This is a genomic window from Acinetobacter sp. XH1741 (assembly GCF_041021895.1).
GTDB lineage: Bacteria > Pseudomonadota > Gammaproteobacteria > Pseudomonadales > Moraxellaceae > Acinetobacter.
In genome coordinates, this window is record NZ_CP157429.1 from 57672 (window position 1) to 115342 (window position 57671).

A 57671-nucleotide genomic window follows, 5' to 3' on the forward strand; every position below is an offset into this window, starting at 1 on the left:
TAAATTAGTAAATATTTTTATGGCTTTAGGAGTTTGCCTTTCAATGGAAACATTTGCAGAACCTGTTTTTTCTAATGATTTATTAGCGAAAGCAGAAAGTGGAGATACTTCTGCCCAGTTAGAATTAGCTGAGATTTATCTATATGGTCATGGTGTTGATTCAGATGAAAATCAAGCTGAAATTTGGGCTATTAAATCAGCTGAAAATGGAAATGTAGCAGCAATGTTTTGGTTAGCTGATGGATATGTTACCTATGCTAGATTAATAGAGGATGATGACAAAAACGATTCTTTAGAACATTTCCAAAAAGCTTTTAAGTGGTTTCAGAAAGCTTCAGAAAATGGTCATTCTGAATCAATGGTTGAGTTAGCTGACCTATATACTCGCGCAGATAGCGGAATAGAAGTTAATATTAAGAAAGCTTTAGAACTTCGTGAAAAGGCTGCAAAGTTAGGTAATAAGAAAGCAATGCGAAGTCTTTCCGTTATGTATCGTGATGGTATAGGCATTCCTAAAAATACTGATTTAGCTCAAAGTTGGTGGGATAAGTCTGAAAATTAGTCTTAAGACTTCCTAAAATTAACATAATGGCGGTTACACGAAGCAAAAAACGTAGGAAATTGGCTCAGGCTTTGTATAACTCGTATTATGTTAATTTTAGTAAAAGTTAAGGATTTTTAAGAGTTTAATAAATGAATAGTGTTCATGAAATTATAGCAAAAATACATAATGAATGGGAGATTGAACCTAAGAAAGCTATTCAGAGAGGTATGGAATGTCCCTTTCCTTTGCAGTGTTCATTAAACCTAAAAAGCAAAATTTACTCACAAATACCCCAAGTACTTTTACCAAAAGTATTAGAGGATTTTTATACAGTATCTAATGGTGCAGATCTATTTAAAGATCAAGAATACGGACAATGGGGCTTAAAATTATATTCTATTGAGGAAGTAATTTTTGCTTCAAAAATTTATAAAATTAATCGTAATAATGACGCTCTTCAAAGTGACTTAATTATTGGAGAATTCTATGGAGATTCAGACTTATTGTTAGTTCGATGTGATCCTAATAGTGATGATTACGGCTCTATTTTTGTTGTCTTACCTATAGATCAAAGACAAGATTGGTACATTGTTGCTAATACTTTTCAAGAATTCATTAGTAAATTTTATGAAACTCAGGGTGATAAATTCTGGGAACCTTAAAATTATATGGCGGACATAAGCTCTATTTAACTTATGTTCACCTAAAATTTATTTAATTATCATAAAAATAGTATCATTTTTTGAATTTCATATAACGCGTATTATGTTAATTTTAGAAAATCTATACAGTTCCTATTAATAAAATTTAGATATTTCTAATGGATAAAAACAGTATAATAATTAAAAGAAATTTAAAGAGTGCAATATATGTTTGGTATTTTTTCTTCTAAAAAGCAAAACTCCTTAAAAAACCCTGTTTACTTAGAAAAATTCATAAATAATGCCTACTTAGAATTAAGTAATAGTATTAAATCACCCAATGAGCTTTATCTTTTTTTAATTGAGGAACTTTGTGGAGCATCACAAGGGAACAATGATGGAAAACAACTAGTAGATTTTTCACAATTTCATGAAATTGAATATAGGAATGCATTAAATAAAGAATCTGCAATGGACTTACCTAATAGCCCACTATCAATATTAAATAATAGTGTCAGCCCCCAGTTGATTAAGGAGTTAGGAATAGATGAGGCTGTAAAAATAAGATGTACGCTTATAAAAAGGTTAATAGAGGCAAATCAAAACACATTAAATAGTAGCCGTTTAACTTTTGCAAAAAGCTACATTCAGGTTGGAAGTTCTTATCTTCCAGAAGGTGAAATTCAAGCATGGTTTGATGTCATTAACTCAATACAAGGAGCTAGTAAAAATGATGTGTGCTGAGAAAACAGGAGGTTTTAACTTGGTAAACTATAGACACTCATCAGGAGTTTACCATGAGCAAGAAACAGAAGACTTACACCGCAGAATTTAAAGTTGAAGCAATAAAATTGATTGAAGCCAATCAAGGCAATGTATCGGAAACAGCCAGACAACTTGGCATTTCAATGCAAACTCTTTCAAATTGGAATAATAAAGCAAAGACTGGCACCTTAGCAGGCACTAAACAATATTCACCTGATCTAAATGCCTTACTCGAAGAAAATAAAAAGCTCAAACAACAGCTCAAAACAGCTGAAATGGAACGTGAATTTCTAAAAAAGGCAGCAGCGTACTTTGCGAAAGAAAGTCAGTAAGGTACGCCTATATGAAACAGCAAAGATATTTATTCCCGATTAGCTTTATGGCTAGATTACTTCACGTTTCAGTGTCACGATTTTATGATTGGCTAAAACGAGGCATGAATAAAAGATTGGTTCAGCGAAATCAACAGACAATTTTGGTCAAAATAGCTCATGAGGAAACTAAACAAAGCTATGGCTATATTCGATTAACTAAGCATTTACAAGCGCAAGGTATCAAAATCAGTACGTATGCTGTACGTCAAATAAAAAAGCTCAACCAGCTGTATTGTAAGCGTCATAAGCGTTTCAAAAGAACTACGAAGAGTGATCATAATCGAGCGATCTACGCAAATTTACTAGAGCAACAGTTTTCAATGACTAAGCCCAATCTTGCATGGTCAAGCGATATTACATACATTTGGACTGCTGAAGGTTGGTTATACTTGGCAGCAGTAAAAGACCTGTACACGAAACAAGTGGTTGGCTATAGCTTAAATGAGCGTATGACCGCACAACTTGTTTGCAATGCACTGACTATGGCGATTCGTAATCAAAAACCAACGAAAGGCTTAATTATTCATTCGGACAGAGGCAGCCAATATTGCAGCCATGAATATCGAAAGATACTGGAAAAATGTGATTTTCAAGGTTCAATGAGCAAACGTGGGGACTGTTACGATAATGCACCGATTGAAAGTTTCTGGGGCATACTCAAGAATGAATTAGTGCATCATTGCAACTATAAAACCAGAGATGAAGCTAAAGCAGATATTACAAAATACATTGTGTTATTTTATAATCAGCGAAGAATTCAAAAGAGTTTGGATTTTAAAACGCCAAATCAAATAGCAGAGAACTTTTATCGGTTAGCTGCCTAGCATATCCCAAGTGAAAGTCTCCTGCTAATTCAGCACATATCAATTCATTCGGACAGAGGCAGCCAATATTGCAGCCATGAATATCGAAAGATACTGGAAAAATGTGATTTTCAAGGTTCAATGAGCAAACGTGGGGACTGTTACGATAATGCACCGATTGAAAGTTTCTGGGGCATACTCAAGAATGAATTAGTGCATCATTGCAACTATAAAACCAGAGATGAAGCTAAAGCAGATATTACAAAATACATTGTGTTATTTTATAATCAGCGAAGAATTCAAAAGAGTTTGGATTTTAAAACGCCAAATCAAATAGCAGAGAACTTTTATCGGTTAGCTGCCTAGCATATCCCAAGTGAAAGTCTCCTGCTAATTCAGCACATATCAGGTTTGAATGACGCGGACATTGACCACAGTGATGATCAGGCGACCAAAGCAGGTTGGATACAGGCGAGTCTTGAGAAGATTAAGAGTACGCCTTTTGCGCTAGAGCCTAAGCACCTGACACACTAGATGTACCCGAAAAGGGGCTAGTGAGACTAACGGACACGTTAGCTGGTGGATATGCGATGCAATTGATCTAAATTAATTTCAAAGCACCAGAACCGGCTCAGTTGTGCCCAAAGCGGATGTTCGCAAAAAATAATCTTCTCTTGATACCGCAGATTAAAGTGGATGTTCGATATGGCCTTTTAAAGGTAGAAAACTTAGTATTTAGACGCCTACCTTCTAGAGAAATAACGCAAATGAATAAAATGCTACCATCAACTTAAAATCATGATATGTCACGGCAAACTTCACACTTTCTAACTGTTGGCATAAACAACATACCATCCATCTACTGAAGTAGAAATTTTTTGAAATGTGCCGATGGTGTATTTTCAAGCATATTGCTACGACAAATAACGTAAAGATTTTTGTAGGGGGTGATCCCTTCAATTTTAACGCTTCTTAGTCGACCACTCTCGCACTCATCGACCACAGACGAAGAGATCACCAATGAAATACCCAAGCCTGCCTGTACTGCCCGTTTAACCGCCTCTGTGCTTCCAAGCTGCATAGATACACCAATAGAATCTGCCACGCTTCCGAAAAAATGCTGTAACAGACGCCCTGTGCCGCTACTTGTTTCTCCCCCCAGCAATTTCTCTCCCTTCAGCCAATCTAATGGAATACTCGCCAATTTGGCCCACGGATGCTCCACCGGCACAATCACAGCTAGTTCTTCACTTCGCCAAACGCATGCATCAAATCCCTCTCGTTGATCCCACCATTCCATAATGGCCACATCGACTTCAAAGTTTTCCAGTTTTTTCACAATGGTAAGATTATCGCCAATGACTACATCAAAATTGCAAGTTGCTGTTTTCTTGAACCGCCTCAAGTGCGGTGGCAATACATAGATGCCGATATTCGAGCTCGCGCCTATTACAAGACGATTTGTGTCGAATAATGCGCACGCTCTGGATCCGGTGCGCACTAGGTTTTCCGCATAAGGCAAAAACACTTTGCCTTCCTCTGTGAGCGTACAACCTGCGTTGTTTCGCACAATCAGATTGACACTCAGCGACTCTTCTAGGCGCCTAACATGCTGAGTCACAGCTGACTGTGAGAGCCCTGTGTGCTTGGCTGCTTCACGAAAGCCACCCCGATTCACGACAGCCAGAAAAGTAACTACGCGTTCAAGATTGATCAATTAACGCCTTCCAAAATTGGATTATTGATAGCATCGGATGGCCTTTGGCCGGTCAGTGCCTGTAAGATATTATTGGCTGCTAGTTTCTCGATTTCGAAACGCACGTCGTCGACCGCAGACCCCAAATGTGGGGTGAAAAATGTTTGCGCTGTATTGGTCAGTAACTCCTGCGGAATAGCTGTTGGCCTATCAACACGGATCCACTCTTCCAATTCGAAAACATCTGCCGCATAACCCGCCAATTTTCCAGATTCAAGTGCTTCGGCAACAGCTAATTCATCGACAACTGAACCACGACACGCATTGATCAAGTAGCTTCCTGTGCGCATTGTGCCAATTGTTTCTGCATTCAATAAGTGCAAAGTTTGCGGCGTCATTGGCAGCATAGGTACAACAAAGTCACTGCTACTTAATAATTCATCGAGACTCACCTGTCGTGCATTCCAGGCCTTTTCCTGCTCTTGATTCAAGGCGATGTCATCGCAATAAAGCACCCGCATATCAAAACTCGATAAGCGCTTCGCAATCGCTCGCCCGACCGCACCCATACCGATGATTCCGAGTGTGCGTCCTGTTAAACCCGTTCCGTATAGTTCCGGTCTCCACCCGTTAAATCCGTGAGTTCGGATACGGCGATCCCCCTCGGCCAGATGGCGAGTCAGGCCAAGAAGCAATCCAATTGTCAGCTCCGCCGTTGGGATGGTCAGAAGGTCCGGCACGATGCTGAACCAAATACCACGGCGGGTACAAGCATCGACATCAAAGTTGTCATAGCCTTTGAGTGCTGCACCTACAATCTTCAATTTAGGGCAGGACGCAAGAAAATCATCATCGATACTGTCAGGCATGAATACCATTAGTGCGTCAGCATCCTTTGCTCTCTCCAGCAATTCTGCGCGCGACATAGTATCGCGGGTCATGTTGGGAACGACATCCGCAACAGATTGTAAATAATCGATAATTTCAGGATGAACCCAGTGGGTAAGAACTATTTTTTGTTTCATGTGGACCCTCATGTGTATACCGGATTTTTTATATGGGTTAGCTACTTGAACTTGCGACGCAAGAATGAACTGAATGTATCAACTAGCGTCACCATCCCAAGAATGACCAGCAATATCGCGGATACTTCTTGGTATTGCATAAGACGCAGCGATCCTATCAACTCGAAACCTATACCGCCGGCACCGACCATTCCCATCACCGTTGAGGCGCGAAAATTGTATTCCCACCGATAAATCGCGGTGTCGGCCATTTGCGGTAATACTTGCGGAAAAATGCCATGAAATATCACTTGTAGCGGGCTGCAACCTGCGGCCTGCGCAGCTTCAACTGGTGCTTGATCTGTATGCTCAATCGCTTCCGCAAAAAACTTAGCGATCATGCCGATTGAGTGCAGGCCTAATGCCAACACACCCGGCAGTGCACCAAAGCCGACAGCTGCCACGAAAACTATACCCATAATAAGCTCAGGAACAGATCTCAACACATTTAACAGAGCACGCGCAGCCTGATAGACCGCTGGATGTGGACTGGTATTGCGTGCAGCCAAAATACCCAAGGGCACGGACAAAAGCACAGCGATGGCGGTTCCAGCAATACTCATGGCTAAGGTATCGAGCACTGGCTTGACCCATGCTCTCCACTCACTAAAGTTGGGAGGGAACATCTCACCAATGAGACTAACAAGACTTGGCACGCCTTCGCCTAAACGCTCACCATCAAATAGACCAACGTAATACCAACATCCGACGACAATAGCTAAAATCAATATCACATACCTAACTACTCGATTCCAGCTTTGGCGCTGCTCTGACAATATGGCTTCGAAGTTCGTATTCATTGTAGAGACCTCAAAAAATTAGAACTTGGAAAAATCTAGCTTTAGCAAACTACCTAAATCACGCACGACATCGTAATCCTTATCTGTTACAGGCCCGAATCCTTCAGCCTTGAATGGTTTCAACACGTTCGGATCTTTCAAATCGAGGAAGGCAGCACGAATTTTTTCTTTAAGCTCTGGTTTTAAGTTAGAGCGCATAGCCCATGGGTACTGAGGAAACGGTTTTGACTCCGCTAAGACCTTCACTTTGTTTAGATCGATCAAGCCGCTCAGAACGAGCGATTTGAAAATGGGCTTGCTCAGACCACCGGCCTGCGCGTGTCCATTCTGAACTGCCATCGCCACTGCATCGTGAGCGCCTACGAAATGCTCCTTGTAATCCGTTCCGGCAAATAATCCTTTATCAGCAAGCATTGATTTGGGGATCAGGTGGCTGGATGTAGAGGCCTTGTCACCCCAGGCAACGGCTTTTTTCTTGATATCTGTGATGTTGTTGATGCCCGCCGCCTTATTCACAATTAGCACTGACTGATAAGTTGTTGTGCCTTTTTGTTGCATTGCTGCAAATGGTTCAATCTTACTTTTCTGTTTGGCCAATACATAAGACAAGGGCCCAAAATATGCAAGATCAATACGACCGAACCGCATTGCTTCAATCATTGATGAATAGTCAGTGGTAACAATAAGCTCAATCTTTTTGCCCAGAGCTTTTTCAAGATACATCTCTAGAGGCTTATTATTTTTAATGACGGTTGATGCATTTTCATCAGGCAAGAGAGCAACTTTTAATGTGCCGGGGTCAGGATTAGGTGCGGCATATGTGACACTACCTAAGAGGCTAAACAATATTAGAGCCAGTACAGCGAATAGCTTTTTCATGGTTATTTCTCCTCAGTTCTTAAGTTAAACAATGGTTATGAGTAATATTTGGAATGTTTGAATTCAATTGCGCTTTTTGTTCATAGAGTTCAGTTACATGCGTTTGTGTCAGAGCCGCTGGTATTGCATCGAACACAACCTTGCCATGAGCCAGACCGACGATTCGGTCAGCATAGCGTTTAGCGAGATCGACTTGATGTAGGCTGACTACAGCGGTTATGCCGTCTTCTTTGCATATCTGGTGTAAGAGCGCCAAGACTTTGTTGGCGGTTGCTGGATCAAGGCTTGCCACAGGCTCGTCTGCCAAAACAAGTGCCGGTCGCTGCGCTAATGCCCGAGCTATACCCACGCGTTGTTGCTGACCGCCACTTAACTCATCCACTCGTGAGAGTGCTTTGTGAAGTAGCCCAACGCGGTCAAGGCTGTGTAATCCAATAGATTGATCCTCCTTCGATAGAGGAAAAAGAGTACGAAGCGTCGAGTGATAACCTAGTCTACCCATTAGCACATTTTGCAAAACAGAAAGTCGACCAATTAATTGATGCTGCTGGAATATCATGCCAGTACGCCGACGATGCTCTTGCAATATTTTTTTGTCCAACAATGAACCTAACATTGTAATGTTTATATTGCCGTTAGTGGGTTTTTGCATCAGGTTAAGACAACGGAGCATTGTTGATTTGCCTGCACCAGAGGCACCGAGCAACACTGAAAACTGTCCCTGTTGAAACGTGAGTGAAGTTGGATGCAACGCAATCATTTGTCCGTACTGGACGGTAATATTTTGAAGTTGAATCATTGCTGCCAGACCCTCGTTGTTGTAATCAATCTTTATTTTTGATTACGAAATCAGATAATGAGGTGAGCATAACGACTCAATGTTACAGTTTTATTGCGAGCAATTAGCAATCGCACTCAAACGCTTGGCTATAAGACTTCCAATTGGTATGCAGTGAGGCGCCGGTAATTGGCGGAGCTAGCTGGGAGGGGTTTAGCAGGATTTTAAGGCACACCCTGGCGTCCGCTTCTGGCCGAACGCAGCTGGAAGGCTCAAAATAGGTCGAGACACATTAAAATTACGTCACTACTCATAAGTGGCGATTATGTAAAATCGTTTGCGTGGCTTTTAACCTACTACTAATCAATACAGAGAGTGCTGTGGATAAGTGTCTTTACGGATTCCTTTTACTACAGACTCGTTGAAGTTGTAGCAAAACTCGAAGTACAAATATTTTATTTTTGGTGATGCGCGGCTATTTGAAAAGTAGCGAAGTTGTTGCGCTTTAGTGAGCTGGAATTTGAATAGCAGCATGAAATATGTTTGTTATTTGGACCGCTTTAATGGGTAAAATTCGGCTGGGAGTTTCGCTACAGCCTCGTTAGGCATGGCCATGAAAATATTCCTAGATAGTAATATTGTTAGGCACTCTGCAACTACATATCGCACTATGGATATCTATTTTGGCGGGGGTAACGCATCATTGTCATATCGTCGAAACAGGCAATGAGTCTTGGCGCTTTAAAGAATCGAGTACCAAGGGAATTGCAACAAAGCGAACTAAACCACGACAAACCAAAATAGATCAGGAGGAGTTAGCCATCAATTAATTGAGTTTCACGACTGTAATATTTTAACAACTACGTGGGTCAATTTTAGATGCAAATAGTGGGTCAGTTTTTAGTGACATTTGACAATTGCAGCGTTAAAGTGAACGGATAGCGCGAAGAATGCGGCCATAAAAATAAGTGTGCCGAGCAGACTCATAAGGGCAGGGAGATGCTTTTTAATTTCGTTTTTGTAAATCGTTATTTTGATATGCAACATATGGATCAATCCTGATAAATTAGGCAATACCTGCATGTCAATGCAGATTCATTTTATACGCCAGCAACCCCTTGCTGGCGTTTTTTTTATGGGACTAACCATACCTGTTAATTCTGACAGGTAGTCTCCTGATGTGTGCTGAGAAAACAGGAGGTTTTAACTTGGTAAACTATAGACACTCATCAGGAGTTTACCATGAGCAAGAAACAGAAGACTTACACCGCAGAATTTAAAGTTGAAGCAATAAAATTGATTGAAGCCAATCAAGGCAATGTATCGGAAACAGCCAGACAACTTGGCATTTCAATGCAAACTCTTTCAAATTGGAATAATAAAGCAAAGACTGGCACCTTAGCAGGCACTAAACAATATTCACCTGATCTAAATGCCTTACTCGAAGAAAATAAAAAGCTCAAACAACAGCTCAAAACAGCTGAAATGGAACGTGAATTTCTAAAAAAGGCAGCAGCGTACTTTGCGAAAGAAAGTCAGTAAGGTACGCCTATATGAAACAGCAAAGATATTTATTCCCGATTAGCTTTATGGCTAGATTACTTCACGTTTCAGTGTCACGATTTTATGATTGGCTAAAACGAGGCATGAATAAAAGATTGGTTCAGCGAAATCAACAGACAATTTTGGTCAAAATAGCTCATGAGGAAACTAAACAAAGCTATGGCTATATTCGATTAACTAAGCATTTACAAGCGCAAGGTATCAAAATCAGTACGTATGCTGTACGTCAAATAAAAAAGCTCAACCAGCTGTATTGTAAGCGTCATAAGCGTTTCAAAAGAACTACGAAGAGTGATCATAATCGAGCGATCTACGCAAATTTACTAGAGCAACAGTTTTCAATGACTAAGCCCAATCTTGCATGGTCAAGCGATATTACATACATTTGGACTGCTGAAGGTTGGTTATACTTGGCAGCAGTAAAAGACCTGTACACGAAACAAGTGGTTGGCTATAGCTTAAATGAGCGTATGACCGCACAACTTGTTTGCAATGCACTGACTATGGCGATTCGTAATCAAAAACCAACGAAAGGCTTAATTATTCATTCGGACAGAGGCAGCCAATATTGCAGCCATGAATATCGAAAGATACTGGAAAAATGTGATTTTCAAGGTTCAATGAGCAAACGTGGGGACTGTTACGATAATGCACCGATTGAAAGTTTCTGGGGCATACTCAAGAATGAATTAGTGCATCATTGCAACTATAAAACCAGAGATGAAGCTAAAGCAGATATTACAGAATACATTGTGTTATTTTATAATCAGCGAAGAATTCAAAAGAGTTTGGATTTTAAAACGCCAAATCAAATAGCAGAGAACTTTTATCGGTTAGCTGCCTAGCATATCCCAAGTGAAAGTCTCCTGCTAATTCAGCACATATCAGAGCTTGATATTGCAAAGTTTGGATTACTACCGAGCTGGGCGAAAGAATTGAAGTTCAGCAGTCATACTTATAACGCCAGAACTGAGTCTGTAGCAGATAAGCCTAGCTTTCGACATGCTTGGAAGTACAGCAAGTTCTGCCTAGTCCCAGTACAAGAATTTTATGAGCCGAAATACATCAATGGCAAGCCACACTGGTACACCATCAAGCGTAAAGATGATCAGCCTTTTACTGTTGCAGGGATCTATGATGATGCAGTGATTAATGGCAATAAGGTACGTTCCTTTTCAATGTTGACCATCAATTCGGACCATCACCCTTTTATGAAACAATTCCATGCACCGAAGGATGAGAAGCGATCCATCATCGTTATTCCAGAACAGTACAGAAAAGACTGGCTAACAGCCGATCATGAACATGCGCATGAATATTTCTTTCAAATGCCCGATGAATTCGTCACATTTCCACGCGATGAGCAGAAACAAAACGTCTTATTCTGAGCATCCTTGTTTATCCACAACTTTTTAAATTTGAATTTTAAACGCTGTTAGTAATATCCTATTTAAACAAATTCTACTTCCAAACACGCCTCGTAGCGTAGGAGTATCTCATGTCTAAGAAGTTGCCTATTTACTTCTCTGACGACGCATGGTCATCTTTACAAGAGCTCATGGGTCCAGAGGGTAAACCAAGTCCTACCATCAACACCGTGCTTGAACAAATCGCTGTTCAAAATGAGCTTGTTGAAAAATTAGGGCTTACTGCTGTCCTACCCAAATCCAAAGTATCTATTCCCGTCTCTTTAGAGCGTATTCCTGCAGGTCCGGCCTTCAGCACCAAGGATGAGCAAGACAAAGCACTCGATCTGAATGAGTTCCTGATTCACAACCCTATTTCTACTTTTATTGCCTATGTAGACAGTGAATCCATGCTCGATGCTGGCCTAGAGATTAATGATCCAATCATTATTGATCGCAGTATTGAAGCCAAGCATTACGATATCGTGGTTGCCCTGATTGATGACAATGCCTCAACCATTAAGCGGCTGATGATCACCAATAAGATGTCCAAGTCTGAAATCAAAGAAATATTTGGAGATGAAGATTATCCGCTTCCAGAACTTTGGTTGAAGGCTGAAAATTCGAATTACAATCACATCATTCCTGATGATAGTCAGACCATATCAATCTGGGGTGTGGTGACTTTTAATTTAAAGCGTATTTATCACCGCTCATAAAAAGAAGAATAACCATGCAAAGTGAAAATGAAATATTCGCGTTAGTCGACGTGAATAATTGCTACGTCTCGTGTGAGCGTGTGTTTAATCCTGCCTTGAATGATCGCCCAACCATTGTGCTCAGCAACAATGACGGCTGTGCCGTGGCCAGAAGCCAGGAAGCGAAAGACTTAGGCATCAAGATGGGTGTTCCTGTATTCCAAATTAAAGAGCTGATCAAACAACATAACATTCAGGTGCTATCCAGTAATTTCTCCTTATATGGCGAAATGTCCAAGCGCTTTATGGAGCTGCTTGGGGACTATGTTGCACCAGGAGATCAAGAGGTCTATTCCATTGATGAATGCTTTCTGAAGCTCACAGCTTACGAGCATCTATTTGACCTGACTGTATATGCTCAAGACATGAGGGCTAAGGCTTGGCGTTGGTTAGGCCTACCCTGCTGTATTGGAATTGGTCGCTCTAAAACCGAAGCCAAGATTGCCAATCATCTCGCCAAGAAAAACAAGTTCTTCAATGGGGTCTGTAATCTGGCCCATATGGACCCATGCTCTACAGAAACGCTACTCGCGCAGGTTGATGTGTCTGAGGTTTGGGGCGTAGGCAGACAGAACTGTAAGAAGCTCAATACTATGGGTGTTCAATCTGTGCTGGATCTGATCAATGCCAATCCTAAAGAAATCAAAAAGCAGTTTAGTATCGTGATGGAAAAGACGGTGCTTGAGCTACAGGGCCTTTCTTGTATTGACCTTAGTGATGATACTGTAGCGAAGAAGCAAATCATCAGCAGCCGTTCATATGGCAACCCAGTGTATGAAATGGATGACATTAAAGCTTCGGTTCGGCTTTATGTGGCCAGAGCCGTGAAACGAATGCGGGAAGATGGCTCAATCTGCAAGATGATCGGCGTGTATATCCAAACCAGTCGCTTTGATAAGACAGAGCGCTACTCGCCTTACATCGTCGTTCAAATGCATGAGCATACGGATGATCTACTGCTCATCACCAAGGCCGCGATGAAAGGCATCGATCAGATATTTAAGAAAGGCTTTAAGTATAAAAAGGCGGGAATCGTGCTGCTCGAAATTACAGATCAATCCAAGTTTGTGCCCGATCTATTCACGGACTATTCACATAAGCAAGAGCGAGAAAGGCTTTCAGATGCCATCGAAGCCATCAGTGAACGGTTTGGGAAGAATCTCGTCACGCTAGGCATTGCCAACAATAAAGAAGCCACATGGCACATGAATCAAAACCTTAGATCACCTTCGTATTTAACCAAATGGTCTGACTTACCAAGAGTAGGATAAAAACATGCACTTATTTAAATTAACTGACGAACAACTCGCACAAATTCTTATCCCGAAACGATTTGTACCACCTACTCCACCTGAACATGAAGGCAAGAATATGGTCTATGTATTTGATAGTGAGGATAAGTTTGAACTGACTTATGATGAGCTGGTGGAAATCATTAGCAAAGCTAGAATGGCTGGTCCGAAGTTGATACCTGTCTTAGGCACCGTGAATTAAATTGTGCAGTGTTCGCACGCCACTTGAAACATAACTTGATTGGAAATGAATTTGGGCTGAGAAAAATTCAGTTCAAATTTAACCTGACGGGCACACTAAAAAATGGGTAATTGTCAGATCGAGTTTGGACTACAACACTTTAGCTCATCGATTTACCAAAGTGCTAATCTTTACACTATTGTCTAAAATCCAGTGACCAAATTGTGATGCTAAAGCTTTTAAATTCCCTTTATTATGAATCAAAGTTAGTATGATGCTTTTCATAAAGACAGTTTACTTATAACCAGAGAGATTTTTAAACAATTCCCCTTTTAGTTTGCTTAGGCTATTTCAACCAGAGTTCATCTTTTTGCATCATTTTTAACATTAAATTAAATATAACCAGCGGAGTAACATTTTTTTTGTTAGAGCCGACAACTCTTTGAAAACTAAATTTAACGGTTCGCTCAGGAGCATCCAAATTAACTGGGTAGTTTTGTTTTTCTAAATACAGATGATCTCCTAACATTGGCTCTATACCAGTAATAAAATTAACAATTTGTTGCTCATCACCTTTCATTCGGCATTGAAAATGTAGAAAATTCTTACGCAGTTTTCCAAATAATAATAATATTTTAAGCGCCTTAACCATGTTCTTTTCTTTCAGTGCATCTTGCTGCCTATCATCTTTATAATGAAAATCAAGGAGAGGAATTATTTCATCTGGACGAGTCAGTTTTTTAGCCTTTTCGTAAAGTTCATCAAACCAACTCTCTTCTAAATTCTTACTATAAACATAATTCGTTTTTAAATTAAATTTTTGGCGATCCATCCATTTAGTGCTCATCCATTGACATCGTTGCATCCATTCTTGAGCTTGGGTATCTTCGCTTAAACGACCTTCTCTAAAACTTATCAAACGTTGAAAAGGTGTCAGAGTACTCTTCTCTATACTAAACTTCTTTTCTTGTCGGCCAGCCATCGTAACTGGCTGTGTTTGCTGATAAGAATTAAACCATTTCTGCTGCTGAGTATAACGATTTAGGTTTATGTAGTCTGTACTTGACTTCACTGGACTAAAACACTGTTCTAATACTTTTTTTGAAATGATACACGGCGAATTATAAATTCGATCGACTGCTAATAAATCCAAAACATGAAGGTAATTTGAAGCCGTTTGCTCAATACTGCTATGCCCCATCCAAGAGGCGAGCACCTGCCATTTATGTTGAATAATCTCTTCTTGAGCACGTGCTTTCATACCAAACAATAAATCCCTCATCTTTTTTGCTTTTACCCAAGGACAATCTGTGTAGGTCTTGATCATTTCTTTTGAACCGAGCAAAGTTATTGCTAGATAGTTAGCAGCACTGTGGCGTAATGTATGAAAACTAAAGCCATGATGCATACCTAATATTTGACTAAACAAATCTACTGTAATTTTGCTGATACATTGATCAGTTAATACACGATGATTCACACTAAAAAGTAGATCATCCTGCTGATTAACCAAATATTGCTCATAACGATGTTGTATGTAATGTTGTACTACTAAAAACTCATGTTCTGACAATGCAATTTTCAATGGTATTTGACGATTCGCACTTCGCGTTTTCAGACGGCGATATGAATTGTCTTGGATATGAAGCGTGATATTATTAAAAACTGTATTTTCTTTTTCTTTATAAAGTAGCTCTGGGCAAATAATATCTTGTATTTTAAGACAACGAACTTCATTTAATCGAAGTCCAGTTCTATAACTTAGTAAATACATCAGCTTTAAACAACTCAGATGATCGACCCACTCTGATGCCGTTGGCTCTTGACTTAAATTTTCTAGTTTTTCCAATAATTTGCCAAATAGCAAAGGACTCACTAGCCGTGCATTGCAAATTTGTAAATGCTTAAAACTTGAATTCTGTAGCACCAATACCCCTGGAGCATCATAATTCTCTATACAGAATTGATGAAAATCTTTTAGGCGACCAAAACGGTATTCTGCGCTTTGGTGCATCTTACGAGAGGTTTTTCCTTTCACCGAATCTCGTTGAACTGCTTTTTCATCACGTTCACTGCTGTATTTCAATAGCTGCCGATATAAATCCTCATAGTCATCTATGGATTGTTGCTTTAAATCTAATTTATTGAGCCAAATCTCAAATATAAATTCTTTGCCAAACGATCCTAAGTAGCTTTCAATAGTTGATAATTGAAGCCCTCGTTTTTTTAAATGCATTAACCAGTGAATTAAGCGTAGTTGAGCATCAATTAAAGACTTTTCCTCTGTATTAGCATCAACTATCTTCTCCTCTAACACCCTTCTAGTTTCTTGCCAAAAACGTAGCGTGCGTTCTTCTTTATTCCTCTTTTTATCTAAACGCTCAACTTTTTGACCTTTACGTTTCTTTTGACCAAACAACATCAACTCATACGGAATCGTTTGTAATTTGCTTTGAACAGTCGGAACTTCAGGAAGTAACTGCTCTTGTTCAAAATGAATAGGGCGATTATCTGGTTCTGTGACTTGATTGTAATCATTATTCCACAGCAATCTAAATTCGGATGGCCTTAAAGCAACAGTATTAATCTCTTGCTGAAGCACATTACTCAAAAATATATCTATGCTGAGGTTTGGATTAAATTCGAGTACCATTTGCACATCATTAAATGCACGAAATCCACGGCGTTTAATTTGATATTGCAGATCCCCAAGACTTTTTTTCCTGCCTATCTTACTCAAGCTTTCTAAAATACAATCTTCAACTGAATGTTGCAGACAAAATTCTTTCTGAGTAGCTTTCAACTTTTTTAAATATTGCAAAATGAACTGCGCATATGGGTTAAAAAAAACATGTTTCCATTGGTACAACTTTCCCTGTTCTACATCGTTGCCATATTGAGAGTTTTCAACACGATAATGTAGTAACAATGGATTAGTGATTTTTTTGTAGTCCGAATGGTATAACCGAAAACAATTCAGATCTGTACCAAGCTCAATGGCCTCCTGCAATTGCTTCTGAATAGCAATCAAATGCTGTTCATCTGCACAGCCTGAAATATATATAAAACTTAAGCATAAATTTCCCCATAAGTACTTTGGTTCATTCCAATATTCAAATGAATCTTGCCAATACTGCCTTAATTCCTTAAGTACATGGATATGTAGATGCCCCTGTTCTAACCGTGACTCTGTACTCTCAATTTTTCTAGGCAGTACGATCCGTTTAGTATGTGGATTTAGCCTAATTCTGTATGATTTTTTATCTACATTCTGGTTGAATTGCCTTCTTCTTTTATTAAATTCATCTTCAGTAAATTGCATCAGTTTAGATTGTTCATCTCGGCTCAATTTTTGACTCAAACAATCAACACTATCTTTAATGTCATGCCATTTTTCGGCGATCTGCTGATCAAGTTTTTGCTGCATGTCTTGCGTCAATACTTCAGGTGAAGAAGGCTGTCTTTCTTGCGACTTTTTCACCAATTTCTGAATATCAACAAATAGATCGTCTAGTTGTGGTTTTATTAGTTCTTTGATTTTTTGCATACAACTATTTTCGCTCTAAGTGTTTAATCGATAAAGATCTGACATTATCTTGCAATTGCTGGCGGGCTTGCTGTACATAGACATTTGGAATAAGTGAAGAATACGGATGAAAAGCCTCTCGGTCACGTTGGTCATGACCATAAAGAGCCTGAATTAAATGGAATGCTAAAGCAGTTTTTTTTTCTTCTTTTTCTTCTTTTTCTTCTGCATACATCAAAAAATTCATATCAAAATGACGTAACCAATTCGAATACATATTCTTTGGAAAGATTCCTTCCATATATAAATTTACCCAGTTTCGAGATAAAGGGATTAACTTAACTTTCCTGCTATGCCACTCTTTGACAGTTATCGGCAAGATATCTTTACTATCAATGACCTTTCCGAATAAGTCATTGAGCGCAATTTTTTTCTTTGCAAATACTTGTTTTAAAAGTGGGCTATACAGTTCAATTATTTGTTTTAAAAATACAGTGTAATTTTGCAGTGCTTTTAAGAAGAAATCGGATAGCGGGATAAATCGTCCATCCTTTCTTGCCTTGCTATTCTTTTTATCGTTTACATATAGAATTTTAAGCTCAAAACAATAATCTTCCAAATTCCCCAACAGATTTTTATTAGGCCGTCTGGCCATGCTTAGCAAGCTAACATGCCACATCCAACACGCGTATGCATTCAATTGATTAATGATATGTTGATCTTTTTGAATATTTTCTTTGCAATGTCTATGTAAAAAAGCAAATTGCTCTTTCACAAAACTGGGGTCAAGTGCCAGTTGACTCCCTACCCTCCCTTTAGATGCAGATTGCACTTTGAATTGTTGTTGTAATATTTTGAGTTCAGCCGTGTCTTCTGTAAGTTCCTTAGAATGTGGTGTAAGTGCTGATTCTAAAAAAGCTAAATAGCTGCTATCAAGCTGAGCTTTGGGAAGTCCTCCGTAATAAATACCTGGCACATCATGCTTGATATCCCGCCTCGCAATCACATGAGTAAGATATTCATTATAGGTTTCATAATATATATGAAAATATAATTGGGCCTGAAGTTTTTCAACGGTGATAGTACCCACAAACTGATTAGCAAACCACTTCTTAAGTTCGGAATTAATATCTCCTGAAGAGATCTTTGGATTCGATGCTTGTTCTATGTAGTCAAACCATGCCGCAGGTAGATGTAGTTGGTGAGTCATCTCTTCATTCCAACGCACAGGCTTTAAACTCTTAATTTTCTGCTCGGTAACTTTCAAATTTAAATTAAGTAAATATTCCCGTCGTTTTCTTGAACCATTCTGGATCAAAACACCATCTTGTATGAGCTTGTTAAAATCCATCAGTGCTATGGGAGATAATCCAGTCAAAAGTGACAATAAACATGCTGCAGCGATTGCAGCATCCCTCCAGTGCCCGGATAACTCGGTTCTCAACACATAAACAATTTGCTTCAGTATATCTGGCGCCAAATAATGTGGATTTGTAACAAAAGGAGCATGACGGCGCTGGCGATGCCGCATTAGATGCGTCGCATTATCGCTGAGTATATAATTTAAATTTTTAGACTTTTCATCTTCTGAATAAAACTCCATTTCAGGATCTAATAGATCAACTTCACCCTCTTCATCTTTGTGAAGAGCGGCATCATAAATACTGATCTTTGCGTTATGTCCAATATCTACTTGCTTACCCGTTTTAATTTCACGAAATTTTTTGAGTTCATTTTTCGTCGGCCATTGCAAAACTTTACTTTTTTTTGACTTACGCTGACGATGAACAACACGACGATCATCAAGTCTTTTAAAAATTATTAATAGAGCCGATAAATACTCTATGGCTTGTACTTGTTTGAAATCTTTAATATTAAAAAGTTGATTACGATCCTCCTTTTTCAAGTTACGTTCGTACATGACATAGCGATTTAGTAGCTCACTGCATTCTTGAAATAATTCAGCATGATTAGAATCCAGAACATATCGTGATACATAGCGAAAGAGATCACAAACATGTTTTTGCTTATTCTCAGCTTTATCAATTTTTGCAAATTCTTGATACTGCCGATATGTTAAAAAACTCGCTTGTAGAATCAAATAACGTTCAGACGACAGCTCTTGAGTATTACTAGTAGTCGGGCATGCAAAATAACTTAAAGAAGCTAGATAATAATATTTACCTAATTGTCTAGAACTAGATATATAGCCATATATCTGTTGTGCTTCCTTATATAGAGCATGGGCTTTTTCACGTAAATCATCTGATAGATCGACAAATTGTGTATTCACAACATGATTGCGTAATAAACAATAATCTTTTTGGAATTTTTCTGCTAAATCTAAGAATTGCTCTTCTGTTTCAATCTTTGGCATATTCGCTTTCGCTTAATTTTTTATCAAATTGCATTGGTTAAATTCATTACGATCTGAACAATTTGGTAAAAGTTGATCTTTTATTGAACTCTTTGTCAGCTTAAAAAATCTAGCAAAAAATTTAGCATCCAGCTCTTTCTGAGCTTTTCTCTCAAAGCACAAGTGTTGCTGTGATTTTTCGATAAAATCATCAAGATTATGTATCAACTGTAAGATTGCAACATAATTAGAATGTACACGTAAGCATGGCTCCGTTTGCATTAATAGCAATATTTTTTGCCAAATTTTCACATAGATTATTTTGAACTTTGCTTGTACTACTACTTTCTGGCTCTGTTTAATCTTTTTGATTTTCAGTAGTTCTGAGTTAATTTTTACTATCTTAAATTGAACATTTTGTCGCTCAAAGCAAAAGGGCATGATAAATTGCCCCATAAATATCTCTATATTTTTTACTAAATAGTCAAATTTTAACATTTTTATCGATATAAAAAATGAGCATATCTTTGTATATTAAAATTCATTTAATTTATCAACTAAATTTTCTCAAAATTACAATTATCAACAAATACATATGGTTTACTTATTATGGGTCGTCTAAATTTTAAAAATTCTTCCACTTTTTTTTAGTTTTCTGTTATTACATGAAACAATACCGTTGTATTACATTTTGAAATGCTTTGTATGCAGCATTGATCAAAAAGATTCTCTGCTATACTTACTTCACGTGTAGCATCAATGGAGTTTCGAAATGCTCAGAACCACTGAACAGAAAAAAATATATTCAAGCGACACGTGTGCAAAACTATCAAGCCAGCCTAAAGCTTGAAGGCATTACAACGACAGCTCAAACAACTCAACAAAGTAAAGCTGAAATCTTGCAAAAATATAAGAAGTATTCGCAACCCGAAACGTTAGTCAGGTACATGTATGGGGAAATGGGTGACAGCCTGTATTGTTACCCTGGCACAAATATCCTAAAGAACAAACTCAATATTCGTGATGAACAAATTTTAGAACAAGCTGAACTAGAACTGTCTGGATTGGCAAGTAACTTAATTGAATATGCTGAACCACCTTACGACTTACAATACTTAAAAAATCAATTCATGCGCAGCTCTTTGGCGACTTATACGACTGGGCAGGAAAGTTAAGACAAATCGTATTTCCAAAGGTGACACCCGTTTTTGTAATTTTTTCCCGTATTGAAATTGAAACCAATAAATTACTTAAATCACTTCAAGAAAAAAAGTACTTTCAAGGCTTAGTACCACAATAACTAATTCCTCAACTTGCCGACTTGTATTGTGAGCTTAATGTCATACACCCATTCCGTGAAGGTAATGGACGTACACAACGGATTTTATTTGAGCATCTGATTGCTCATTGTGGTTATGGTATTGATTGGTCTCGCATTGACTCTCAACAACAATGGATTCAAGCCAATATTGAAGGTTTTTATGGTAATTTAAATCCATTAATTCAGATTTTTGAAATATGCTTTATTCAAAATACCTAAAATTTAAGTAGTCAGAGCCCACAATCCTTAATGAGCCATCATCTTTGCTTCAATCCACTGATTAATTTCCCAAATAAACCAACAAACACGATTCTTAAAAATCTTAATACCCTTCGGGTAATTTAGGATCGTAATATGCAGATTACTTATCCAGAATTGAATAGATCGTTAACTTAGATAGACTTTTAAGCAATGTAACTTGCCGCATTTTTATCAACATATGTCTCAAAAAAGTTCGCCTATACATAAATTTATGGTGTTTAGTGATTAATCAACGTCTGATGACCTGAATGGATGTTACAGATTACATGCAATTGAATTGATCTATGGCTGTATTATGGCTTTTGTGTAATCCAATCCATTTGATCCGAATGTTCTCTTTTGCAATAAAGCAGCCTCTTCTGCTTTTCTTGAACCAACGAACAATGCCATTGATTTGATTCAATTGGCAACGGTGATGCTGAATCACATCTCCAAAGAAGGGATTAAATGCAAGAAATGTGGTAAGAAAAAATAGGGGATGGAAGTTATTATCCGTCTAATTGGAACCAGCCCATGAGTGGAGATCAGTTGAGTAAGTATCATCTTAAGTGAATAAGAGAAGGATGGCTCACCTCACTTCTCCAAATAACAACGCTATACTTTTCAAGCCAGTTTAGATATTGGCAACTACATTTCATTCTTCATCATGCTGGTCTTATAGCATGTAGACAATCACTACATCATTTGCATTCAATACTCAATACAGCCTGTCAGCAGAACCGCAGCGATATTTTTTCGTGCATACATGTAGTGTTTAAATCCATTCATTTTTCAATGATCCCCTACCGTTTATCACATTTATGGTCGATCTTTAACCTTGTGAAAAATGCATATACCGATATCTTCAAACTGTCAAATTTATGGATACATGACATTTAAAGAAATTATCCGATCAATTTTTTAGATAAAACTCATCAAGAAAAAATTTATTATTATTCATAACTTCACTAACAACCACATAAAAACAATAATTTAACAAATTATTCTTCCAATTTTTTTAGATTTAGTGTTATTACCCTAAATCCATGCTTAGCTCATTCTATTACATAAATGATTTAGAAGTATCCACGATATAAATTGCTTGCCCTCACACCTCTGCCCCTCTCACGCCCAAAAAATTTACACTAAAAGGCAGATTAAGCCCGTACGAGTTACATATCGCCGCATGCTATGTTGAAAGCATTTAAGAAAATATCCTCAATATTTATAAGATTTTTAAAATATGAACTACTTTTCGAAGAACCCTTTCTAAGTAATGTGACCAAAAAGGAAAAATGAAAATACTGAGATTTCCTTATCAACAATCAGTCAAAGTACATCCTGATGAATTTCTGTAACCGATACCCAAGGACCATACCTACCTTCCGAAGTGCTGTGCAACAAAGCCCTCCTCAACCACACTATAGCTATAAATTAATTCCATTATTTTGTGGTTTAATTAAATTATTAAAGTTTAAGACCCAATTTAATGGATTTATATTTCACTAAACCCGAAGAAGTCGTGACGCTTTTAGGTGAGCGTTTACGTAAGCAACGACTCTTTTTGGAGATGTCTCAAGCTGAGGTTGCAGCACGCGCTGGTGTCGGCGTGAATACGGTTTCGAATCTTGAAGCGGGACGAAATGTATCTGTTGAAAATTTAGTCCGTATTGCAATGGTCTTGGGTCGATTAAACGAACTTCAGGAGCTGTTTCAACCTCAGCTTAACAGTGTAAAAGACATTCTACGCTATGAAAGTCAAAGTAAGCGCCAGCGTATTAAGAGGAAGGGATAATGCTCAACAGTCTTAATGTTTATTACAACGGTTGGGGCGAATCATGGTTATGGGGAACGCTGATTAGTTCAACAGCCACCACAGGTAGACCCACTATTGCTTTTGAATATAGTCCAGAAGCAATACAGCGAGGTGTTCAGCTCTCTTCTTATTTACTCCCTTTAAAAGGTCTACCACTGAGACAGGGTTTTCCTACTTATCAAATGGGATTACCTGGTCCAGTCTATGATGCTTTGCCGGATGGTTGGGGCATGTTATTAATGGATCGATATTTTCGAAAAATTGGACTGCATCCGGCACGAATCGGCCCTTTGGAACGTCTAACTTATATTAGCACCCATGCAACGGGTGCTCTCTCCTTTGAACCCTGTGTCGCAGATATGCAAACTTCAGAGAATATTCCCCTGCCGCAGTCCAAGAAGTCCTCAAAGGAGAAGGTGGCGAATTTTTACAACATTTGCTGGTCATGGGTGGCTCCCCCAAGGTGCCAGATCCAAAGCATTGGTTTACCGAGATCCTGTCAATTTTGAGTTTTCGACGCAAGCTTCTGATCAAAATGAAGCCTGGCTGATTAAGTTTCCTGCTCAGCAAGAGCATCCTGAAGTCTGCGCCATTGAAGCCGTCTATGCAGAATGTTTGCGACTTTGTGCAATCGAGACTCCAGACACCCATTTTTTTAATTTGCCCAATGGTTTAATGGCTTTTGCTGCTAAACGATTCGACCGTCAAAATGGCATGCGGATTCCAATGCAGAGTTTGGCTGCATATACCGGAGCAGACTATAAAGTTCCAGGTAGCCTAGACTACCGCAATTTTCTTCGGGCAACCTTGATGTGTACGCAAGATGTGCGAGAAAGGCTGCATACTTTTAAACGTGCTGTGTTTAATGTACTTTTCAATAATCGGGATGACCATACCAAGCATTTTTCTTTTCTCATGGCAAAAAATGGTCAATGGAAATTGGCTCCAGCCTATGACGTGACCTTCTGTGAAGGTCTAGGTGGTTATGATCAAATGGACATTGTGGAAGAAGCGCTCAATATTTCTCGAAATGACATACATAAACTCGGTACTTCAGAAGCGAATCTGACTACTCTAGAAGTCGATGAGATCATCTTGGCCATGCGTGAAATTGCACTTCAATTTAGTCAAATTGCGCAACGCCTGTATCCTCATCAAATTCGAGAATCTACCCTAGAGATGATTCAATCACGAATTCAACAAAATATTGATTTTTTAACTGAAACCTAAGCGTAAATATAAACTAAGCGCCAACCATCAACTTATAGTTAGTCGCTACATAATCTGTAGAACCTGTGAATTAGCTCGCTTTATAATCACGAATATTAGATGGATCACCGCCAAGATACGTTCTGCAAACGTGAAATCACTACATCCAGATCGAAAATCGCTAAGAAAAAACTATCACCAAAAAAAGGTCTGCACTATGGATAGATGCAGACCAAACTCTGGATAACTACAAGCACGAGAAATATGTCGCAATTTTGTATAGACATGAATTTGATAAAATCAGCCCAGAAAGCCAGAAATTCATAAAAACTATTTCATCAATCCCCTATAACTTAAATCACGTTCATGGTCGATCTTAAATCTTGCGAAAAGTACTCATGCTGACCTAGCCAAACTGTAAAACTCATGTATTCATAGCCTTTAAATGAATCTTTCAATCGTTATATTTAAGGTAAAAACTAGTAATCAGAAGTTATTATCATTCCCATATAAAACAAACATCAGATTAAAAACAATAACTTAGTAAATTATTTTTCCATTTTTTTATATTTAGTGTTATCTTTCCTAACTTCATCTGGGAGAGTTGAGTTTGATCATAGATCATTCGATAGCCTGCTTGTTGCATTTCTGCGATCAAATTCCGTTGGTCTATCCGTTCTCCCCCTTGATCTTTCGGCAGAAATTGACGCTTACCCCCGCCTAGAATCACATCAACCCCATCTTTTAATTTGACGTTATAACGCTGATAGATATCACCTTGCGAACTTGGTACTAATTGGGATGCTATGTCATTTTCAGCATCACGATGACAAATATGAGCATAAGTCGATGCTGGTGTAGCATGCGTAATGCGAGTTGTTGTGACTACCCCTGTACCCCAACCTCGTGCTTTGGCCAATTCGAGTAAAGTTTGGGTGTCTTGCTTATTTTGGTTCTGAGGATTGGTTCCACATTGATGATTTCCGGCCTGATTTGGTTCTACTGCAATTGTTCCAGTCTGCATGGATATCACTTCATTTTTCATTTTTACACCTGTCATATAGGCACCCAGCGATGGTGCGCTATCTGTAACCTGTGCACCTTCTGAGAAAGTACGAACAAATGCTGACTCTGGCAGTTGATCTATTGGCAGTTGGCCATCTTCACCAACAGCGTAAATTCGTGCAGCTGTTAGTGTCGTGATACCCATTGCATCTTCCAAGAAAAAAACCACACGTTGAGGCTGTTTTGATGGTTGTACTGAAGTAGAAGTTGATTGAACTAAAGCAGGACTTTGACAGCACGTCAAAATAACTGTGCCCAAACTACACCATGCCAAACTTATTAATTTTTTATTAAATTTTTTCTTATGCCAAAGCATTGCATCAACTCATCTTAGGATGGTCGAAAAATACGCTTTAAATATTCAATTTACATGACAAATTTATGAAAATATTATTATGACTACTTATATAAATTTTCCTAATTGCAAAAAATAGTGTAGCAACTTGCTACACTATTTTTTTACTTTATTTTTCTAACATTCGTTTTAGGAAAGCTTTTAATTCTTGTAAATTTTGATCATCAAATTGGCCCATTTTTAAAGATACCTTTAATGTATTATGGTCAAATTTGATATTACCAGCAACTTTCCCATCATATTCAATTTTATGTACAATTGAAGTTTGAATTACTTCTTTCGTTTCTCTTGACTTAAAGATTTTTTCAGCTAGTGATGCCAGTTTTGTCTGTTCAACTTCTTTTTTAAGCAATTTTGACCATGCTTCGAATAATGCTTCTTTAGCATTTTCATGGTTTTCATCATGATCTGATAGAAACTTTTTCACTGCTGTAGCAGCGGTCCGTGCTAATAATGACGGCTGTTTCTCCAAATCTTCAATCAACTCTCCAGGTAATTTTTCAAAAGATAAATATTTATACATATCTTCACGATTCATACCTAATGACTTTGCTAACTTCTGCTTATTTTTTTTTAATTTTTCATCCAAAGAAGTTAATCCAACATATATTTCATAATCTGTCAGATCTTCTCGCTTTAAATTTTCAGCTAATGTTAATAAAGCAACTTCTTCATCCGATGCATCAATAATGATTACTTCAATAGTGTTCTTATTGAGAAATTGGTGGGCTTTCAATCGTCTTTCAGAGGTGGTCCCACATGTTTGAACAACTAAAAGCTTATTTATAAGTGATACTCTGCTCTAGTTAAGCTACCTTATTTTGTTGTGGTAGCTGGTCATAGTAAAACTCATCTGGAGTCATTTTGTCCAGACTCGAATGAGGTCGTTTCAAATTATAAAATTCAAAATATGCGTTTAATTGCTTCTTCGCATCCAAAACATTGCTGTAGGCTTTGAGATACACCTCTTCATATTTAACGCTCCGCCATAATCGTTCAACCATCACATTATCAACCCATCGACCTTTACCATCCATGCTGATTTGGATGTCATTTGATTTCAATACATCAATAAATGCATCACTGGTAAACTGACTGCCTTGGTCTGTATTAAATATTTCAGGTCGACCATATTTTTCAATAGCTTCATTTAATGTTTCTATGCAAAATGTAACCTCCATACTAATCGATACTCTATGCGCAAGTACCTTGCGGCTATGCCAATCAATCACAGCACATAAATAAACAAAGCCTTTTGCCATAGGGATATACGTTATATCCGTAGACCACACTTGATTACTGCGCTGAATAGCCAATCCTTTGAGCAGATATGGATATTTGCGGTGAGCTTGATTAGCCTGGCTTAAATTTGGTTTGCAATATAACGCATTAATGCCCATTTTCTTCATTAAAGTACGTGTATGACGTCGTCCTATATGATGTCCTTGACGATTCAACAAATCACGCATCATACGGCTACCTGCAAAAGGGTATTGCATATGTAACTCATCCATACACCGCATCAGCTTCAGATCTGATGCACTCACAGGTTTTGGGCGATAGTAATAACAACCACGGGAGACTTTCAGCAGCTGAGCTTGCTTAGATACTGAAATCTGAAGTGAGTCATCGATTAACTTTTGTGGTTGAAGCGGCCCAGTTTCTTCAACACACCTTCTAAAAAATCAATTTCTAATGCCTGCTCACCGATTTTTGCATGTAGTTTTTTTAGATCGATGGGTGGTTCTGTTGGAGCTTTTGATTGATCGAAAGCTTGCGAGGAAGCTGAAATCAGTTGATTTTTCCAGTCGATAATTTGGTTTTGATGAACATCAAATTCAGCACTCAATTCAGCAAGTGTTTTTTCTGCTTTAATCGCAGCAAGTGCTACCTTAGCTTTAAAATCATTTGAATGATTTCTTCTTGGTCTACGTGCCATAAAATACTCCATATATTGATGTTTATAACATCATTTGGGGAGCAAAATATCACTTATAAGTGTTGTTCAAATTTCCTGATCCACCTCTTTTCACCAGCAATCAACTCATATTTATCATTTATTCTACGAACTGCAATTGGTTGTAATAGCCCAATTTCTTCAATTGATGCTGCTAAATCTTCAATATCTTGTTGATTAAAGAGTTTTCGAGGCTGGTTAGGGCTAGCCTGAATATCTGTAATTTGTACATTACGTCTTAGCTCTTTGACATCGTTAATATGCTCCTTTTGGGCATGTTGATGCTTTTGAGTATTTTGCTGAAGACGTTTAGCCAATAGCTCTTTATTACTTACCATAGTATTTCCAGAATTATATTATCCGACACGCTGAACAATTTCTTGTGCTAAAGTTTCAAAAGCTTTTCGAACTTTTGAGTTTTTATCAACAGATAATAAAGGTTGTTGCAAAATTGCAGCTTGATTAACCTTAGTGCTCATTGGAATTGTGGTATGCAATAATTCTCCAACTTGATTAAATGCTTCATCTTTTATTAATTTACATACATTCTGACGCTCATCATGTTTAATTAATAAAGCACCTAAGAGTTCTAATTCAGGGTTAACTCTTCTAATTTTACTTAAATGATTAATTAAATCAGTAACACCATAGAGACCGTATTGTGAACCAGATTCAATTGGAACAATAACATGTGTCGAAGCGGCTAAAGCATTGCTGGTTAGTAATTTTAAGCTAGGAGGGCAATCAATAAGAATGTAGTCATATAATCCTTCTAGAATTTCCAATTTATTTGAAAGTTCCTCGGATGGTCTTGGTGCATCATCTTTCAATTGATCTTCAGTTTTACCAAGAGTTAATGAGCCATATATTAAAGAAACATTTTTAAATTTTGTTTCTTCTTCTAATGCTTCCGATAATAGACTTATATCACCAATAAGTAATTCAGCTGATGTAGTTTCAACTTCGCTAGGGTGTCTTAATCCTATATGTAAACTTGCATTTGCTTGTGGATCCAGATCAATTACTAAGACCTTATTTCCTAATTCAGCAAGTTCTGAAGCAAGATGTACTACAGTAGTTGTTTTCCCGCAACCACCTTTATGATTAGCTACAGCAATGATTTTAGTTGACATATTTGTCTTAAGGAATTTACTTTGATTTCATTTAATATAAAGATATTTGTAGCAACTTGCTACAGTTCCTTTGTCATATTTTTATCTTTTGAATTCAAAAGATGTGGGAAAAACATTTCTTAACTTTTTTAAAAAATATAGCTAGCTAATTTTAATTAGTATTAATTAGTATTAATTAGTTAATTATAATTAGACAAGTTTTATTTTTTAAAAAACAATTAGATAGATTTTTTAAAGTGGAAGGTTTGTCACTAATAAGTGGAAGGCCTGTCACCGATAAGTGGAAGGTTTGTCACTAATAAGTGGAAGGTTTGTCACTGATAAGTGGAAGGTTTGTCACTATGGTGGAAGACTTGTCATTGTGATTTATTTTAATGTGTATTTTTTAATTTAAAACAATACGATTCAACTGCTTGTGATGTTGATAAGTTTGTTTTTATTGAAATAAAGGTGGAAGACTTGTCATTAGATGTTTTTTATTCTGTGGATAAAATATTTGTATAAAATTTAATTGATAACATGATGTTTGATAGTCAAGAATACCGGAATGGTGGAAGGCTTGTCACTTTAATGGTGGAATATGTGTTGAGTAATTCCACTTTAGTGGTGCTGTAGGCTATTCCTACTTTCAAATTGATTGCTTGAGCGACACAGATGAATTATCAAAGGTGGAAGAACTGTCACTTAAAAGTGTTTATTTTTATATTTATTCCACCATAAGGCTGAATAGTACCAAAATTGCACTTTAATAGTGACACTTCTTCCACTCTTAAGGTGTTTGATGGGCATAAACTGAGTTAATTTAATGTAAGTATGAGAAAATAGTGAGCGGTTTGCATCTTCTTCCACTTTTGTGTATAACATGTAGAAAATATTTTAATCTTTCCACTTATGAGCAATCACAACGAACCAGAAGAATTAGAACATCTACCTTATTGTATTGGTAACATTCGACATAATGGAGTAGTCAGCACTAGTAACCGTCTGATTAGACCAATTGAATTATCATCTAATGAGTATAAAGCTCTTCTTTATGCAATGGCTGTTGCGAATTATGGTGAGAAGAATAATCAAGATCGTGAAATTACAGAGCAAACTTATATTTATTTGCATAAAGATGATTTAGGCGAATTATTAGGATTAGATAAAAAGAATTCCATTAATGTTGCTATTGATCGTATTTATAAAGAATTATCATCACGAGTAGCTCATTTTGTAATTGAAGAGCCCGTGGATGATAATAAGCGTAAAGTTAAAAAAGTACACTCAGTAGTACCAATTATTCGTGAACTCCGTTGGGAAGATGATGCTAAAAATGCTTTGCAGATACGTTTCACCAGTGAAGTACTTCCGTATTTTACTCGTTTAGCAAATGGAAATTTTACGACCTATCAATTGAAAGATTTATTTGCTTTGGACTCTGTAACCAGTATGAGTTTGTATTCATACTTTATCAAAAATGAATTTAAGTATGCTAATCAAGATTCTTATGAGGTTGAACTTTCACTTGAGAATATCAAAGCATTAATTGATATTGGGGAGAAAAAATACGATCGTTGGGTTGATTTTAGACGATACGTTTTAGACAAGATTATTGAAGAAATTAATGAAAGGACTAGTCTTCAATTAGAGTACGATACCATCAAGAAAGGTCGACCTATTGTCGGAGTTCGATTTAAAATTCTTAATAGGCATGCCACTGAAGTTGTTGTATCTAATACTAATGATAAGACTCAAATCTATTTAGATGTCAATTTTGATGATAACGCGCTTGTTAAAGAATTAGGTGCGAAGTTCGATATGACTGTAAGGTCTTGGTACATCTATGCAAACGACCCAAATTATAAACAGTTTAGTAAGTGGTTTAAGACAGAAGGGTGCTTAACTGAATCTCAAGCAAATGTGATAGTTAATGATATTATGTTCCAAATGGATTTTGCTGTAGCTGGCAGTTCAATGAGTGAATTTAAGAAAGAAATGAAATATAAATTAAAAAATAATCCAAATTTTGTAAAAGAAAATAGAAAACGATTGAATGAAATCTTTGGAAAAGACGTTATATGACTGTGTAGCAAGTTGCTACACTTTTTACTATAAGATGTAAAATAAGCTTAATATCAGTTTATGTCATATTTTTATAGGGCTTTGTTGCATAAAGGTTTGAAAGATAGAAGCGATCCTAATTGAGCCAAATTCAAGTGACAACTTGGGTGTGAGGGCGCCCCAATTCTGTGAATTTGTTCAAAAGGGCTACGCGTGCATGAATCTCATTCACCTGACTAGGAAAACTCCTTGCTGTTAATTTATCGCCTAATAATTTGATGCAATGCATCTTGGTTTCCACCAAACTTCGACGGTGATAACCAGACCACTTTTTCCAAAGTGACCTTCCTAGCAGTTTGACTGTTTTCAATAACTCATTTCGCTCTATAGACCTGACTTGCTAATCTTTCCGAGGCTTTGTATTCTTCCTGGGTGGAATGACCGCATGTGCATCACGATTTAAAATGACTTGTCGGCAGTGCTTTGTGTCATAAGCACCATCTGTATAAACTGAATCAATTCGTTCATCCAAGGGAACTTGAGAAAGTAAATCTTCGAGCACTTGTGAATCGCTGACATTATTTGTCGTGAGTTGTACTGTACGTATTTGAAGGGTTTCAGCTTCTATAGCAATATGGAGCTTACGCGATTGGCGACGATATTCAGATCCATGTTTCTTGCATTTCCATTCACCTCCACCTAGAAATTTCAAGCCAGTAGAGTCCACGAGTAGATGCAGACCATCTCTACTTTTTTGGTAGCTAATTGCAATATCAATATGCTTTTGTCTTCTACAAAGCGTGGTGTAATCTGGTGCTGTCCAATTTAATACACAAATTTTAATCAGACTTTGGACAAAGCCAGTGACCATATGTAAAGATAGACGGAATAAGGATTTAATCATTAACCAGCATTGGATAGCTGCGTCGGAGTAGGTTTGATTTCGCCCTTGTTTGCCTTTTGATGGAGCATACCATTGCGTAGCAGGATCAAACCAAATGGCAATATTTCCGCGACTCATGAGTGCTCGGTTATATGCGGGCCAATTGGTTGTGCGGTAGATTTTGTGTGTAGGCTTCTTCATTTAAAAATTATATCGCTGAAAAAGCCGTTACAGATAGGTTTGTGCAACAAAGCCCTTAGTTGAAAAAACTTTTAGATTTCATGCTCACACACCACCTAAAACAAAAAATATCTGATTGATTTTACAGGCTTTTAATTTAATGTTTTATTCTACCCACTCGCAATATCAACGTTTAGTATCACGACTCACTAACTCATTAACTAAATATGGAGCAGTACGGCTATCTTGATTTTCTGTTATTTGTTTTGGTGTTCCTGCCACAACAATATTCCCACCAGCATTTCCAGCACCTGGTCCCACATCAATCACCCAATCTGCTTGTGCAACGGCACGCATATCATGCTCAATCATAACCACGGTATTACCCGCATCGACTAATCGCTGCAATTGAACTAACAATCGATCTACATCTGATGGATGCAAACCTGTAGTTGGCTCATCAAGTATATACAGTGTATTTCCACGCTGATTGCGTTGCAGCTCGGTCGCCAATTTAATACGTTGCGCTTCTCCACCAGATAGTTCAGTCGCTGGTTGCCCTAAACGTAAATAACCAAGGCCAATTTCCTTTAATAATTGTAGTGAACGAGCAATCGAGACCTCTCCATCAAAAAAATCACGTGCTTCATTGACGGTCATTCCTAATATTTCAGCAATATTACGTCCATTCCAGCGAATTTTCAGAGTGTCATCATTATATCGAGCACCATGACATGTCGGACAAGGGGCATATACACTTGGCATAAACAATAATTCTACACTGACAAAGCCTTCACCTTCACAAGTTTCACATCGCCCTTTAGCCACATTAAACGAAAAACGTCCAGCATCATAATGAGCTTGGTGAGCTTCAGGAGTCCCAGCAAATAACTTTCTAACATGATCAAATAAACCCGTATAAGTTGCCAGATTAGAACGTGGAGTACGACCAATTGGTTTTTGATCAACCTGTACCAGACGCTGTATAGCCTCCACATCACCAGCCAGAGAACCCTGTGTAACCTCGGTAACCAACATTCCTTCATTTAAAGGATTATTTTCATTATTGTTTTTAGTTTCAGATTCATTGCCTAAATATGAAAGTACTAACTCGGGTAAAGCTTGAGAAACGAGACTAGATTTACCCGAACCTGAAATACCTGTAACTGCTGTAAGTACACCAAGAGGTATACGAGCATCAATATTATGCAGGTTATGTCGGTAAATATTGTTAAGTTCAAGCCAACCAGAGGGTGTACGTCCATAACTTTGAGTAACTGGGATTTTATTAAATAAATAACTTGCAGTACGTGAAGCTGAAATCTCACTTAAACCCTGAGGTACTCCACTATATAAAATATTACCACCTTGCTCTCCTGCATCTGGTCCAACATCCACTAACCATTGAGCACGACGCATGAGCTCTAAATCATGCTCTACAACAAATACGGAGTTTCCAGCGTCTCTTAATTTATCGAGAGAATCATATAATGACTGACTATCTGAAGGATGTAATCCAGCAGACGGTTCATCCAGTACATAAACTACACCAAATAGCATAGAACTTAATTGTGTTGCTAAACGCAAACGTTGTAACTCTCCCGCTGAAAGAGTCGGTGTGGCTCTATCTAATGTTAGATAACCAAGACCTAACTGGCGTAATTGATTTAAACGCCCCACCACACCATTTGCTAAACGCTGGGCAGCAATTTTCTTTTCATCTGAAAGTGCTGACGTACGTCTTACATCTGGAGATACAGAATGCACTGCTCTACCTGTTGTTGCTCGTTCAGATCTATCAAGTTGGGTTACTTTATTATTAGTCTTTTCTCCAGCATCATGAGCTTCGAAATTGCCAAGAACAATGGGCTCAAGCAGGCAAGTTAACTTATCCAAAGAAAGTTGCATAAACTCACCAATATCTATTCCAGCAAAGGTAATAGATAAGGCTTCTGGTTTAAGGCGTTTACCATGACAGGAAGGGCATATTTTTCCTTCCATAAAACGTGAAACACGTTTTTTCATCGACGTACTTTGGGTATTAGCAAAAGTATGAAGGACATAGCGACGAGCACCAGTGAAAGTGCCCATATAGCTGGGTTCTAGTTTACGTTTAAGTGCAGATTGAGTCTCAGCGGGGCTTAAACCAGCATAGACAGGAACTGTTGGGGTTTCTTCAGTAAATAAAATCCAGTCTCTATCCGATTGCGGTAAATCTTTCCATGGTCGATCAACATCATACCCTAGGGTTACTAGGATATCGCGTAAGTTTTGCCCGTGCCAAGCAGGTGGCCATGATGCGATAGCTTTCTCACGAATACTCAGTGTTGGGTCAGGAACCATTATCGATTCTGTAACTTCATAAATGTGACCTAAACCATGACAGGTAGGACAAGCGCCTTGAGGAGTGTTCGGTGAAAAGTCCTCGGCATATAACATTGGCTGATCGGCAGGATATGCACCAGCACGCGAATAAATCATTCGCACGAGACTTGATAAAGTTGTTACACTTCCAACAGAAGAACGGGTATTACTTGCACCACGTTGTTGTTGCAATGCTACTGCTGGTGGTAGACCATCAATAGCATCAACATCTGGTACTCCGACCTGATCTATTAAGCGTCTTGCATAAGGTGCAACAGATTCGAAATATCTTCTTTGTGCTTCAGCAAAAATAGTTCCAAAAGCAAGTGATGATTTTCCTGAACCCGATACACCTGAGAAAACAACAAGTGCATTTCTTGGGATAGAAACATCTACATCCTTAAGGTTATGCTCACGTGCACCTCGAACTTCAATACAATTATTAGATAAAGTAATGTTATTGTGTTCACCAAAAGAATGTATTTTCATGTTTCTACGAGCCTGTAAATTATTTTGTGTAAGTCCCATTTTTTTATAAATGATCTTTTAATCGATCATCGAACTGAATCGTAAACCAATTCATTGCTAAACGCCAATTTTGAATTGGCATGGTCCATTTTTTAGCAGCATTTGAAGTTGCTAAATAAATGACCTTTTTCACTGAATCATCAGAACAGAAGATCTTTCTCTTTTTAGTTGAATGGCGGATCACGCTATTCAATGATTCAATTGCATTTGTTGTATAAATCGCATGACGTATTTCAGCAGGATAGCTAAGGATCGTTCGGATATTTTCCCAATTTGCCCGCCAAGATTCTCCAATTTTTGGATACTGGTGATTTCATTGATCGCAGAAGATATCTAGGGACTTTAAAGCATTTTCCTCTGTACTTGCCTGATAGATCGCCTTCAATCCTGCTGTTACAGCTTTGTAGTCCTTCCAGCTCACAAATCTCAGGCTATTGCGTACAACATGCACGATACACAGCTGGATATCAGTATGAGGGTAGACAGAGGCTAGCGCATCAGGAAAGCCTTTTAGTCCTGAGAAGCGCTGCTTCGCAAGGCAGGCTACAAGAATATCTTGCACTCCTCGATTTTTAAGCTCTGTCATGACTGACAGCCAGAATTTGGAACCTTCTGTTTGAGCAAACCACATGCCAAGAAGTTCTTTTTGGCCATCTAGGTTAATGCCTAATGCTAAATAAACTGATTTATTGATTACTGTTGAATGCTGACGAACCTTAACAACAATGCAATCTAAATAGACAACAGGATAAAGACTATCGAGTGTTCTATTTTGCCATTCTGTCACTTGTTTAATGACAGCATCCGTCACCTTACTAATAAGGGAGGCAGATACATCGACATCGTACATTTCTTTAAAAAAAGCAACAATTTCTCTATTTGTCATTCCTTTCGCATATAGCGAAAGAATTTGATCATCCATGCTAGTAATGCGTGTTTGATGCTTCTTAATAATCTGTGGTTCAAAAGAGCCGTCACGATCACGAGGGATATCTAAAGCAAGCTGCCCACCTTGTGTTAGAACTGTTTTGGAGCTAAAACCATTACGTGCATTAGATCCATTCTTAGGTTGATGCTTTTCATAGCCTAAATGTTCAGAAAGCTCAGTATTCAGAGCGGTTTCGATCATGAACTTTTTGAATATGGCTGTCATTTGGTTTAAATCTTCAGGAGTTTTTAAACCTTTAGCTAATTCAGCTGCCATACTTTTGATTGTAGCTTCATCCATGTGAAGTACCTCTTTTTATTATCCTCAGTAGGATAAATGAAAATTAAGTACTTACACAAAATTTAGAACAGTCCCACAACTCATTTTGTTGAACTATATCTGTACAACAACTCTACCTCGAATTTTTCCATCTAAAATTTCATTGGAAATATTTAAAGCATCTGTTAACTGAATTTCAGTCGTTACTGTTTCTAATTTTGTTTGATCTAATTCTGTAGCCAAACGTTCCCATGCTTCTTTTCTTAATTCGATTGGTGCCATCACGCTATCAATTCCATATAAGGTGATCCCTCTTAGAATAAATGGAGCAACTGTTGCTGGAAAATCCATTCCGCCTGCCAAACCACACGCAGCAACTGCACCACGATATTTTGTACTAGCACATGCATTGGCTAAAGTATGGCTTCCAACAGTATCAATCACGCCAGCCCAAACTTCTTTGTTTAATGGCTTTCCTGAGGAAGATAATTCAATACGATCAATAATTTCACTCGCACCTAGATAGGTTAAATATTCTGACTCTTGAGGTCGACCAGTTGAAGCTGTAATCTCATAACCAAGATGATTCAAAATAATAATGGAAATACTACCTACTCCACCATTTGCACCTGTCACTAAAATTTTTCCATCACTTGGTTTAATACCATGTTTTTGTAAAGCCATGACACACAACATTGCGGTATAACCTGCTGTACCAATAACCATCGTATCTTTAAAAGAAAAAGCAGAAGGTTTTTGTATGAGCCAATCACCAGAAACAGTGACTTGCTCGGCTAGCCCTCCAAAATACTTTTCACCCACTCCCCAACCATTTAGTAGAACTTCATCTCTTTCTTTCCATGCTGGATGTTTTGATTCAATCACAACACCCGAAAAGTCGATGCCTGGGGTCAAAGGAAAACTACGCACCACTGGTGAACGCCCAGTAATGGCTAAAGCATCTTTATAATTGAGTGTTGAATATTTGACTTCGACTCTAACCTCTCCTTCTTGTAAAGGCTTTGATGCAATCTCAGTAATTTTTGATGTGTAACCTGCTTCATCTTTAGTAATTACAATACCTTTGTACATAGAACTTCCTCTCTATTTAATTAGACTGTTTGTCTAGAATTAATTAAAAAATAAATACAGACGTCTGCATTTATTTTTTAATGGCTTTGTTGCACAAACCTATCTCTAAAGGCTTATTCCACAATATAATTTTCAAATGAATAAGTCGACACCTAAAATTTATCGCACAACCAATTGGTCTTCATATAACCGGGCTCTCATTAATCGTGGAAATATTGCCATTTGGTTTGATCCTGCTACGCAATGGTATGCCCCATCAAAAGGCAAACAAGGACGAAATCAAACTTACTCCGACGCAGCTATCCAATGCTGCCTAATGATTAAATCTCTCTTTCGATTGTCTTTACGCATGGTCACAGGCTTTGTTCAAAGTCTCATCCATCTTTGTGGGTTAAATTGGATAGCGCCAGACTACACTACAATTTGTAGACGACAACAGCATATTGATATTGTGATTAGCTATCAAAAAAGTTGTGATGGACTGTATCTAATCGTTGAATCTACAGGTCTGAAATTCTTAAGTGAGGGTGAATGGAAGCGTAAAAAACATCAGCCTGAATATCGTCGCCAATGGCGTAAACTACATATTGGTATAGATGCTAAAACCTTACAAATACGCGCTGTTCAGCTCACAACCAACAATGTGAGTGATTCACAGGTACTTGGTGATTTACTCGATCAGATTCCACAAGATGAGAGAGTTGACTCCGTCTATACCAATGGAGCTTATGATACCAAACAGTGCCGACAGGTCATTGCGGATCAGCAAGCACATGCAGTGATTCCACCAAGAAAAAATGCGAAGCCATGGAAAGATAAAAAGATGGGCTCGCTAGAACGCAATGAGTTGCTTCTAACAGTTAAACGTTTAGGAAGAACTATTTGGAAGAAATGGTCAGGCTATCATCGGCGAAGTTTGGTTGAAACCAAGATGCATTGCATCAAATTATTGGGGGATAAACTCAGTGCGAGAAATTTTCAAAGCCAAGTCAATGAGATTCATGCACGTATGGCAGTATTAAATAAATTTACGGACTTAGGCAGACCACATACCCGAGTTGTCACTTAAATTTGAGTAGATATGAGAAGTCTTAACTTTTAAATCTTTGTGCAACAAAGCCATTTAGAATTAGAAATCCCAAAGCAATCATAGAGTCCTTGAGCTAAAATATATTGGACTCTCTGCGAACCTCAAATGAGATTCAGCTATTCGATGGATTGCGGACATCTATCGAACGTTCGATCTCAAACACTATGACGTCAAGATCGGGTACTTAAAATTATCAAAATGATAAAAAGAAGAAATTTAAATGGTGAAATGAAAAATCATGTAAAAAGACTAAAAATCTTGCAATAAGTACAAGGCAACGTAAGATCAGCAGTGAAGTCATTTTAAATTCCTTGTACTGCAATTTGCATTACATGGAACAAACCCACAATAGTTACCGCTATTGTGGGTCATTAGCCCTCTTCTTGATTAAGTTATAAGAAAAAAACCTCTATCATTCGATTGATTCTTTTATATAAATAATAAAGTAAATCTCTGTTTTCGATGAAATTTTATAAAGTTCAGTATTAGACCTGTAGAGAAAACTTATCAAAAGAAGTATTGGTTAATCTTTTTCTTCAACTTCTTCCTTAAACTCAAACAAATCATTCATCGTACAGTTAAAGTATTTACATAACTTATCAGCGACTGGCAATTCGATACGTATAGCACGGTCATAATACATACTTGTCAGCGTATTACGATTAATTCCTGTCGCATGCACCACTTCACTTAATTTTAAAATTTTTCTATCGCCCATGAGGCTAGATAACTTACAAGTAATCATATTTAAATTAATTTACAAAAAATAACTTGCTGTGGGTTATTTAAAGTTGTTGACTGAGTAATACTTTGCTAAAATTAACCTACAGCAGGTTATTACAACTTATAGAAAGTATATTTTATCCATTTCAACTAAATTATAACTTTTTAAATATAAGGATTGAACCTGCATTAGATTATTTTGTGGAGATGACCGCCGTGTTACCAAATGAGTTATTGATCAGCCAGCAAGCTCGTGACTTAGGAAATCAATTAATTAAAGAAATGAACATCAATAGAAGTTATGGAATGGCTAATTTTCTTGGAGTAAATACTTGCTATGATAATCATCAGGCTGTACTTATTTGGACATTTCAACTGCTTGAAAGGGAACCAGCCTTAAATGAATTAGCAGAAATTAAAAAATATTTTCTTTTAATCTTTCCAGATAGTGTTTATCAATTAGCCTAAGTTGTTTTTAAAATTAATTTATTAAATAAAAAGCACTAAATCAAAGAAAGCTTTATTTAAAAATACCGATTAATTCAAAAACATACCATTTACTGAATATATGAAGCATAGGTTCCTGCTCTATCACTCACTCGTACTAAAATTACATCGCTCTTTTTACTGATACTAAACAATTTATGTCCACGCCACGTTCTGCGGCTTCGAGGGCTAGTTTTTGTTGAACCACTGAGAACAAGGACAACAAACTGCCTACTATATTTTCCCGGAGAGTGGTGTAGGAACTTTTTCATTATTGCTAATCATATCAGCGACAACATCAGCAACGAGCTCCTCTATTCCTGAGAATGCTTTAGACTGATCCGCATCAAGCCAAGACAATGATGGAAACTCAGCACACAACCCAACATACTCATTATATTCTGCTGACCATGTAACACGGCAAGTATATTGTTTACTATCCATTTGAAACCCCATAATGTTTTAAGTCTATGTATAAAAGTACGATTTTCACTTAGCAGTACTTAAATAATCACCCCACCACTGCATCATTTCAGTCCGCTGGGCTAAATAGTCAGCGTGATTATAGCTGGCACGGGTACGGTTCTTATCAATATGTGAAAGTTGTGCCTCAATCCAGTTATCCTGGAACAAACCTGAGTCATTCAAAATGGTACTAAAAGTGGAACGTAGTCCATGAGAGGATAATTGATGTTTTCCATAGCCCATCTTACGTATAGCCATATTTAATGTATTAAAATGAATCGGTTGATTATGTTTCCGTGGGCTAGCAAAAATGTACTTTTCACCGTATGACCATTGCATGACGTCTTTTAAAATATCTAAAGCCTGATCTGAAAGTGGAACTAAGAAGTCGGGAATCTCATGGCCTAATATGACTTTTCGTCGAAACTGTTTAATATGCAAGGCAGGTATTTTCCAGATTTTTTCATTTAAATCAAAATGATGAGGCTCAGCCAATAACAATTCAGCCCCTCGCACGCCAGTATGTAATTTGAACAGCAGTGCTTTTTTAATAATCGGATGGGCATCCAATTTTAATAAATTTTTCTTAAAATCTGATATATCCTCCGCTTTCAAATACGGATAATTCTTCTTGATTTTACTGTTAATGGCGATTTTATTTAAACCATGCGCGATGTTGAATTCACAATAACCCATCGCTACAGCGTAGTCATAAATTTGGTTCAAATAACTACAAGCTTTCTTGACAGGTTCTTTTACTTGGCGTCCCTCTATTTTTTTGATTACTGAAACCAGGTCATAACGCTTGATGTTTTGAAAAGGTAAATCCTGAAGGTCTGGATAAATATCTTGCTGTAAACATCTTTCTGCTAACTGTAGTACACCGCAGCGGGGTGAATCATTAAATGCATTTTTCAGTTTGAACTGCAGCCACTCCTCCCCTACCTTACGAAAGGTGATGACATTAGAGACAGTATCATGCTCAAAACAATAATTATTGTCTTTAAAGTCATCTTTGACTTGTCGTGCCTTTTTCAGCGATAAATCAGGATAAAGCCCCAACTGAATGCGGCGACGTTTTTTTGTTTGTGGATCTGTATAGCGATAGCACCAAGATTTTCTTCCAGTCGGCTCAATCTTCAGGCTAAGTCCATCTTCATCGGATAAAAAACAAGTTTTTTCCTTGCAATGAGCTTGGCGAACTTTAATTTCAGTAAGACTCATGAAATTTAAATGAAACCTATCAGCGGATTGACGAGATCCATTATATCAAAATAGAAGAAAATATATATGATGCGTACACTACGCATCATATATATTTGTAATATATTGTTTTATATATTTAATATTTTAAGTATTTGTATTTTAGTAACCATTATAAGTACCACCTCTTCTTTAAGTTCCCAACAACTCACTTTTTCTGTCATCAATGTTAAATAAGTCTTGTGCTTTAAATTCTTAGATGACCTCCTCTACCCTTTATTATCATTTTTATAAAAGTAACTATATGTACTCATTAAAATTTGTAGAGCTCAAAAACAAAAAAGACCGCTATATAGCAGTCTTTTAACTTAATTAAATAATAATTAATTCATTTTCATCATAAGTGCATAAGCATCACGTTTGTTTTGACGCAATGATTCTATCTCGGACTTCGTCAGCTGTTTTACGAGAGTTGAGGATATACTTTGCTTCCCACTCTGTGAGCCTTTCGAAATCGTACCCGTAAATCGATTTCCACCATGCTTCAAGATTACCATATACATCCCTCAATTGCTGAAGAGTTTCTTTACTTAGAGCTAATTGTGATGAGTATTGTTTACCCGTCAGTGCATATGCTCCAATAACTTTATTCGTCCCAGTTGTTTCAATATGACCTTTTAATGCTGCAAAAGTACCACCTTGGGTCTGGGTATCATCAACAATAATAACACATTTATCATTGTTTATTGTCCCATCAAATGCTGGTGGGTTGGCTAATCTATGCCACCCATCACCGCCAGTTCTTGATACTTTTATAGCTTGAACTATATTCGTATCAACTTCAAGCCCAAGTTTCTTTGCTATAACTGCTGAAGTAGCTAAAGGAATCATATTACGACCGACTGCTTCCTCAGCATGTACAGGTACTATAATAGTTTCCCGACCATCGATAATTCTTTCTAGTTCAGCAATCGCCTCATCCGAAACTAAATCTTTAGCTAAAATATACGCACTTTCAACATCCCCTGCTTTAGCAGCTTCATACATGTAATGAGAGGTTGCATCTCCAAGACCACGGTCAATAACCGTTTTAGGAAACATATTCCAATCTGTGCGATATAACTTCATATTTTTAAATAAGTTTTAATGATGGCTAGCATTAAATTTTACACTAAATTTACCGCTAGCATCTCTTGGATATTATTTTTCGTATCAGGCAGCACTCTCAAAAGCCGTTTGTTTGGACAGTCCCCATGATCATACACGAGGCAGCTTCAAATACTTATGGGCCCATCCTATCCAGTTGTATCTTCTTGCATCACATGAATATTGTATACTCATTTTGACTACTTGAAAATTATGGAACAACGTCAATAAAAACAATAACTCTAGAGTCTTTAGTCGACATTCCTAAAAAGGTAAATTCAACATTTCTTTCCATATCATTTCTTTGTGTCTCTGGATGAACAAAAGAAACATAGCTTATTTCAAAGAATCGGGCTAGGGTTTTTATGCCAATGATTTTGTTCTCTTCATTAGCAATTAAAACATCTAATTCCAGATCAAACTCTTCTAATTATTTAATTAAATCTTTAACTTTCATTTTACTATCAACCTCTATGAATTATTTAAAAAATTAGCACAATGAAACTTGTGAAAAAAATGGATTTGAACAAAATTTTTTAGCAAAAAAAGCATAGCAACCAGAAAAATCTTTCCAGCAATCAACAAAAATATCCCCGTGTGCTTCCAGTTTACAACATTTTGACTACCACACTGCCCACAGTAGTAATAATAGCCTTTGATACGGCCACCGCATTCAGGACAATTTTTATGATTAATGAATAAGTTACTCAACGTCTCTTCTCCAAAATTCTTATTATCAAGTTGTAAGTGAAGATAGCACACATTTATAAAAATGTCTTTTTTAAAACATCAAAAGATGTTATAAAAAAGACATTCGCTACTTTAGGATAACTTTTAAGATGAATTTAAATCTCCTTGATGAAGAATCAATCCAACCTTCTGAACCCACGCCATGTGATTTTTTCAAAGGTGAAAATGCTATCAAAAAAGCTAAACAGTTAGGATTACCTGATCTCGAGTTAGTCAGAAACGCAATTATGATCGGTGATGCTGACTATAGAACAAATACTCACTATAACCGTGCACGCTTTATTGCACGATGGGGAAAAATTGGAGAACAGATTGCTTTACTGCTTCGACAATCTGATCCTGCTTGGATATTCCACAATGACAGCCAGCCAAGAATTGAGAATACAGTAAAGAAAATACAAATTATCTTTATGAGCGGGAATATTGCATTGGGGTTAGCTGATCAAGTTGTATCAGCACACTGTGAAAAAGGATTAATGACATTAAATAATATTAAGGAGAATCAGTCTGCTTATGATGATGAGACAAAATTGAGAACATGGATTTTATACTTTCCTTCAGCATCACATCCAGCCTATAAAGACATTGATATCCCAAATATTCCTTTTGAATTTGCATACCCAACTAGCTTCGTACAGGACTTAAAAGCGAAAAAAATTTCAATTTTACCAAGTGACCATACTTGCAGAATTGCATTTGAAATAGATAATACAGTTCCTGTAAAAACTGATCCTAAGCCAGTATTGGAACCATCTAATGAAATTAAACCAGATGATTTTGATATTCAGCTTGTAGTTTAATCTGAGGTTAATGTGTTTAATAAAGATCGTTTACGTATTGCTAAAGAATTACGAGGACTTAGCAATACCGATTTCGCAGAAAAATTGAGTTGCTCTATCTCTAAGGTAAAGCAACTTTTAGACGTGGATAAAGAAATCAATGAAAATGATCAAGATGATATATGCCGTGTATTAAATTTACCCAAGTCATTCTTTGCAGGTAATGACACACAACCACATGAAACAGACCAAATCTTCTATAGATCGGTTGCTCGTATTAAAGCACAGCATAGAAAAGCTAATGAGGCATATACTCTTTTAGCAATAAATATTAACAAGTACTTAAATCAGAAAGTAAAGTTACCTACTTTTCACCGTCCTGATTTAGATATTACTGAGTTTTTGGGTGAATCTAAGTATGCCGATCACCTAGCGTCAGAGTTGAGAGGTTTATGGGCTTTAGGTAATCAACCGATTAATAACATTGTTTCGTTGTGTGAGCTAAAGGGAATCCGTGTCTTTAGATTACCGACTGAAATTCGAGAAATTGATGCACTATCTTTTTTTGATGATGAAAGTGGTAGCCCTTTCATATTTCTAAATACATTTAAGTCTGCCGAAAGAGCCCGCTTCGATTGTGCACACGAACTTGGTCATATCGTTATGCATACGCATAACAAAAAAATTCGTGTCGAGAAAGATAATCGTGTTCTCGAAACTGAAGCGGATCAATTTTCATCTGAATTTTTAATGCCAACAGATGCATTTCTTTCTACTGCTCCACGCTATTTTTCACTAGAAAATATGATTGAGTATAAAAAGATTTGGCGAACATCCCTGAAGGCTATTAACTATAAAGCTCACAAGCTGGGATTAGTTAGTGATTGGGTTAATCGTAGTAACTCTATAAAGATCAATTCGTTGGGCTACAACATTAATGAACCTGAAGAAACTCATCGAGATGAGAGTTTGATGTTGCCCAAAATTATCTCTGTTTTAGCCTCACAACCATCTTTTGATAAAAATAAAATGCTTGATGAAATTGGAATCTCTGAAGAAGATTTTAATCAATTAACATTTGATGCTTTAGCTAAAGTTGAGCCCCCGAAGAAAAAACATAAGTTATATATTGTCGAGTAATACAAACCTTCCTTAAAAATAATGCGCCTTACGGCGCACTATTTATGCAAAATCCTGATTAATTTTTTTATGACTTCACGCCCAACGTAGTTTTGCATCCCATAAGTCATGATGTGTGCTGAGAAAACAGGAGGTTTTAACTTGGTAAACTATAGACACTCATCAGGAGTTTACCATGAGCAAGAAACAGAAGACTTACACCGCAGAATTTAAAGTTGAAGCAATAAAATTGATTGAAGCCAATCAAGGCAATGTATCGGAAACAGCCAGACAACTTGGCATTTCAATGCAAACTCTTTCAAATTGGAATAATAAAGCAAAGACTGGCACCTTAGCAGGCACTAAACAATATTCACCTGATCTAAATGCCTTACTCGAAGAAAATAAAAAGCTCAAACAACAGCTCAAAACAGCTGAAATGGAACGTGAATTTCTAAAAAAGGCAGCAGCGTACTTTGCGAAAGAAAGTCAGTAAGGTACGCCTATATGAAACAGCAAAGATATTTATTCCCGATTAGCTTTATGGCTAGATTACTTCACGTTTCAGTGTCACGATTTTATGATTGGCTAAAACGAGGCATGAATAAAAGATTGGTTCAGCGAAATCAACAGACAATTTTGGTCAAAATAGCTCATGAGGAAACTAAACAAAGCTATGGCTATATTCGATTAACTAAGCATTTACAAGCGCAAGGTATCAAAATCAGTACGTATGCTGTACGTCAAATAAAAAAGCTCAACCAGCTGTATTGTAAGCGTCATAAGCGTTTCAAAAGAACTACGAAGAGTGATCATAATCGAGCGATCTACGCAAATTTACTAGAGCAACAGTTTTCAATGACTAAGCCCAATCTTGCATGGTCAAGCGATATTACATACATTTGGACTGCTGAAGGTTGGTTATACTTGGCAGCAGTAAAAGACCTGTACACGAAACAAGTGGTTGGCTATAGCTTAAATGAGCGTATGACCGCACAACTTGTTTGCAATGCACTGACTATGGCGATTCGTAATCAAAAACCAACGAAAGGCTTAATTATTCATTCGGACAGAGGCAGCCAATATTGCAGCCATGAATATCGAAAGATACTGGAAAAATGTGATTTTCAAGGTTCAATGAGCAAACGTGGGGACTGTTACGATAATGCACCGATTGAAAGTTTCTGGGGCATACTCAAGAATGAATTAGTGCATCATTGCAACTATAAAACCAGAGATGAAGCTAAAGCAGATATTACAGAATACATTGTGTTATTTTATAATCAGCGAAGAATTCAAAAGAGTTTGGATTTTAAAACGCCAAATCAAATAGCAGGGGACTGTTCTAAATTTTGTGTAAGTACTTAATTTTCATTTATCCTTCAGAGGATAATTACAAAAGGTACTTCACATGGATGAAGCAACAATCAAAAGTATGGCTGCCGAATTGGCTAAAGGTCTAAAAACACCAGAAGACTTAAACCAAATGACAGCAGTCTTTAAAAAATTCATGATTGAAACTGCACTCAATACTGAACTTTCAGACCATCTCGGTTATGAAAAGCATCAGCCCAAGAAAGGCTCAAATAGCCGTAATGGGTTTAGTTCTAAAACCATTACAACTCAAGATGGACAACTGGCTTTAGATATTCCCCGTGATCGAGAAGGTTCATTTGAGCCACAAATTATAAAAAAGCACCAAACACGCATCACCAGTATGGATGACCAAATCCTCTCACTGTATGCAAAAGGAATGACTAATAGGGAAATTGTAGCCTTCTTCAAAGAAATGTACGATGCCGATGTGTCAGCATCTCTCATCAGCAAAGTTACCGATGCTGTGATTGAGCAAGTGACTGAGTGGCAAAATAGAGCCTTAGATAGCCTTTATCCTGTTGTCTATCTTGACTGTATTGTTGTCAAAGTCCGTCAGCACTCCAATGTGATTAACAAGTCCGTATACCTTGCTTTAGGCATCAATATGGATGGGCAAAAAGAATTACTGGGTATGTGGATTGCTCAGACAGAAGGTGCCAAATTCTGGCTGTCAGTCATGACAGAGCTAAAAAATCGAGGAGTACAGGACATTCTTGTTGCCTGTGTAGATGGATTAAAAGGCTTCCCTGACGCGATAGCCTCTGTTTACCCTCATACTGATATTCAACTGTGTATCGTGCATGTTGTACGCAATAGCCTGAGATTTGTAAGCTGGAAAGACTACAAAGCTGTTACGTCGGGTCTGAAAGCGATTTATCAGGCAAGTACAGAGGAAAATGCTTTAAAATCCCTAGACATCTTCTGTGATCAATGGAATCACCAGTATCCCAAAATTGGAGAATCCTGGCGGGCCAATTGGGAAAATATCCGAACGATCTTTAGCTATCCAGCCGAAATACGTCATGCAATTTATACAACAAATGCGATTGAGTCGTTGAATAGCGTAATACGCCATTCAACGAAGAAAAGGAAAATCTTTTCATCTGATGACTCAGTAAAGAAGGTCATTTACTTAGCAACATCAAATGCTGCGAAGAAATGGACGATGCCAATTCAAAATTGGCGTTTAGCAATGAATTGGTTTACGATTCAGTTCGATGATCGATTAAAAGATCATTTATAAAAAATGGAACTTACACAAAATAATTTACAGGCTCAATAGCAGAGAACTTTTATCGGTTAGCTGCCTAGCATATCCCAAGTGAAAGTCTCCTGCTAATTCAGCACATATCAATGAATATATTTTCTTCTTGATCCTCTCTCGCTTTAACAGCTGAAAAAAGCTCTCAGCAACAGCATTACCATGACAGTTTCCTCGTCTACTCATACTGCTTTCAAGATTATGATGTTTGAGAAATGTTTGCCATTCATGACTGGTGTATTGGCTGCCTTGGTCAGAATGAATCAGGACTTTGTTCTTTGGGTTTCTTCGCCACAAAGCCATCAATAACGCATCTAAAACCAGATCTGTCGTGATTCTGGATTTCATAGACCAGCCAACAACAAGACGTGAAAACAGGTCAATCACAACTGCGATATATAGCCACCCTTCATGAGTACGGATATCTTGCGAAGCAGTGCTTCTCATGTCAGTCACCCACAGCTGGTTGAGCTGAGTTGGATTAAATTGTCGATCTAAAGTGTTTGCGGCAACGACAGCCGGAGCACCAGCGTGAGCTCTAGGTTTACGATAACCGCGCTGAGATTTAAGACCATCTGCTTTCATCAGCCGATGTACTCGATTAATCCCACAACTTTCACCAACATCTTTCAAATCACAGTGAATCTTGCGATAGCCGTAGATACCAACAGATTCCAGCCAGAATCTGTTTAATCAATCCTGAAAGCTGTTGCCGTTTCCGCGCAGTTTTACTGGTGGGTTGCTTTAACCATGCGTAATAACCACTGTGATGAACATCTAAAGTTGAACATAAACGACGAACAGGCCATATATGCTGATTGTCCCGAATAAAGGCGTACCTCATTTGGACTGGCTTGCGAAGTACACCACGGCCTTTTTTAATATGTCCCTTTCTTCAGTAACCCGTTGCAGCTCTTTTTTTAACTTTGCTAATTCTGCCCTTGGATCATTAGATTCTGTGATCTTGGGCTGCTGTGGATCATAACGTTTAATCCAGGCATACATACTATGGGTGGTGGTTCCCAAACGTGCAGCAACTTCGGCCACACTATGGCCTTTCTCAGTAACTTGCTTTACTGCTTCAATTTTGAATTCTTCAGGGTATCGTTTACTGCTCATAAGCACCTCGTTAATTAGCCATTTTATCTAACTAAAAGGTGTCTACAAAATCGGTGGCTATTCACCCTTTTTTACCCAAGTAAATTTCAACAACTAAAGATTACTACTGTAATCTTTAGTTACGTAAGTGTCCGCTAGCGAATCCATTTAAATACAAGCTAGTACAATTAAACAATTAACAAATCTTTCTCGATGTCATTTTCCGCACTCATTTCAGATTCGTCATCTACCCACACTTTGTGTTCTACATCTTGAATTAAGCTACTCATTCCATGTGTAGGTTTTATGCCCATTGCATCAAGTTTTTCCTTTAATGACATAATCATATTTTCACGTTCAATGAACCAACTCGATGCAAAGCATCTCCAGAATGTCCATCCTGCGCGTTCTAAAGCACGTTGACGAGTCATGTCATCATGCCATTGTTCTGGCCCATGATAGCTATCACCATCACATTCAACAGCCAAACGCTGATCACCATCTGACTCAACGACTAAATCGATTCGATAGCTTCCAACCTTAACCTGTGGAGTAACTGTGTAACCCATTTCATGGAGTGTCGTAAATACAGATTTTTCAAACTCCGATTCACACAAATCTAATTTTGCTTCAAATGATGCTTTTTGATCTTCTTGCAAATCATAAAAATGATTGAGTAAATTCAGCCTTAGATCTTTTGGAGATATATGATCACGACTCACGGAATGGACGAGATACATCCGTTCACGAGCACGGCTTGCAGCCACGTTAAATCTCTGTTCATGATCGGATCGACTCAAAGCATGACAATTCTGAGGATCTGCTACCATAGATAAGAAAATAATATCTCTTTCTGCACCCTGAAATGCTGAAGCATCCCCACAAGCAAATTGAACTTGGGTAAGAGTCCCTGCACCAAATTCATTCAAAGCTTCTGATTGAATGAACTCAGCCTGCGCCGGTCCCAACAATGAGATCACACCGATTGATCTATTTGCGTATCGTTCATCTTTAAGAAGAAGTTTCATTTCCTCAATAATTGCTTTCGCTTCTATTCGATTAATATGTTTGCTATTTTTAGATTCTCTATACCCCTGCGGTGTATAAATTGCGACTAAAGCTGGACTTAACTGCTCAGATTTCTTCGATAATCGCATTGGCTTAATACGGTTACCATAAAAGTTTTTATTGCTGTAACTAATGATCGCAGGATGACAGCGGAAATGCTCTAGAAGCATCACACTTGACTCATAGATAGAAGAAGCCATGTCGTATAAAGACATATCTGGTGTTAAATATGCAGCATGTGGCTGACCATGTAGATAACGATTTCTTAATACATCAATTTGAGCACTTGCTAGACCGACATTACTCGGAGAAACTTGTTTATTATCCCCCACTACTAATAATTTTTTAGCACGCATTAAAACAGGTAATACGTCAATTGATGATTGTGATGCCTCATCCACAATCACTAAGTCAAAGAGGCCTAATTCAGCAGGCATAGATTCAGATACCTGAAGATGTGACATGACCCAGCAAGGAATAGCTGCTGTTGCCTCTTTAAGGGCTACTTGAGCATCTTTTCTATAACGTGGAGCATTCTTACCTGTCCCTTTTCCATAGTGTTGTACAGCAATTTTATAACGCTGTAATGCAACTAAAATTTTGTCTGAGGCATTTTCCTTTAATGCCAGCCATGTCTTGTTTGCTGCCAATTGAGCGTAATTTTGAGATAGATTCTTCTCGTGAATACGACGGTGCTCATACAAATTTTCAATTTGACTTGTATTACTGATGGCTATTACAAAAATCTCAAGACGTTTCCATTCCCAAGCCTCTAGCAATGTATTACGTAATACAGGATCTTCAATTTCTTCAGCGTACGGAACTTCCAGAATATGTTTACTAAGAATCAAAGCATTTGTTTTACTCAATCTAATACTGGCGGATTTAACTCTTTCAAAATCTTCTGTTAGATCTTTTAAATGTGATAATTTTTTTAATAGATCAGCATAATCTCCAAGTTCACTTTCATGTAATGAATCGGAATCAATCTGAGATACAATTTTTTTTAACTGATTTGATATTTTATTACCAAACTCTGATAAATAAAGGATTTGATCAGCCAGTTGTTGTTGATAGACTTCTAAATTAAATATTTTTAACTTCTGCCCTAACAATTGAATCAAGTCATCAATATTTTTAGGTAATCCGTAGAAATCAAAAGATTTAGCTCTCTTAAAAGCTTTTAAATAATTCGTATTAAATAGATCCAAATATTTATTTTTCAAATCTAGGCATTTTTGGGTTCTACTGATGAGCTGCGTGAACTCTTTTAATATTTCATCGATATTACGATTATTTAACTCAATTAAAGGAATGTCTAATTGTGCTGCAATACTATTCCATTTGCTCATAAAGATGTTAAGAGTCTGCTTTCTATCAAGATATTCTTTAAGTCTTTTCCATTCATCTGATGTATCAGGATATTTTCCAGAAACTTTAATTGACTTAAAAAGGTCTTGTAATTCAGCAGTACCAAAATGATACCAATTAAATGGCTTACCTGTATCAACAGCACGTTGAACAGCTTGATATTCTTTTGAGTTTGGTTGTATCTCAAAATTCAGCTCTATGGGATCAATTAGTAGCGTTTTCCTGTATTCCAATAAAGGCTGAACTTCTTGAATAAGGTTACTATAGATATCAAGTTCCATAGCCTTATCTTCTGCATTTATCTTCTTGAAATAGCTCAATAACCATGGTTCTGCTTGATCAAGAACAAAGTTTAGATCTTCTAGATAAATCTTCAACCAATCTCTTAGCTCATTAATTTCTGATTCAGAAATAGTTTCCTTGAAATTATGTAGGTCATTTTGCTTTAAGAATTCCTCAATCTCATCTTTTTCTTTTAAGAACTCACTTAATTTCTTCAGGCTCGCCGAATCTAACAGCTTTTCAGGAGCTGGTAGAGGTCCATAATTTATGTATGGTAAGTTTGTACCTATTTTCTTCCTTGAGTCTCTCAATTGAATCAACTCAATCTGGGAAAAAGGAAACTGGTCTTTTTCCTCCAAAGTTAATTGGTCGGTAAACCATTCGCAGGATACTCTACTTTCTAATACCGTTTTCACGATATCCATAGGTAATTTTTTATTACCATCTACTTCAATATTCTGATAATGCTTTTCTGCAAAGTTATATATTTCTCGATCAATCAAAGCCATTTCATGATGGTTATGATCTATTTGATGTTTTAGAACTTCGATCGTTTTTCGAACTTCTGCAACATTCATTTGGGTAATTTTTTGCACAATCAAATCGATTGAAGATTCAAGCTGATTTTTACTTTCTTTGCTTGAACCAATGCGACTGACTACCAAAGGCTTTAATTCATCAGGAATCTTTTCATGTACTGTTTTAAGGACATGTGACTGCTGTGCAGTTACCAGTACTTTTTTACCATTCGCCAAATAGTGACAGATAATATTGGCAATACTATGTGTTTTACCTGTACCTGGTGGACCTTGCACCACTACACCACTGCTGATTAGCAGATTCTGGACAATAGTAATTTGTTCTTTGTTATAAGGCAGCGGGAAATAAAGCTCTTCAACTTTTGATCCGAATCCCTCAGTACCAGAACGCCCTCTAAAACTATAAGTCTCTTTTTGATTAATATCGCTTTTTAATTCTGTCACTAACGATAAAGGTTGTTCAGGTATAGCCACTGAAGGGTCATTAAGTTTAGTTTTTAATAACTCAATGTCATCGCTTAAAATAGAATTTCTTTTAGGACGACTAAACAGTACTGATGTTAATGTCACCGTTAGATTTTTGGATGGTATAGCCCTATTTTCTGCCTCAACAATTGCTCCTTTTGAAAAAATATTCGCGACGAAGGCATTAACTATATCAGAGTAAGTTTCCCCTTCAAATAGGCGTAATGAGCGACCATTATTTAAGTTTTCTTTTAAGGTTACTTTTACTTGTCCTGAAGTAGGCAGATCATCCTCTAATAAGATGGCATCCATTTCTATATTGGCACGTGTATCTTTGGCACCTACACGTATTAATCCATTTTTTTCTATCTCCATTTCTAACGGGATAGTAATAAGAGGATATGAGTAAGATTTTTGAGTCGTTGGAAGTACCCAGTCAACTAAGCCAAAGCCTGCAACAATTTCTTCACCATCGCCTGTTCCACCTAAATTAATCGCGGTATTCCATGAGAATAATTTATCGTAAACAACAATAGATTTTTTAATCTCATCGTTATTTTGTTTCCAATCTTTCCAAATATTTTGATAACTTTCGAATTCTTTGAATAGCTTCTGAAGTAGGTCAATTTTAGTAATCAAATCACATGCCACGCTACTGTAGGGCAAACGGAATTGATGAACTCCTTTAAAAAATACAATCTTATTTAAACTAGAAAAATTAACAGTGGGTTCTTTTTCGGCATCAACATGAATATAGGAAGAGAGTATTTGAGATGGTTTCGGCATCGATTGAAGCTGTAATCGTTCAATTTGAAACCACCAATCGTCATCATTCAGAATTTTTAAGCCACGAAGTTTTTCTAGATCATGAGAATAAAATCTATTACCACTCATTTCATATTGAATTTTTTGAGTATCCTCAGCTTGATGAGATACATAATCCAACAATTGAATCAGTTTATTTTTAACAATATTATTTAATTCAAGTTCAGAGTTCATCATTGGTCTTTCTAAATTTTTAACTGACGGGATTATAGCTAAAGACCAGCAAAAGGCTTCATTTTGTGAAAATATATCTTGATTTTGATATAAAAAAGCATTCACTTCTTTCTTTTCAATACCAAGAGTTTTAGCAATTTCTCTAGCAGTAAGTTTGGGCTGTTTAACCAAAATAGCTGTTATTAAATCCTTCATGTGATTCATATTTCCTAATCATTTCAAAAGCTTTTCTCTTTAACTGATTTATACAGAATCAACTCAACCCACACCCAGAGCTTTAAATACCGCATCCACCGGATCTGCATAAAAGCTGGTCTGGAACTTGGTAAACAGTTCTACAGGAATCGTTGGGATATCTGCCGCACTACTCATTGGCAAAGCAACCTTCTTGGCACCCGCATCAAAAGCAACTTGCAGACATTCGGCAATACTTTCCACCGGTGTCACAGAACCACCCAAGCTTATATCACCCAGTACCACCATCTGACTTTGTACCGATCGTCCTAACAGGCCAGAAGCGAAAGCTACTAAACTTGGCAGAGCAAGATGACTGAGTGGTCCGGTGTTCTGTAATTCAACCACATGTAAGTGGAAGTCATGTTCCATCACCTTACTGCCACCCGAGATTCGAGATGCATTGGCCTTGAAGTAGTCAAATGCGACCTTGACCTGCTCCTTGGCACTGCTTGAATTCCATAAGCCTGATGTCGCCAGCTTTCCTGAACCTTTGGTGACTTGAAGTTCTAAGCGGTATAACCCTGGCATGCCTTTATTACTGAGCCCGATGGTATATAAGAAACCTGGCTTGGCTGGACCTTCGGGAATCAGTCCACCTCCACCCTGCTCTTTGACTGAAACAAAGTGCTCTTCAAGCGTGTCATTATCGATGTAGCTGAAATGCACATCATAGAATTCCATGCCACCAATTTTTTTCAGCTGTTCTTTGACCCGACGACGTACCTGCAGGGCATATTCCAGACACTGGCGTACATCTTCTTTATTAAACTGACCGTGTGGGTAGAGCAACTTCATCAATCCGGAAACCGTCTTGCGAACGGCGATCACATCACGTTGATTCAGGTTGTTGCCGAGTTTGAAGTACTTCTCAATGGCATCTGCAAAGCTACGCTTACGCATTTCCCGGAAGAACTCAGCTAGATAATCAACGATCAATCCATAACGGTTGGTGAAGAACTCCGGGCGCATCTTCGGAATTTCCCAGCCGGGGATATAAGCATGAAAACGATCGAAGAATGCCGAATCGATCATGGCTTCAGGGAAAGGTGCCAATAGATGGCTGGTTTTGACCAGGGATTCCACGCTTTGGTTGATATTACCCACAAAAACCATTGAAGCAGAGGCTTCCATCTGTTCGCGGCCACGGGCAAAAGACCCTGAGGCCATGTAATCTTTCATGATCTGTACGCCATCTTTGTCCTTAAAGGAAATACCGGCGACTTCATCAAAGGCTACCACATCCCATAAGCCAACCAGACCAATACGGCGGCTACTCATGTTATAGAATAGGTTGGCGACAGTCGTTTGCCCACCGGAGACTAAAATACTATTCGGTGAACATTCTTTGTAAATATGGCTTTTCCCGGTACCGCGTGGTCCCAGTTCACAAACGTTATAGTTATTTTCAACGAACGGAACCATACGTGCTAATAGCTGCCATTGCACGTCCTCTTTTAGCGAAGCCGGTTCCATGCCGATCGAACGGATTAAACTCTCGCGCCACTGATCAGTGCTTAATGCTGCTCTTCCACTGAAGAGTTCATCCATATTCATATTCGGCATTTGAATCGGCTTGAGTAGGCTCACACCAAATGGAGAATTTGACTGTCCTTCATCAAAATAATAACTGAGTGTTGCAATCACCCAGATACCACCAACGAGTAATTTTTCATACTCTTTGACGATGCCTGCCGAAATCTCAGCATCTTTAATACCTAGATTACTGAAAGAGGCTTCGTATTTGTCCTTACGCTCATTCAGCTTCACGGTAACTCGGTCAATGACCTTATAACTGCCACGTTCACGAACCAGGGATTTTACTTTCTCCGCTTCATCCGGGCGGACATAATTCTCTGCCAGAACGGTCTTTACGTTACGCAGCCCCTGTTCAATGATCTCAGGGTCATCCGAGGCACAGTAAATCCCCAATAGGTACTCGAGCACATAGACAGGGACATTGGCCCCTTCTTTGATCAGTTTAGTCAGATCCTTACGTACCACCCGCCCAGCAAAGTGTTCATTCAGCAGCTGATCCAGTTCTTTATCGTTAGCAGATTCCATGTAGGCTACGCTCTATCGTTAATTCGTTATCAGAAGAAGTCATCGGTAAATGCCAGATCAATGCTGACCTTATAGCGCTGCATTTCGATATTCAGGTCTTTGTCCTTCAGCACCAAGAAGTAATCTTTCTTACGGTCAAAATCAGTGCCAGACAAAGACAGTCTGACCTGTTTTACCCGTTCCGCAATAGAGTCGGTACTGCTATCAAAGGTCAGAGTTTCTTCACTGGAAACTTTGACATCCCCATCATAAATGGCAATCGACAGGGTTACTGGCATGACCAGTTCACTGACAGCTTCAGTTTGCATCAAATCAAACTTCTGGATGTTATTGACCATCTTCAGCGTAGATTTGGTAGAAATGACCTCAACTTTACGCTTGGTTCGCTGTCCAGCCTTTTCACCACGTAGCTGTTTCACTGTCAGTACCGGCACCACAATTTCCTGAGGCATGATGCCGCCATGCACGAAACGTGAACCTCCTACAAAATGGAAACGGTTTGCCCCTTTTGGAATCCAGAAATCAGTCGCAGATAATGTACCTGCCGTAGCTTGGGTTGAACCTTTCCAGGCTTCTTTGCTCACTGGCAAACCATGTCCGATCACATAACGCTTCTTGCTCTTCAATACATTGGCAGGTTTTTCAGTCAAGATAGAACGATCCGCAGATTCCAGTTTACTTTGCTGGAACAAGAACCCATGGTCAGCTGTGATCAACAGGGTAGAAATATTGAAATGCAGTAAGATTTTACGGCTTAGCTCGGTCAGCTCTTCAATGGCATGTTCCACGGCCATAAAAGTTTCTGATTCTGTCGAGACGCTGTCACCGCGTGCATCAATGACGTTATGATAAACATAAATCAGATCATGGTCTTTAAGTGCTTCACGGCCTTCATCACGCGACCAGCCTTTTACCGTTTCAGCGGTCACGGCTAGACCATTATAGGCTGCCAGAATTTTGGATCGTGCTGCAGTTCCTTTGCTGGACTGTCCATCTACTAAAACATCATCCCCTGCACTCTCTTTGTACTCCAAAGTCTGGTGTGGCAGTAATGAGGCCATGCCGAGTGTGGTATAACTTGGCACAACTCCCAGCTGTGAAGACAAAGTCGCTTCTGAATAACGCTTTTCATTGATACGATCACACACCTCTACTGCAGCTTCATAGCGGAAAGCATCACTGATGATCACTACAATACGGCGTTTCGTTGCAGAACCCAGTAGGGGTCTGACATGGGTATCATAGAAGTTCTGCTGATTTGGGATATCTGCTATTTTCCAGACATTCAAGCGTTGTTCAGCTTCAATCCGCTCTCCCCAGTTGCGCGCCAGGTAATCGATAAACCAGTAGGAATAGCAATTTTCGATTTCTTCATCGAGTTTTTTCAGGATATCGACATGAGCTCGTTGTGAGGCTGTACTGTAGTGGCGATAGGTCATATCAAAGCGATACAACTCCTGCTCGTAGGCTTTATACAAGGCTTCACTGGAGTCGAAATAGAACCCGGAATCAAACTGCTGTCGCAGGCTGAACAGGTCAATGGCTGCCTGCAACGCTGTATAGACCGTGCGATATTTACGGCGTGTTGCATCATCCTTATGTTTGGAAGCCCAATAGCCATCCAGACGGGTAGAAATAATCGTTCTGAAATGTTCCAGTTCAGCTTGGGTTGCTGCAGGGATATGACTGGCCAAATCAACAATAATCTTTTGTTCAATCACTTCAAAGGTCATGACATCGAGCAGCTGTTCCAGATCAAAAGCCCCGACCTTCTCCTGGATCCGCAGTGCATTGGCCACGGTCTGGGAGAGTGTATCGAAGGTTGGGTAGTATTTGGAGCTGTCTCTCCAGCGTGACAAAAAGGCTCTAGCCGTCGCACGTGAACTGACAGATGACATCACCAGTTCTTGAGCCCATAGCGGTATATCGCCCAGGCTTTCACAGAAACCTGTGCTCATCAACCGGATAAAGAACGTACCGAGCTTGAATGGTGCTTCCCCATTCAATTCTTCAACCGATGCTGGATAACCAATTTCCGTCTGTAATGCGGTAATTAAAGCTGGCACCAGTTGGAATTTTTCCAGTTCAGCAAAGGATTCCGGATTGACTTCCAGAGCCAGGTTCTGCTGTACCACTTCATCTGCCAGTGCCAGAACGATATGCATGAGTTCGACACTGTCAGCCTTGACCACAGCTGCAATCATAGCCATGTCCAGATCCTGTGCATCTGCATCAGACTGGATATAGCGTTTTAAGGTGCTCAGACGGGCTTTGGCTTTGAGGAATTCTTCACGTTTAGCCAGATGTTCTCTTAAACTTTGTTGCTGTAGCCC

The 57671-nt window shown here is 38.1% G+C and carries 38 protein-coding genes and 11 pseudogenes (1 of these 49 only partly in view); 24 read left to right on the forward strand and 25 right to left on the reverse strand.

Annotated features, from left to right (window positions below; translation table 11 throughout):
- Nucleotides 1–43: 43 nt before the first annotated feature.
- From ABLB96_RS18715 to ABLB96_RS18740, 6 genes and pseudogenes are all read left to right on the forward strand, one after another.
- Nucleotides 44–562, forward strand: coding sequence for a tetratricopeptide repeat protein (locus tag ABLB96_RS18715; RefSeq protein WP_000447196.1), 519 nt, complete (start codon nucleotides 44–46; stop codon nucleotides 560–562).
- 131 nt (nucleotides 563–693) lie between these two features.
- Entirely contained in the window at nucleotides 694–1206 is a 513-nt protein-coding gene (locus ABLB96_RS18720) for an SMI1/KNR4 family protein (protein ID WP_001089570.1), read from the forward strand.
- 207 nt (nucleotides 1207–1413) lie between these two features.
- A complete protein-coding gene (locus ABLB96_RS18725; RefSeq protein WP_348898293.1) occupies nucleotides 1414–1929 on the forward strand; it encodes a hypothetical protein in 516 nt (171 codons plus the stop codon).
- A 53-nt stretch (nucleotides 1930–1982) separates the two neighbouring features.
- A protein-coding gene (locus ABLB96_RS18730) for an IS3-like element ISAba21 family transposase (RefSeq protein ID WP_085947552.1) occupies nucleotides 1983–3148 on the forward strand; the annotation gives its coding sequence in 2 pieces (ribosomal slippage) (nucleotides 1983–2241 and nucleotides 2241–3148; 1167 coding nt in all).
- 42 nt (nucleotides 3149–3190) lie between these two features.
- Nucleotides 3191–3493, forward strand: a pseudogene (locus tag ABLB96_RS18735) (IS3 family transposase); the annotation flags it as partial.
- A 45-nt stretch (nucleotides 3494–3538) separates the two neighbouring features.
- Nucleotides 3539–3661: a hypothetical protein gene (locus ABLB96_RS18740; RefSeq protein ID WP_009584542.1), complete on the forward strand. Its 123-nt coding sequence runs from the start codon at nucleotides 3539–3541 to the stop codon at nucleotides 3659–3661.
- 325 nt (nucleotides 3662–3986) lie between these two features.
- On the opposite strand, the gene ABLB96_RS18745 is transcribed toward ABLB96_RS18740, so the two are convergent.
- The 5 genes from ABLB96_RS18745 to phnC are packed head-to-tail and all read right to left on the reverse strand — an operon-like array spanning nucleotide 3987 to nucleotide 8365.
- The gene (locus tag ABLB96_RS18745; protein ID WP_009389225.1) at nucleotides 3987–4844 is read right to left on the reverse strand and encodes a LysR family transcriptional regulator; all 858 of its coding nucleotides are present in this window, start codon (nucleotides 4842–4844) and stop codon (nucleotides 3987–3989) included.
- Nucleotides 4841–5848: a phosphonate dehydrogenase gene (locus ABLB96_RS18750; RefSeq protein ID WP_004757466.1), complete on the reverse strand. Its 1008-nt coding sequence runs from the start codon at nucleotides 5846–5848 to the stop codon at nucleotides 4841–4843. Before ABLB96_RS18750 ends, ABLB96_RS18745 begins: the two co-directional genes overlap by 4 nt.
- A gap of 41 nt (nucleotides 5849–5889) precedes the next feature.
- Nucleotides 5890–6687 carry a phosphonate ABC transporter, permease protein PhnE gene (gene phnE, locus ABLB96_RS18755; protein ID WP_004757464.1) on the reverse strand — a complete coding sequence of 266 codons (798 nt, stop codon included), beginning with the start codon at nucleotides 6685–6687 and terminating at the stop codon, nucleotides 5890–5892.
- A gap of 18 nt (nucleotides 6688–6705) precedes the next feature.
- The gene (gene phnD / locus ABLB96_RS18760) at nucleotides 6706–7566 is read right to left on the reverse strand and encodes a phosphate/phosphite/phosphonate ABC transporter substrate-binding protein (RefSeq protein ID WP_009389226.1); all 861 of its coding nucleotides are present in this window, start codon (nucleotides 7564–7566) and stop codon (nucleotides 6706–6708) included.
- 19 nt (nucleotides 7567–7585) lie between these two features.
- The gene (phnC, locus tag ABLB96_RS18765) at nucleotides 7586–8365 is read right to left on the reverse strand and encodes a phosphonate ABC transporter ATP-binding protein (RefSeq protein WP_009389228.1); all 780 of its coding nucleotides are present in this window, start codon (nucleotides 8363–8365) and stop codon (nucleotides 7586–7588) included.
- Between the two features lie 617 nt (nucleotides 8366–8982).
- Here phnC and ABLB96_RS18770 point away from each other — a divergent pair.
- From ABLB96_RS18770 to ABLB96_RS18795, 6 genes and pseudogenes are all read left to right on the forward strand, one after another.
- A complete protein-coding gene (locus ABLB96_RS18770) occupies nucleotides 8983–9174 on the forward strand; it encodes a hypothetical protein (RefSeq protein ID WP_079378066.1) in 192 nt (63 codons plus the stop codon).
- 412 nt (nucleotides 9175–9586) lie between these two features.
- Nucleotides 9587–10752 (forward strand): IS3-like element ISAba21 family transposase gene (locus ABLB96_RS18775; RefSeq protein WP_085947548.1). Its coding sequence is split into 2 segments (ribosomal slippage): nucleotides 9587–9845 and nucleotides 9845–10752, totalling 1167 coding nucleotides; the frame shifts between segments, so codons are not numbered across the junction.
- Nucleotides 10753–10785: 33 nt separating this feature from the next.
- Nucleotides 10786–11295, forward strand: a pseudogene (locus tag ABLB96_RS18780) (SOS response-associated peptidase); the annotation flags it as partial.
- Nucleotides 11296–11405: 110 nt separating this feature from the next.
- On the forward strand, nucleotides 11406–12032 hold the full coding sequence (locus tag ABLB96_RS18785) for a LexA family transcriptional regulator (RefSeq protein ID WP_000038641.1): 627 nt from the start codon (nucleotides 11406–11408) through the stop codon (nucleotides 12030–12032).
- 14 nt (nucleotides 12033–12046) lie between these two features.
- Entirely contained in the window at nucleotides 12047–13342 is a 1296-nt protein-coding gene (locus ABLB96_RS18790) for a Y-family DNA polymerase (protein WP_001190352.1), read from the forward strand.
- 4 nt (nucleotides 13343–13346) lie between these two features.
- Nucleotides 13347–13565: a hypothetical protein gene (locus tag ABLB96_RS18795; RefSeq protein ID WP_000550047.1), complete on the forward strand. Its 219-nt coding sequence runs from the start codon at nucleotides 13347–13349 to the stop codon at nucleotides 13563–13565.
- 325 nt (nucleotides 13566–13890) lie between these two features.
- On the opposite strand, the gene ABLB96_RS18800 is transcribed toward ABLB96_RS18795, so the two are convergent.
- The 3 genes from ABLB96_RS18800 to ABLB96_RS18810 are packed head-to-tail and all read right to left on the reverse strand — an operon-like array spanning nucleotide 13891 to nucleotide 19924.
- Entirely contained in the window at nucleotides 13891–17091 is a 3201-nt protein-coding gene (locus ABLB96_RS18800; protein ID WP_348898522.1) for a tyrosine-type recombinase/integrase, read from the reverse strand.
- Nucleotides 17092–17095: 4 nt separating this feature from the next.
- On the reverse strand, nucleotides 17096–19447 hold the full coding sequence (locus tag ABLB96_RS18805; protein ID WP_369030307.1) for a hypothetical protein: 2352 nt from the start codon (nucleotides 19445–19447) through the stop codon (nucleotides 17096–17098).
- 12 nt (nucleotides 19448–19459) lie between these two features.
- A complete protein-coding gene (locus ABLB96_RS18810; protein WP_000911011.1) occupies nucleotides 19460–19924 on the reverse strand; it encodes a hypothetical protein in 465 nt (154 codons plus the stop codon).
- Between the two features lie 274 nt (nucleotides 19925–20198).
- Here ABLB96_RS18810 and ABLB96_RS18815 point away from each other — a divergent pair.
- The 5 genes and pseudogenes from ABLB96_RS18815 to ABLB96_RS18835 all read left to right on the forward strand — a co-directional run.
- Nucleotides 20199–20361, forward strand: a pseudogene (locus ABLB96_RS18815) (YhfG family protein); the annotation flags it as partial.
- 12 nt (nucleotides 20362–20373) lie between these two features.
- Nucleotides 20374–20966, forward strand: a pseudogene (locus ABLB96_RS18820) (Fic/DOC family protein).
- A gap of 319 nt (nucleotides 20967–21285) precedes the next feature.
- A pseudogene (locus ABLB96_RS18825) lies at nucleotides 21286–21471 on the forward strand (hypothetical protein); the annotation flags it as partial.
- A gap of 1005 nt (nucleotides 21472–22476) precedes the next feature.
- Nucleotides 22477–22782 (forward strand): helix-turn-helix domain-containing protein, encoded by a 306-nt coding sequence (locus tag ABLB96_RS18830; RefSeq protein WP_000366815.1) that lies wholly within the window; start codon nucleotides 22477–22479, stop codon nucleotides 22780–22782.
- Nucleotides 22782–24033: pseudogene (locus ABLB96_RS18835) on the forward strand (type II toxin-antitoxin system HipA family toxin). Before ABLB96_RS18830 ends, ABLB96_RS18835 begins: the two are co-directional and overlap by 1 nt.
- Nucleotides 24034–24538: 505 nt before the next feature.
- Here ABLB96_RS18835 and ABLB96_RS18840 read toward each other — a convergent pair.
- The 5 genes and pseudogenes from ABLB96_RS18840 to ABLB96_RS18860 all read right to left on the reverse strand — a co-directional run bounded on the left by ABLB96_RS18840 (nucleotide 24539) and on the right by ABLB96_RS18860 (nucleotide 28522).
- Complete coding sequence (locus ABLB96_RS18840; protein WP_000964375.1) at nucleotides 24539–25393, reverse strand: alkaline phosphatase; 855 nt, start codon at nucleotides 25391–25393, stop codon at nucleotides 24539–24541.
- A 148-nt stretch (nucleotides 25394–25541) separates the two neighbouring features.
- A pseudogene (locus tag ABLB96_RS18845) lies at nucleotides 25542–26177 on the reverse strand (ParB/RepB/Spo0J family partition protein); the annotation flags it as partial.
- Between the two features lie 61 nt (nucleotides 26178–26238).
- Nucleotides 26239–27371 (reverse strand): IS3 family transposase gene (locus ABLB96_RS18850; RefSeq protein ID WP_225367773.1). Its coding sequence is split into 2 segments (ribosomal slippage): nucleotides 26239–27119 and nucleotides 27119–27371, totalling 1134 coding nucleotides; the frame shifts between segments, so codons are not numbered across the junction.
- Nucleotides 27372–27454: 83 nt separating this feature from the next.
- A pseudogene (locus ABLB96_RS18855) lies at nucleotides 27455–27727 on the reverse strand (ParB N-terminal domain-containing protein); the annotation flags it as partial.
- An 18-nt stretch (nucleotides 27728–27745) separates the two neighbouring features.
- On the reverse strand, nucleotides 27746–28522 hold the full coding sequence (locus tag ABLB96_RS18860; RefSeq protein WP_000104830.1) for a ParA family protein: 777 nt from the start codon (nucleotides 28520–28522) through the stop codon (nucleotides 27746–27748).
- A gap of 891 nt (nucleotides 28523–29413) precedes the next feature.
- Here ABLB96_RS18860 and ABLB96_RS18865 point away from each other — a divergent pair.
- On the forward strand, nucleotides 29414–30586 hold the full coding sequence (locus tag ABLB96_RS18865; protein ID WP_000064928.1) for a replication initiation protein: 1173 nt from the start codon (nucleotides 29414–29416) through the stop codon (nucleotides 30584–30586).
- Nucleotides 30587–30716: 130 nt separating this feature from the next.
- Here ABLB96_RS18865 and ABLB96_RS18870 read toward each other — a convergent pair.
- The 4 genes and pseudogenes from ABLB96_RS18870 to ABLB96_RS18885 all read right to left on the reverse strand — a co-directional run bounded on the left by ABLB96_RS18870 (nucleotide 30717) and on the right by ABLB96_RS18885 (nucleotide 36819).
- Nucleotides 30717–31649: pseudogene (locus tag ABLB96_RS18870) on the reverse strand (IS5 family transposase).
- A 165-nt stretch (nucleotides 31650–31814) separates the two neighbouring features.
- Nucleotides 31815–34481 carry an excinuclease ABC subunit UvrA gene (locus ABLB96_RS18875; RefSeq protein WP_005804864.1) on the reverse strand — a complete coding sequence of 889 codons (2667 nt, stop codon included), beginning with the start codon at nucleotides 34479–34481 and terminating at the stop codon, nucleotides 31815–31817.
- 43 nt (nucleotides 34482–34524) lie between these two features.
- Nucleotides 34525–35748, reverse strand: a pseudogene (locus ABLB96_RS18880) (IS256 family transposase).
- Nucleotides 35749–35841: 93 nt separating this feature from the next.
- Nucleotides 35842–36819, reverse strand: coding sequence for an MDR family oxidoreductase (locus ABLB96_RS18885; protein WP_000276416.1), 978 nt, complete (start codon nucleotides 36817–36819; stop codon nucleotides 35842–35844).
- A gap of 136 nt (nucleotides 36820–36955) precedes the next feature.
- Here ABLB96_RS18885 and ABLB96_RS18890 point away from each other — a divergent pair, with 136 nt between their 5' ends.
- A complete protein-coding gene (locus ABLB96_RS18890) occupies nucleotides 36956–37888 on the forward strand; it encodes an IS5-like element ISAba13 family transposase (RefSeq protein WP_001043693.1) in 933 nt (310 codons plus the stop codon).
- 544 nt (nucleotides 37889–38432) lie between these two features.
- On the opposite strand, the gene ABLB96_RS18895 is transcribed toward ABLB96_RS18890, so the two are convergent.
- Nucleotides 38433–38654 carry a helix-turn-helix transcriptional regulator gene (locus ABLB96_RS18895; RefSeq protein WP_000627021.1) on the reverse strand — a complete coding sequence of 74 codons (222 nt, stop codon included), beginning with the start codon at nucleotides 38652–38654 and terminating at the stop codon, nucleotides 38433–38435.
- Nucleotides 38655–38848: 194 nt separating this feature from the next.
- Between ABLB96_RS18895 and ABLB96_RS18900 the strand changes: the two genes are divergently transcribed.
- On the forward strand, nucleotides 38849–39100 hold the full coding sequence (locus ABLB96_RS18900) for a hypothetical protein (RefSeq protein ID WP_004658363.1): 252 nt from the start codon (nucleotides 38849–38851) through the stop codon (nucleotides 39098–39100).
- A gap of 252 nt (nucleotides 39101–39352) precedes the next feature.
- Here the strand turns inward: ABLB96_RS18900 and ABLB96_RS18905 are convergent, their stop codons facing one another.
- The 3 genes from ABLB96_RS18905 to ABLB96_RS18915 all read right to left on the reverse strand — a co-directional run bounded on the left by ABLB96_RS18905 (nucleotide 39353) and on the right by ABLB96_RS18915 (nucleotide 41914).
- A complete protein-coding gene (locus tag ABLB96_RS18905) occupies nucleotides 39353–39574 on the reverse strand; it encodes a hypothetical protein (protein WP_001986288.1) in 222 nt (73 codons plus the stop codon).
- Nucleotides 39575–39607: 33 nt separating this feature from the next.
- The gene (locus ABLB96_RS18910) at nucleotides 39608–40807 is read right to left on the reverse strand and encodes an integrase arm-type DNA-binding domain-containing protein (protein WP_000059658.1); all 1200 of its coding nucleotides are present in this window, start codon (nucleotides 40805–40807) and stop codon (nucleotides 39608–39610) included.
- 393 nt (nucleotides 40808–41200) lie between these two features.
- On the reverse strand, nucleotides 41201–41914 hold the full coding sequence (locus ABLB96_RS18915; RefSeq protein ID WP_001986287.1) for a phosphoribosyltransferase: 714 nt from the start codon (nucleotides 41912–41914) through the stop codon (nucleotides 41201–41203).
- Between the two features lie 857 nt (nucleotides 41915–42771).
- Between ABLB96_RS18915 and ABLB96_RS18920 the strand changes: the two genes are divergently transcribed.
- From ABLB96_RS18920 to ABLB96_RS18935, 4 genes are all read left to right on the forward strand, one after another.
- Nucleotides 42772–43482: a hypothetical protein gene (locus ABLB96_RS18920; protein ID WP_001052588.1), complete on the forward strand. Its 711-nt coding sequence runs from the start codon at nucleotides 42772–42774 to the stop codon at nucleotides 43480–43482.
- A gap of 12 nt (nucleotides 43483–43494) precedes the next feature.
- Nucleotides 43495–44601 (forward strand): ImmA/IrrE family metallo-endopeptidase, encoded by a 1107-nt coding sequence (locus ABLB96_RS18925; protein ID WP_000482094.1) that lies wholly within the window; start codon nucleotides 43495–43497, stop codon nucleotides 44599–44601.
- Between the two features lie 175 nt (nucleotides 44602–44776).
- A protein-coding gene (locus tag ABLB96_RS18930) for an IS3-like element ISAba21 family transposase (RefSeq protein ID WP_369030275.1) occupies nucleotides 44777–45948 on the forward strand; the annotation gives its coding sequence in 2 pieces (ribosomal slippage) (nucleotides 44777–45035 and nucleotides 45035–45948; 1173 coding nt in all).
- Between the two features lie 43 nt (nucleotides 45949–45991).
- Entirely contained in the window at nucleotides 45992–47200 is a 1209-nt protein-coding gene (locus ABLB96_RS18935; RefSeq protein ID WP_000343018.1) for an IS256-like element ISAba26 family transposase, read from the forward strand.
- 111 nt (nucleotides 47201–47311) lie between these two features.
- Here ABLB96_RS18935 and ABLB96_RS18940 read toward each other — a convergent pair.
- The 4 genes and pseudogenes from ABLB96_RS18940 to pglZ all read right to left on the reverse strand — a co-directional run.
- A pseudogene (locus ABLB96_RS18940) lies at nucleotides 47312–48337 on the reverse strand (IS3 family transposase); the annotation flags it as partial.
- Between the two features lie 167 nt (nucleotides 48338–48504).
- Nucleotides 48505–53235, reverse strand: coding sequence for an AAA domain-containing protein (locus tag ABLB96_RS18945; protein WP_000653919.1), 4731 nt, complete (start codon nucleotides 53233–53235; stop codon nucleotides 48505–48507).
- 63 nt (nucleotides 53236–53298) lie between these two features.
- On the reverse strand, nucleotides 53299–55338 hold the full coding sequence (brxL, locus tag ABLB96_RS18950) for a protease Lon-related BREX system protein BrxL (RefSeq protein WP_000443160.1): 2040 nt from the start codon (nucleotides 55336–55338) through the stop codon (nucleotides 53299–53301).
- A 29-nt stretch (nucleotides 55339–55367) separates the two neighbouring features.
- On the reverse strand, nucleotides 55368–57671 hold the 3' portion of the coding sequence (gene pglZ / locus ABLB96_RS18955; protein ID WP_001047021.1) for a BREX-1 system phosphatase PglZ type A. The gene runs 321 nt beyond the window's last position; the window shows 2304 of its 2625 coding nt (coding positions 322–2625); the start codon falls outside the window, past its right edge; it ends in the stop codon at nucleotides 55368–55370.

Excerpts from the sequence above, each read along its gene's own strand:
- ABLB96_RS18720 (WP_001089570.1), top strand. The coding sequence starts at position 694 with ATGAATAGTGTTCATGAAATTATAGCAAAAATACATAATGAATGGGAG.
- ABLB96_RS18895 (WP_000627021.1), bottom strand. The coding sequence starts at position 38,654 with ATGATTACTTGTAAGTTATCTAGCCTCATGGGCGATAGAAAAATTTTA.
- ABLB96_RS18725 (WP_348898293.1), top strand. The coding sequence starts at position 1,414 with ATGTTTGGTATTTTTTCTTCTAAAAAGCAAAACTCCTTAAAAAACCCT.
- brxL (WP_000443160.1), bottom strand. The coding sequence starts at position 55,338 with ATGGAATCTGCTAACGATAAAGAACTGGATCAGCTGCTGAATGAACAC.
- ABLB96_RS18795 (WP_000550047.1), top strand. The coding sequence starts at position 13,347 with ATGCACTTATTTAAATTAACTGACGAACAACTCGCACAAATTCTTATC.
- ABLB96_RS18830 (WP_000366815.1), top strand. The coding sequence starts at position 22,477 with ATGGATTTATATTTCACTAAACCCGAAGAAGTCGTGACGCTTTTAGGT.
- ABLB96_RS18910 (WP_000059658.1), bottom strand. The coding sequence starts at position 40,807 with ATGAGTCTTACTGAAATTAAAGTTCGCCAAGCTCATTGCAAGGAAAAA.
- ABLB96_RS18790 (WP_001190352.1), top strand. The coding sequence starts at position 12,047 with ATGCAAAGTGAAAATGAAATATTCGCGTTAGTCGACGTGAATAATTGC.
- ABLB96_RS18915 (WP_001986287.1), bottom strand. The coding sequence starts at position 41,914 with ATGAAGTTATATCGCACAGATTGGAATATGTTTCCTAAAACGGTTATT.
- phnD (WP_009389226.1), bottom strand. The coding sequence starts at position 7,566 with ATGAAAAAGCTATTCGCTGTACTGGCTCTAATATTGTTTAGCCTCTTA.
- ABLB96_RS18945 (WP_000653919.1), bottom strand. The coding sequence starts at position 53,235 with ATGAAGGATTTAATAACAGCTATTTTGGTTAAACAGCCCAAACTTACT.
- ABLB96_RS18750 (WP_004757466.1), bottom strand. The coding sequence starts at position 5,848 with ATGAAACAAAAAATAGTTCTTACCCACTGGGTTCATCCTGAAATTATC.
- ABLB96_RS18890 (WP_001043693.1), top strand. The coding sequence starts at position 36,956 with ATGAATAAGTCGACACCTAAAATTTATCGCACAACCAATTGGTCTTCA.
- ABLB96_RS18935 (WP_000343018.1), top strand. The coding sequence starts at position 45,992 with ATGGATGAAGCAACAATCAAAAGTATGGCTGCCGAATTGGCTAAAGGT.
- ABLB96_RS18800 (WP_348898522.1), bottom strand. The coding sequence starts at position 17,091 with ATGCAAAAAATCAAAGAACTAATAAAACCACAACTAGACGATCTATTT.
- ABLB96_RS18885 (WP_000276416.1), bottom strand. The coding sequence starts at position 36,819 with ATGTACAAAGGTATTGTAATTACTAAAGATGAAGCAGGTTACACATCA.
- phnE (WP_004757464.1), bottom strand. The coding sequence starts at position 6,687 with ATGAATACGAACTTCGAAGCCATATTGTCAGAGCAGCGCCAAAGCTGG.
- ABLB96_RS18865 (WP_000064928.1), top strand. The coding sequence starts at position 29,414 with ATGAGCAATCACAACGAACCAGAAGAATTAGAACATCTACCTTATTGT.
- ABLB96_RS18840 (WP_000964375.1), bottom strand. The coding sequence starts at position 25,393 with ATGCTTTGGCATAAGAAAAAATTTAATAAAAAATTAATAAGTTTGGCA.
- phnC (WP_009389228.1), bottom strand. The coding sequence starts at position 8,365 with ATGATTCAACTTCAAAATATTACCGTCCAGTACGGACAAATGATTGCG.
- ABLB96_RS18875 (WP_005804864.1), bottom strand. The coding sequence starts at position 34,481 with ATGAAAATACATTCTTTTGGTGAACACAATAACATTACTTTATCTAAT.
- ABLB96_RS18785 (WP_000038641.1), top strand. The coding sequence starts at position 11,406 with ATGTCTAAGAAGTTGCCTATTTACTTCTCTGACGACGCATGGTCATCT.
- ABLB96_RS18905 (WP_001986288.1), bottom strand. The coding sequence starts at position 39,574 with ATGGGGTTTCAAATGGATAGTAAACAATATACTTGCCGTGTTACATGG.
- ABLB96_RS18860 (WP_000104830.1), bottom strand. The coding sequence starts at position 28,522 with ATGTCAACTAAAATCATTGCTGTAGCTAATCATAAAGGTGGTTGCGGG.
- ABLB96_RS18920 (WP_001052588.1), top strand. The coding sequence starts at position 42,772 with ATGAATTTAAATCTCCTTGATGAAGAATCAATCCAACCTTCTGAACCC.
- ABLB96_RS18805 (WP_369030307.1), bottom strand. The coding sequence starts at position 19,447 with ATGCCAAAGATTGAAACAGAAGAGCAATTCTTAGATTTAGCAGAAAAA.
- ABLB96_RS18810 (WP_000911011.1), bottom strand. The coding sequence starts at position 19,924 with ATGTTAAAATTTGACTATTTAGTAAAAAATATAGAGATATTTATGGGG.
- ABLB96_RS18715 (WP_000447196.1), top strand. The coding sequence starts at position 44 with ATGGAAACATTTGCAGAACCTGTTTTTTCTAATGATTTATTAGCGAAA.